Origin of the sequence: Clostridium sp. cel8, assembly GCF_014050525.1 — a bacterium.
Taxonomy (GTDB): Bacteria; Bacillota; Clostridia; order Clostridiales; family Clostridiaceae; genus Clostridium_B.
In genome coordinates this window covers 57,672-115,342 of the sequence record NZ_JACGAG010000003.1, presented here as the reverse complement: position 1 = coordinate 115,342, position 57,671 = coordinate 57,672, and the positions used below count along the sequence as shown (strand labels likewise).

Sequence of the window (57,671 nt, the reverse complement as noted above, 5' to 3'; positions counted from 1 at the left end):
GGATCCTGATCTTAGGATAAAGATGCTTAATAACAGATTTGCAGGAAAGTTGTACGAAATACTGAAAAAGCTAGCATCAAACGGTATAGAAATGAATTGTCAGATAGTATTGTGCCCAGGAATAAATGACAATGAACATGTTACAAATACTATAGAAGATCTATTTAAGTTGTATCCTCAGGTTAGAAGTGTAGCAGTTGTACCTTTAGGAATTACTAAATTTAGAAAGGGACTTTTTAATCTGAAATTGTATAATGAAAAAACGGCAAGAGAGCAATTAGATAGGGTAGATATTCTTCAAAAAAAGTATATGTCACATGTAGGAGATCCATTTGTCAGAATGTCCGATGAATTTTACATTATAGCAAATAGAGATGTGCCAGATTCAAAGTTCTATGGAAAGTTTAACCAGATAGAAGATGGAATTGGAATGATAAGATTATTTAGGGACAATATTGATAAAAGTTTGGTAAAGTTTCAAAATGAAATTTCCAAATTAAAAGGAGAATTTACGTTTATTACTGGCACAGCTGCCTTAAATGAAATAAAAGTTGCAGCAGATAGAATAATGAGATTAAATGGCAATATAGATATAGAGGTTAAGGGCATAGTAAATAATTTCTTTGGAGATACAATAACGGTTGCAGGGCTCGTTACTGCACAGGATATAATTGAGCAACTTAAAGATTGTAAAGTGAAACAAAATGTAGTTATACCAGAGTGTATGCTTAGAAAGGGATATGAAATTGGCTTTGACAACAGAAGAGTTTTTTTAGATGATATGACAGTAGAGATGCTTGAGAAAAAATTAAATAGAAATATATCTATATGTAAGTATACTGGTGAAGATCTATTAGATATCATAATAAAAAAATCGAATTTATGATATGAGGAGGAGAGTTTTATGGGAAAACCTATAGTAGCTATAGTAGGAAGACCTAATGTTGGAAAATCTACTTTATTTAATAAATTAGCGGGAAAGAGAATATCAATTGTAGGCGATACGCCAGGGGTTACAAGAGATAGAGTATATGCAGAGGCAGAGTGGCTTAAATATAATTTTACTATAATAGATACAGGAGGAATTGAGCCTGAAAATAGTGATATAATAATTTCACAGATGAGAAGACAGGCACAAGTTGCCATAGATACAGCTAATGTAATAATATTTATAGTTGATGGTAAAGAAGGACTTACTGCAGCAGATAATGAAGTGGCTCAAATGTTAAGAAAAAGTGGTAAACCTGTAGTACTTGTAGTAAATAAGATAGATAACTCTAAATATGAAGCTAATACCTATGAATTTTATAACTTGGGAATAGGAAATCCAGTTCCAATATCAGCATCACAGGGACTTGGACTTGGGGATATGCTTGATGAGGTAGTTAAACACTTTAATGAAGATGGAGATTATTCTAAAGATGATGAATACATAAAGATAGCATTTGTTGGAAAACCTAATGTTGGAAAATCATCTCTTGTAAATAAATTGCTTGGAGAAGATAGGGTAATTGTAAGTGATGTTCCAGGTACCACTAGAGATGCTGTAGACAGCTATTTTGAAAGAGATGATGATAAATTTATATTGATAGATACTGCTGGAATACGAAGAAAAAACAAGGTGAAGGAAGAAATTGAAAGATACAGTGTAATTAGGACCTATGCTGCAATAGAGAAAGCAGATGTATGTATTTTACTTTTAGATGCTACTTATGAAATAAGTGATCAGGATGAAAAGATAATAGGTTATGCACACGAATTAAATAAAGCTATATTGGTAATAGTAAATAAATGGGATCTTATAGAAAAGGACACAAAGACTATGGAAAAGTTTAAAGGTGAGATAAGCAGAAGTTTATCATTTATGCCTTATGCACCATATTTATTTATATCTGCTAAAACTGGTCAGAGAGTTGGAAAGGTTCTTGACAAAGTAAAAGAGTGCTATGAAAATTACAATAAGAGAATTAAAACGGGAATATTAAATGATATAATAAGTAAGGCTATAATGATGCAGGAACCTCCTGTAGTTGGAAATAAGAGATTGAAGATTTACTATGTTACTCAAACTGGTGTAAAGCCACCAACTTTTGTATTTTTTGTAAATGATTCTTCCTGTGTTCATTTTTCATATAGAAGATATCTTGAAAATCAGCTAAGAGAAAATTTTGATTTTATGGGAACAGGTATAAAGCTTCAATTTAGAGAAAGGAAGGAATAATATTGAAAGCTGATGTGTGTTTTTTAGGAGCTGGAAGTTTTGGAACAGCTCTTTCTATAATATTGGCTAAAAAGGGTAAAAAAGTTAAGCTATGGGACAGAAACAATGAGGTAGTTAAAAGTATAAATGTAGATAGAGAAAATAAGAAATATCTTAAAGAAATTACTATTCCAGAAGGAGTAGAGGCTTCAAGTGATTTGGATTATGTAGTCAAAGATACAAGTTATGTTGTAATTTCAGTTCCTTCACATGTAGTTGGAACTATATGTGAAAATATTAGAGAAATGATTGAACCATCTCAGGTAATAGTGAATATAGCAAAGGGAATACAACAAGATACGGGAAAAAGACTTTCTCAAGTTATAGAAGAAATACTTCCTAAAAATGATGTTGCGGTACTTTCAGGACCAAGTCATGCAGAAGAAGTTTCAAGATTTATTCCAACAACAGTTGTTGTATCTTCAAAGAATATGGATACTGCAAGAAAAGTTCAGGACTTCTTTATGACAGATGAATTTAGAGTTTACACAAACTCAGATATTGTAGGAGTGGAAATAGGGGGAGCTGTAAAGAACATAATTGCTTTAGCTGCAGGAATATGCGACGGAATAGGATATGGAGATAATTCAAAAGCTGCACTTATGACAAGGGGAATAAGTGAAATAACTAAAATAGGTGTAAAACTTGGAGGAAAAAAGGAAACGTTTTTTGGACTTACGGGAATTGGGGATTTAATAGTTACATGCACTAGTGTACATAGTAGAAATAGAAGAGCTGGAATACTTATAGGACAGGGAAAGTCTGCAAAAGAGGCAGAAAAACAAGTTAAAATGGTAGTTGAGGGAATAAGAGCTTGCAGGGCATTTTATAATTTAAAAAATGAACTTAGAGTTCAAATGCCTATAACTGATTCACTATATAAAGTACTTTTTGAAAATAAGGATCCAAAGCAGGCTGTACATGAACTTATGACAAGGGATAAAAAAGATGAGAACATTTAGATCCACTTTTAGGAATTGCATAAAAATAAAATAAATTTATAAATAATAAGAATAATACCTACATATGTTAAATATATATATATTGTTATTATTAGAATTTTAGGGGGTATATTTTGGATAATTTTGATATATATAATGACATATCTGAAAGGACTCAAGGAGATATATATGTAGGTGTTGTAGGTCCGGTTAGAACTGGTAAGTCTACCTTTATAAAAAAGTTCATGGAAATTATGGTGTTGCCAAATATGAGTAATTCCTATAAGAAGCAGAGAGCTAAAGATGAACTTCCTCAAAGTTCATCTGGAAAATCAATTCATACTACAGAACCTAAATTTGTACCAAATGAGGCAGTGGAAATAAGCTTAAATGAAAATACCAAATTTAAAGTGAGAATGGTAGATTGTGTTGGATACATTGTAAAGACAGCTGTTGGATATATGGAGGGAGAAGAGGCCAAAATGGTTACTACCCCATGGTATGATTATGAAATACCTTTTGAAGAAGCTGCAGAAATAGGAACGAAAAAGGTAATAAATGAGCATTCAACTATAGGACTTGTTGTAACTACAGATGGATCTATTGCAGATATACCAAGGGAGGATTATATAGAGGCAGAGTCAAGAGTTGTACAGGAACTAAAATCTATAAATAAGCCATTTATAATAGTATTAAATTCAAGACACCCTTATGATCCGGATACTATAGAAATTAAAAAAAATATGGAAGAAAAATATGATGTCCCAGTCCAAATAGTAGATGTCATCAATATGAAGGAAGAGGATATAACAGATCTATTTAATAAAATACTCAAAGAATTTCCTATAAAAGAAATAAATATAGATATACCTGAGTGGATAGAAAAATTGGATTTATCACACTGGCTTAAAGTTGATTTTATAAATTTAGCAAGAGATATGTGCAAAAATATTTTTAAAGTGCGTGATATAGAAAAATCAATTGATGGATTTAGTGACGTTGATTTTATTGGAAATTCAATTATAAAAGAGATAAATATGGGTGAAGGAACATCGAGAATTGAGATAGAACCTAAAAAGGATTTGTTTTATAAAATACTTAGTGAAGTATGCGATAGAGAACTTAATGGAGAAAGTGATCTGTTAAGTGCAATAACGGAGATGCATGCTGCAAAAGTTGAGTATGATAAAGTAGCAGGTGCTCTTAAAGATGTAAAGGAAACAGGATATGGACTTGTGGCTCCTCAACTTTCTGAAATGAGGCTTGAAGAACCTAAGATAGTAAAACAAGGGAATAGGTTTGGAGTAAAGCTAAAAGCAAGTGCACCATCTTTGCACTTTATAAGGGCGGATATAGAAGCTGAAATATCTCCTATAATGGGAACTGAAAAGGAAAGTGAGGAGATGGTAAACTCGCTTTTGGAACAGTTTGAAAGCGATCCTTCAAAAATATGGCAGAGCAATATGTTTGGAAAATCTCTTGAAATACTTGTGAAGGAAGGACTACAAAATAAACTGTACAAAATGCCGGAAGATGTGCAGATCAAGATACAAAAAACACTTCAAAAGATAATAAATGAAGGTAATGGTGGTTTGATATGTATAATACTTTGATTTGGTAAAAGTAGATAATACATTTTCATTGCATTTGTAAGTGGGATTTAATATCTAGTATTTATTTTAGATATTAAGTCCTATTTATTAAAGTGTGAAAAATATTTTATAAAAACTGTTTTAAGACAATCCAAGTATATGAATTTTATGGTATAATCGTTTTGAACTAGGATTTAACTTTTAATTTGATATTTAATATTATAATTATTAGAATATTAAATGTCTTGAAATTATAATTTATGTTAAAGTATAATTATTACTGGCTTTTTAATAAAGCATATGTGGAAGGATGAAATTTTAATGATTAAAAGTATGACTGGATTTGGAAGGGGAAGTAGTGATAGCTCAGATATAAGTTTTGATGTGGAAATAAAAACAGTAAATCATAGATATTGTGATTTGAATATAAGAATGCCAAAGAGCTTTATGCCAATCGAAGGTAAAATTAGAAGTCTTATACTAAAACAAATAAGTAGAGGTAAGGTAGATGTTTTTATTACTCAAAATGATTATGGAAACAAAAAAGGAAAAGCTATATTAGATGAAGATCTTATGGAAAGTTATGTAGATTGTTTGAATAAGATAAAAGATAAATATGGCATAAAAGAACAACCGTCTATAGATCTTATTTCTAAATTTCCAGATGTAATTACATTGAAGCGAGAAGATGAGGATTTAGATGAAATTTGGAGTGTGTTAAAAGTTGCATTAGAAGATGCACTTAATATGCTTTTGAATATGAGGGAAAAAGAAGGAGCCAAACTTAAAGGTGATATAATTTTAAAATGTAATTTAATTCAGAAATATTTAGATAAGATAAATAAAATATCTGTAAATTTGGTAGAAGAATTTAGGAATAAGCTTAGAGATAGGATTAAAGAACTTAGAGATGGTTATGATTTAGATGAAGAGAGAATTGCAATGGAAGTTGCAATATTTGCTGATAAGTCCTGTATTGATGAGGAAATTGTAAGGCTTAAAAGTCATGTAGGACAATTTCAAGATACCCTCACATTAGATGAGCCTGTTGGCAGGAAACTTGATTTTATACTGCAGGAAATGAATAGAGAAGCCAATACCATAGCATCTAAGTCTACAAATTTAGATGTAACTAATTTGGTTATAAATATAAAAAATGAAATAGAAAAAATTAGAGAACAAATTCAAAATATAGAATAGATATATAGGAGGAAGCGTATGGGCATAAAATTAATAAATATAGGTTTTGGAAATATTGTTTCGGCAAATAGATTGGTGGCTATAGTAAGTCCGGAATCTGCTCCAATAAAGAGAATAATACAGGAAGCAAGGGACAGAGGCATGCTTATAGATGCAACTTATGGGAGAAGAACTAGAGCTGTTATAATAACAGATAGTGATCATGTAATACTGTCTGCTGTACAACCTGAAACTGTAGCACATAGATTGTCATCTAACAAAGAAGTAGATGAAGATATAACAGAGGTTGAGGAATAATGAAAAAAAAGGGACTTTTAGTTATAATATCAGGGCCATCAGGAGCAGGAAAGGGCACTGTGTGTAAAGAGCTTATTAAGAAAAATGATCTTTGGATATCTGTTTCTGCAACTACTAGAAAACCAAGAGCAGGAGAGGTAGATGGTTCAAATTATTATTTTTTGACAAAAGAGGAATTTGAAAGTAAAATAAAAAACAATGATTTTTTAGAGTATGCTGAGGTTTATGGTAATTATTATGGAACTCCAAAAGACAAGGTTCTTGAGGCAATAAATCTAGGAAAAGATGTAATACTTGAAATAGACATACAAGGTGCACTTAAAGTAAAGAAAAATTATCCTCAAGGTGTTTTCATATTTATACTTCCACCTTCTATGGAAGAACTTAAAAAGAGAATAATAAATAGAGGAAGTGAAACACAGGAATCACTTATGACTAGATTTAATTCAGCATATAAAGAAATAAATTACATATCAAAATATAATTATGCAGTTGTCAACGATACTGTTGAAAATGCAGTAAAAAACATTGAAAGTATAATTACAGCTGAAAAGTGTAGGGTAGACAGAGTAAAGGATGAAATATTTAAATCTAAGGAGGATATAAGTAATGAATAATTCTATGATAAATCCATCTATTGTGGACTTGTTAAAAAAAGTAGATAATAGATATGCATTAATAACTATAGTTTCTAAAAGAGCAAGACAATTGGTAGAAGGATCGGAGTCAATGGTTGATATTGATTCTACTAAACCAGTTACTATAGCCATAAATGAAGTTGATAGGGGTCTTATAGATTTTAAAACTTTAAAAGAAGGTATAAAGTAATGGATAAAGACCAAAAAACGGTAGTTATTGGAGTAACTGGAGGTATAGCAGCATATAAAGCTCTTGATATAGTTAGTAAACTTAAAAAGAAAAAAATCGATGTCCATGTAATAATGACTAAATCAGCTTGTAAATTTGTGACTCCATTGACTTTTCAAACTATAAGCCAGAATACGGTAAGCGTAGATATGTTTTCTGAACCTAAAGCATGGGAAATAAGACATATCTCTTTGGCAAAGCGAGCGGATTTATTGCTTGTTGCACCTGCTACAGCAAATGTAATAGGAAAAGTTGCAAATGGGATAGCAGATGACCTTTTGACCACTACTATAATGGCTACTAATGCTCCAGTGGTTTTTTCTCCTGCTATGAATACTAATATGTATATGAATCCAATTGTTCAATCAAATATAGATAAATTGTCAAAATTGGGTTATAAATTTATAGAACCGGATAGTGGTAGGCTTGCCTGTGGTGATACAGGAGAAGGAAAACTTCCTAATCCAAGTTTTATAGCAGATGTTGTGTGTAGCATGTTATATGACAAGAAGGACTTGAAAGGCAAAAAAGTACTTGTTACAGCAGGACCTACTTTAGCTCACATAGATCCTGTAAGGTATATAACAAATAGATCATCAGGTAAAATGGGCTATTCTATAGCGGAAGAGGCAAGGGATAGAGGGGCAGAGGTTACACTTATTTCTGGACCTACTAATTTACCTGTGCCATTTGGAGTAAAGTACATAGGCGTAAATACAAACAAAGAAATGCTTTTAAGCGTGTTGGATAATTTCGATTCTCAGGATATAGTTGTAAAATCTGCTGCAGTAGCGGATTATAAACCTAAAAACTATTCTAATGAGAAAATTAAAAAGGTACAGAGCGAATTTTTACTTGAACTTGTAAAAGATACTGACATATTGAAAAAAATTGGTGAGATTAAGAAAGATCAAATTCTTGTGGGTTTTGCAGCAGAGAGTAGCAATTTAATAGAAAATGCATCAAAAAAGCTTAAGAAGAAAAATCTGGATTATATAGTTGCAAATAATATAGCATCAAGTGAAGTTGGATTTTCATCAGATGACAATAAAGCAACTATAATATCAAGAGATGGCAAGAAATTTGACTTATCAAAGATGAGTAAAAGAAACCTAGCTAGAAAGTTATTTGATATAATAAATGAAGTAGATTAGATTAAGAGGGGTTCTACATACCTCTCTTATTTGATGTGTGGAATTAAAAGGGTGATAAGGTGAATTATGCAGGCGTAATTGTAAATAATAATTTTGTTGAACTGGATAAAATTTTTACTTATAAAATACCAGATAATATGAAAGATAAAGTTACAATAGGTACTCATGTAAAAGTACCTTTTGGATTTAAAAATAAGAGTATAGATGGATTTATAGTAAAACTCTATGAAAATACGGAAATTACTGAAACAAAAATTAAAATTAAATCGCTATTGAAAGTATGTGATGAGTTTCCTCTTTTTACAGAAAAAGATTTTGAGCTGATTGAAAAAATGAGAAATAGATACTTGTGTACTTATTTAGAATGCATAAAGGTATTTATACCAACTGGAATATTTAAAGGTATGAAACACAAAAAAGAAGTTCTTTTATATAAAGGTAAAAATTTAAGTGGAAGATTTATTAAAGATCCCTATGCTAAGATTTATGATATCATATGTAAAAATGAGGGAAAGTATACAAGAAACTTTTTAAATAAAAAGTACAATATATCAATTTCATCTATAAATACTATGATTAAACATGGCTTTATTCTAACTAAAAAAAAGACTGTAGCAAGATATGATAGTACAACTTATAAACTTTATTCAAAAAAGATTCTAAATTCTGAGCAAACTAGCACAGTAAAATCTATAATGAATTCTCAAAATAAGATTTTTCTTATACATGGAGTTACTGGAAGTGGTAAGACAGAAATATATATGCATATAGTTGATAAAGTTATATCTTCTGGGAGAGAATGTATAATATTAGTACCTGAAATAGCACTTACACCACAGATGGTTGAAAGATTTAAAGGTAGGTTTGGAAATAACATAAGTGTATTTCACAGTAGACTTTCTGATGGGGAAAGATATGATGAATGGATGAGAGTTAAAAGGAAACAAGTAAAAGTTGCTATAGGGGCAAGGTCTGCTATTTTTCTTCCATTTTCCAACCTTGGACTTATTATAATAGATGAGGAACATGAAGAAAGCTATAAATCAGAAAGCAATCCAAAATACAATGCAAGGGAAATTGGAGAAATGAAATGCAATCAATATAATTGTAAGATGATACTTGGTTCAGCCACTCCTTCAATAGAAACATATAGTAGATGTGAAAAAGGTGAGATAGAGCTTATTGAAATAAAAAATAGAGCTGATGGAGCAAATATGCCTAAAATAGATGTTGTTGATATGAGAGATGAATTGGCATCTGGAAATACTTCTATGTTTAGTAAGAAACTCTATAATATGATTTCTGATAGATTGGCTAAAAATGAACAGATAATATTATTTTTAAATAGAAGAGGATTTTCTACATTTGTATCTTGTAGGAAATGTGGATATATATTTAAGTGTAAAAATTGTGATATCTCACTTACATATCATAGAGATATGAAAAAACTTGTTTGTCATTATTGCGGTAGCAGGGAAAATATACCAAAAATCTGTCCTAAGTGTGGAAGTAAGTATGTTAAATATTTTGGGGTTGGTACAGAAAAAATAGAGGAATTAGTAAAAAATGAATTTCCAAAAGCTAGAGTTTTGAGAATGGATTTTGATACTACAAGATCAAAGCACTCTTATGAAAATATTTATAATACTTTTAAAAATCAAGGTGCAGATATATTAATAGGAACTCAGATGATTGCAAAAGGTCTTGACTTTAAGAATGTCACACTTGTTGGAGTAATAGCTGCAGATGTTTCCTTGAATTTACCGGATTTTAGATCTGCAGAAAGGACATATCAAATTATAACTCAGGTTTCTGGAAGAGCAGGAAGAGGTGAAAAAGCAGGAAATGTTGTAGTTCAAACCTATAGCCCAGACAATTATAGTATTAAATATTCAGCTTTAAATGATTATAAGAGCTTTTATAGAGAAGAAATGAATATAAGAAAAGAAATGGATTATCCGCCATTTTGTAACATGCTTCTTATAAATATGAATAGCAAAAATGAAGCTATATTAATAAAAAATATACAAAATGTTGCTATATTTTTAAGAAATATATTGCAAAAAAATGATAAAATTAAGATATTAGGACCATGTCCATGTGTTATATCAAAGATAAAAGAATTATTTAGATGGCAGATAATTATAAAGGGTAAAATTGATTTAAAAATAGCACAAAAAATAAAGAAAACAGTGTATAATTTAACTAAAGATGTTCATAGTGACATAAAAATTAGCATAGATATAAATCCAAATAATACACTATAATATATATTTTATTTTTAGAAAGGGAGAGATTTTAATGGCACTTAGAAATATAGTAAAATATGGAGATGATTTGCTTAGAAAAAAGAGTAGAAAAGTTGATGTTATAAATGATAGAATAATTACACTACTTGATGATATGGAAGAAACTTTACACGATGCAAATGGAGTAGGACTTGCAGCTCCACAAGTTGGAGTATTGAAGAGAGTTATAGTAATAGATATTGGAAAGGGAGTAATAAAACTTATAAATCCAGAGATTATAGAAACAGAGGGAAGTTATGTAGATGTAGAAGGATGCCTAAGTATTCCTGGAAGACAAGAGGAAGTTGAAAGGCCAAAAAGAGTTAAGGTAAAAGCACTAAATGAAAAAGGGGAAGAAGTAGTAATTGAGGGAGAAGACCTTTTGGCAAGAGCTTTCTGTCATGAGATAGATCATTTAGATGGTATTTTATATATAGATAAAATCAAGAAGTAAAGGAGATAATTTTAATTTATGGATATAGTTTTTATGGGCACTCCAGATTTTGCAGTGCCATCTTTAAAAAAGTTGATAGAGAGATATAATGTAAAAGCAGTTTTTACTCAGCCTGACAGGCCAAAGGGAAGAGGAAAAAAACTTTCTAAATCTCCAGTCAAAGAAGTAGCGGTAGTTTCTGGAATAGATGTATATCAGCCAGAAAAGCTTAAAAGTGATAGGAAATGTTTAGATGCATTAAAGAGTATGAAGCCTGACTTTATAGTTGTAGTTGCCTATGGTCAGATATTGACAAGGGAAGTACTTGATATACCGAAGTATGGATGTATAAACCTCCATGCTTCACTTCTTCCAAAATACAGAGGGGCAGCTCCAATAAACTGGTGCATAATAAATGGAGAAAGAGAAACTGGAAATACAACTATGTTTATGGATGAAGGACTTGATACTGGAGATATATTGCTAGCTAGTAAAGTTCAAATTGGACCAGATATGACAGCAGGACAGCTTCATGATATTTTAATGGAAGATGGAGCAGATCTTCTTATAAAAACTATAGATGGAATTATAAATGGAACTGTACAGAGAAAAAAACAAGGTGAGTCTACTACAGATTATGCAAAAATGTTAAATAAGTCTATTGCAAATATAAATTGGGAATCAAATGCCAAAGATATAAAAAATTTTGTAAGAGGTCTTAATCCTTGGCCAGTTGCTTATACTAAATACAAAGGTAAAACTATGAAGGTGTATAGGGTTTCAGTGCTTGATGAAATAGCAAAAGATAAACCTGGAACTTTGATTAATGTATCTGAAAAAGGTATAAAAGTATGTACTATGGATAAAGTAATTTTGATTGATAAAATACAATTTCCAGGCAAAAGAGCAATGGAAGTTAGTGAATTTATAAGAGGAAATTCTATAGAAAGTGGATTGATTTTAGGAACATAGTGAAAAATTAGTATATTCAGAAAGGAGAATAATTATTATGCCTTTTTATTTTGATGGAAGTTTTGTTATATTGATACCAGCACTTGTAATTGCAGCATATGCTCAATATAAAGTAACTTCTACATTCAATAAATATTCCAGATATAGAAGTAGAAATGGATATACGGGAGCTCAGGTTGCAAGAAAACTTTTGGATTCAAGTGGACTTTATGATGTACCAGTTGAATTAATTCCTGGAAAACTTACAGATCATTATGATCCATCACAGAGAGTAATGCGTCTTTCTCAAGATGTATATTATGGAAATTCAGTGGCATCAATAGGAGTTGCAGCCCATGAAACAGGGCATGCAATACAACATCAAATAGGGTATAGTCCACTTATTATAAGAAATAGTATAGTTCCAATAGCAAATTTTGCTTCAAGTGCTTCATGGATACTATTTTTATTGGGCTTTATGTTTGGACTTAGAGGATTTTTGAATTTAGGAATATTACTTTTTACAGCAGTTGTACTGTTTCAATTAGTAACACTTCCTGTGGAATTAAATGCATCTAGCAGAGCAATTAAAATACTGGATAGTAAGATGATATTATACGGTGATGAGATAAGTGGAGCAAGAAAAGTGCTAAGTGCTGCGGCTATGACTTATGTGGCAGCTGCTCTTACAGCAATAGCAAATTTGCTTAGATTAATTGTTATAAGTAGAGATAGAAATTGATAAAATATACAGGAGAGAAGAAGATGGATAATGCTAGACTTGCAGCAGTTGATGTAATTGAAGATGTTTTGTATAAGGGAGCATATTCAAATATAGCATTAAGTAATAGATTGAATAAGAGTAATCTCAATGTAAAGGATAGATCACTAGCTACTGAAATAGTATATGGAACTCTAAAGTACAAATATACTATTGACTGTATACTTGAGAACTTTTTAAAAAATGATTTAGAGAAAAAAAATTCTTATATTAAAAATATACTTAGAATATCGATTTATCAAATAAAATATCTAGATAAAATACCGGAATTTGCAGTGGTGAATGAAGCTGTAAAATTATCTAAAAAAAGGTCTGTGAAACTTTCAAAACTTGTAAATGGAGTTCTTAGAAACTTCTTAAGAAATAAGGATAAATTGTATTTAAAAGACCAAGATTATATTAAAAAATTGTGTTTCAAGTATTCTTTTGATATGTGGATGGTAAAATTATTTGTACACCAGTATGGAAAAGATATAGCAGAAGATATTCTAAATGGATTAAATAGTACTCCTAAAGTTACTGTGAGAGTTAATAATTTAAAGACAAATTTTCTTGAAAGTTGGAATGAACTTAAAAATAATGGTTATAATCTAGAAAAAGCAAAGCTATGTAAAGATGCAATTGTAATAAATAGAGGAAGTAGTATAGAGAAAAATGTTTTATTTAATGAGGGAATGATTTCTGTTCAAGATGAAAGTGCTATGCTTCCTATAATATCAATGGATATAGAAAAAAACATGATTTTGATGGATCTTTGTAGTGCGCCTGGAGGAAAAGCATGTTATATGGCAGAGATTATGGAGAATACAGGAAAAGTAGTTGCCTGTGATATATATGAGAATAAAATAAAATTAATAAGAAAGAATGCAGATAGGCTTGGATTAAAAAATATAGATGCATATGTACAGGATGCACAAAACTACAATCCTAAAATGAGAGAAAAGGCAGATAGAGTTCTTATAGATGTTCCATGTTCTGGACTTGGAATAATAAGAAAAAAACCAGAAATAAAGTGGAACAAAAATATAAATCAGATATCTGATATAATTTCAACTCAGAAGAAGATTATGATAAATGCTGCAAAGTATGTAAAACCAGGAGGAAAATTAATATATTCTACATGCACTTTAAATAAAAATGAAAATGAAAAAAATGTAGATTGGTTTATTGAAAATAATCCTGAATTTACTTTGGAAAAACTTAATTTTGGAGATATAGACAATATTATTTATCACAAGAGAGGATATGTTACAATACTTCCAAATAAAAATATGGATGGATTTTTTATTGCAAAAATGATAAAAAATAGATAGGTGTATTTATATGTATAATATTTTAGATTTTAATTTAGATGAATTAAAAAAATGGATGAAGGAAAATGGCCAAAGTTCATTTAGGGCAAGTCAAGTTATGGATTGGATATATAAAAATGATTTGTGGGATTTTGATAAAATGCAAAATCTACCTAAAAAGTTACGAGAGCTTTTAAAGAAAAACTTTTATATAAGTATTCCAAAGCTTGTTAAAGAGTATAGATCCAAGAAAAAGGATACTTTTAAGTACTTGTATAAGTATGATGATGGAAATGTAATAGAAACAGTAGTTATGAAATACGATAGGGGAAATTCAATATGTGTTTCAACACAGGTAGGATGTAAAATGGGATGTAAGTTTTGTGCATCTACTATAGGAGGAATGGTTAGAAATCTTACTTCTGGGGAAATAATAGCTCAGATTTTACTCTCGCAAGCTCAATTGGGAGATAGAATATCAAACATTGTCCTAATGGGTAGTGGAGAGCCACTTGATAACTACGATAATGTTATGAAGTTTATAGATATAATAAATTCTGACTATAGTTTAAATATAGGACAAAGGCACATAACTCTTTCAACCTGTGGATTAGTACCTAAAATAATTGAATTTGCAGATAGAAAGTTACAAGTAACTCTTGCAATATCACTTCATGCCCCTTATGATGAACTTAGAAAACAGATGATGCCTATTGCAAATAAATATTCAATAAGTGAAATTATTGATGCCTGTAAATATTATATAAATACTACAGGAAGAAGGGTTTCATTTGAATATGCTATGGTTCGAGGTGTAAATGATAGTAATATATGTGCAAAAAAACTCTCTATGCTTTTAAAGGGTATGTTAAGTCATGTAAATTTAATACCTGTAAATGAAGTCAAAGAGAAAGATTTTAGAAAATCATCTAAAAGTAATATTGAAAATTTTTTGAATATATTATCTCAAAATGGAATAGAAACTACTATAAGAAAAGAAATGGGATCAGATATAGAGGCGGCTTGTGGACAATTAAGGAGAAGTTATATTGAATCCAAAAAAGGAGTAGAAAGGGTGTAGAAAATGGTGGGGATCTTATCAGATGTTGGAAAGGTTAGAAAGCTGAATGAAGATTATGTTAGTTTCTACAAAGGAATGAATTTTACTATATATGTAATAGCTGATGGAATGGGTGGCCATAATGCAGGAGAAGTGGCAAGTAAAATTGCAGTTGAAACCACGATTTCTCATATAAAATCTATGGATAGATTGGATAGTATGGAAGATGCACTTCTTAAAGCTATAAGTGCTGCAAATAAAAAAATATTTGAATTGTCTAATGAGAATAAGAAATTAAATGGAATGGGGACAACTATAACTGTCTGTATGGTAAGAGGTAAAAATATGATTATAGGAAATGTTGGAGATAGTGGGTGCTATATTTTAAAAAAAGATGGCATAACTAAGGTTACAAAAGACCATTCATTAGTTCAAGAATTAATAGATGAGGGAAGTATAACTGAGGAAGAAGCAGCTGTTCATCCAAACAAAAATATAATAACCAGGGCACTTGGAACTAATGTTTCTGTAGATGTAGATATATTTAAGGTAGATTTAGGAAATGTAAATAAAGTGTTAATGTGCACAGATGGATTATCTAATGAAGTGAGTTTAAATGAAATGTATGATATTATAATGAGGAATAATAATGAAGAGGCTTGTAGACAACTAGTTGAATTGAGTAAGCTTAAGGGTGGAAGAGATAACATATCGGTTATTGTATTTGAAGGAGAGTGTGAAGATGATAGGGACTATGCTGGGAAATAGATATGAGTTGTTGGAAAAAATAGGCGAAGGTGGAATGGCTGAAGTATATAGATCTAAAGATCACCTTTTAAATCGTAATGTAGCAGTCAAAATCCTAAAAGATCAGTTTTCTAGTGATACTGAGTTTGTAGAAAAATTTAAAAGGGAAGCTACAGCTGCAGCCAGTCTTTCAAACAACAATATAGTAAATATATATGATGTTGGAAGTCAAAATAATATAAATTATATAGTAATGGAATATGTTAAGGGAAAGACTTTGAAACAGGTTATAAGGGAAAAAGGTAGAATTGCTCCAAGTCAAGCTGTGGAGATGTCAATTCAAATAGCTAAAGCACTGGAATGTGCTCATAAAAATAATATAATACATAGAGATATAAAACCGCATAATATTCTTGTAACGGAAGATGGCATAGTCAAAGTTACTGATTTTGGAATAGCAAAAGCATCAAATTCAGTTACAATAACTAATTCAAATAAAGTAATGGGTTCAGCACATTATTTTTCACCTGAGCAGGCAAAGGGGAGTTTTGTAGATTTTAGAACTGATATTTATTCTCTTGGTATCGTAATTTATGAAATGGTTACAGGAAAGGTGCCATATGATGCTGAAAGTCCAGTTTTAGTAGCTTTGAAGCATATACAAGAACCGGTAGTTCCGCCTAAAGATATAAATGAAAATATTCCTGATGGGTTAAATAGACTTATATTAAAGGCAGTGGAAAAAGAACCTATAAAAAGATATCAAACTATGACAGATATGCTTGTTGATCTTAAAAAAGTTCAAAATAATGAAGTTCCCAATATTCAAGATAATGATTTAGAAGAAGATATGACAAGAATAATGAATCCTGTTGATGTTAATAATTTAGATGATAAATATAAAGATGAATATTATGAGCCTGAAAATATAAAAATTAAGAGAGGACTTGACCCTAGGAAGAAGAGAAATATTCTTGTTGCAGCTATAGTTATAATGACAATTGTTATAGGTTCAATACTTGGATATTCTTATTACAATAAAGAATATGGAAATTTAGCTGAAACTACAGTACCATATATAATTGGAATGGAGAAAGATAAAGCAAAAGAAGCTGTAGAAGCCAAAAAACTTAAATTTGTAGTTGTTTCAACAAAAAAAAGTGATAAAGAGGAGGGGACAGTACTTGAAAGCTCCCCTGAGCCAGGAACAAGTGTGAAAGTTAATTCAGAAGTGAGAGTTGTTATAAGTGGTGGACCTAATAAACTTACCGTTCCTAATGTGGTAGATGTTGATTATGATACTGCAAGGGATATAATATTACAAAGTGGATTAAAAGTAGGAGATGTAAGTTATAGATATAGTGATGATGTAGAGAGAAATCATGTAATAAGTCAAGACCCTGAATTTGGTTCAAGTGTAGAAGAAGGATCTTCTGTGAATATTGTTGTAAGTAGTGGACCTGAAACTAAATATATTAGTGTGCCTGATGTAACTGGAAGAAATATAAGTGATGCAGAATCAATTCTTTCAAATGCTGGAGTTAGTTATGCGGAAAAATCAGTTATTACTGAAGATGAATCTCAAGATGGAATAGTTTTAAGCCAGAGTGAATCTGGATCAAAGGTAAAAGAGGGAACTACAATTATAATTAAGTATTATAAGTATGAAAAACCTAATTATAATGATGATGAAAATAGCAGTGAAGAAATTGATGAAAACAATACAGATAGTACTGATCAGGATACTGACAGTAATGGATCAAGCGATCAAGATAACGGAAATAACCAAAATAATGAAACGGATTCTGGAAACAATTCAAATTCTACAAATAAGGGTACTGGAAATTCAGATAAAACTAAATAATTAATTTTATAGGAGAAATTATGCAAGGAACTATAGTTAAAGGAATAGCTGGATTTTATTATGTAAAATGTGGCCATAGGACAATTGAATGTAAATCAAGGGGAAAGTTCAGATATAGTGGACTTTCTCCGACAGTTGGAGATAAAGTTGATATTTCTGTAAATGGAGATACAGGTATTATTGAAAAAGTCTATCCAAGAACTTCTATAATATCAAGGCCAAGTGTTGCAAATGTAACTCAGGCTATTATAGTATTTGCAATTAAAAATCCTGAAGTAAATGAGGAATTGCTAAATAAGATGATTTTGAATTGTGAAGTCAATAATTTAAAAATTATAGTTTGTTTTAATAAATTGGATTTAGATTCTGAGGGATATAAAAGTCATGCTTTTAATATGGTAAAAAGTGCAGGATATGAAGTTATATTTTCAAAGGCAAAAGAAGGATTTGGAATAGATAAGATAAAGGATCTATTGAAAGGCCATATAACGGTTTTGTGTGGGCCATCTGGTGTTGGAAAATCGACAATTTTAAACAATATTGCAGGAAAACAGCTAATGGAAACGGGAATTATAAGCAGTAAGCTTAAAAAAGGAAGGCATACTACAAGACATAGTGAGCTAATAGAAGTATGTGGAGGATTACTCGTAGATACTCCAGGATTTTCATCATTAAATGTGAATTTTATAAAAAAAGAACAGCTTATGAATTTTTTTCCAGAGTTTCAAAGTGGACTTGGAAAATGTAAATTTAAAAGTTGTCTTCATTATAAAGAACCTGGATGTGCTATAAAAAATATGGTTGAGGAAGGTAAAATTAATGAGGATAGATATAACTTTTATATAAAAATTTTAGAAGAAATAACTAGTAAGGAAAAAAATATGTGGTAAAAGATTAATTTATCACTAAAATTAGGGGGAAAGATTTATGATAAAGATAGCACCTTCAATATTATCTGCAGATTTTGCAAATTTAGGAGATAATATTAAAAAATTAGATGAAAGTGGTGCAGACATGATTCATATTGATGTAATGGATGGTATGTTTGTACCAAATATATCTTTTGGAGTACCGATTATTAAGGCAATAAGACCAATGACGAAGCTTCCATTTGATGTGCATCTTATGATAGAGGAACCATCAAGATATGTAGAGGACTTTGTTAAAGCTGGTGCTGATATTATAACAGTTCATTTTGAAGCAGATAGACATATAGATAGGACAATAAATTACATAAAGAGTTTTGGAGTAAAGGCAGCTGTTGCGTTAAATCCTGCAACTAAAGTTGAAAATTTAGAATATATAATACCAAATTTAGATATGGCTCTTATAATGTCTGTGAATCCTGGTTTTGGAGGACAAAAATACATAGAATATTGTTATAATAAAATAAAAAATGTAAAAAAATTAAGTGAAAAATATAATAAGAATATGATGATTGAAGTAGATGGTGGAATAGGAAAACAAAACATTGCAAAAGTAGTAAAAAGTGGTGCAAATGTAATTGTAGCAGGATCAGCTGTGTTTAAAGATGGAAAAATACATGAGAACATAACTAATTTAAGAGGTGAAATTTAAAGTGAAGGTAACTATAGTATCTGGGGGAACTCCGCCTTCTTTAAATTTATTGAAAAGTGAACTCAAATCGAGTTCACTTTTAATATGTGCCGATGGAGGAGCAAATTGTCTTTATAATTATAAAATAAATCCTGATTACCTTATGGGAGATTTTGATTCTATAGATAGTAATGTACTTGAGTTTTTTAAAAATTCAGGAACTATAATAGAAAAATATCCAGAAGAAAAGGATTTTACCGATACAGAGGCTGTATTTTACAAGGCAGTTGAAAAAAATGCAGATGAAATAGTATTTTTAGGATGTACTGGAACAAGACTTGATCATGTCATGGGCAGTATTGGCATGCTTAAAAAGAGCTTAGATTATGGAATAAAATCATATATAAAGGATGAAAATAATTCAATAGAACTTATTGATAAAGAATCTGTAATAAAGGGAAAAAGGGGAGAAATATTTTCACTTTATGCTTATTGTGATGTAGTTGAAGATTTGAGCATAATAGGAGCTAAATATGAATTAAATAATTATAAATTAAAACTTGGAGATTCAAGAACTGTATCCAATGAATTTATGGATGAAGACGTAAAAATTGTGTTTAAAAGTGGACAGATTTTATTGTTTAGAAGTAAAGATTGAAAAATTTATTTTTTTAGTAACAATATTTAGTGAACATACATATAATAATATAAAGTAATCTATGGGGGATAATAGCCATGGGAAAGAAATTTTGCAGGAGGAGGACAAAAAAGAAAATAGGGCTGGTTGTTCTATCACTTGGTGCAGGTTTTTTGCTTACAGTTATTATCCCTATATGGGGATGGATAATAGCTGGAGGTGCAGTACTTATTTATTGTGGATGGTGTTTAATAGGAGATTATAAATAGGAGGGAATTGTTTTATGAAAATTATTACATTTAAACTTCCAGGAGTTTTATCTGCAATTTTAAAGCTTTTTAGAAAAAAGAAAGACAAATAAACATAAATATATGCAAAATAAAAATGCAATTGCTATTTGACAACTGCATTTTTTATTTCCTATATAGCACGCTGAACCTTTCCTGAACGAAGGCATCTTGTACAAACATGAATTCTTTTTGGAACACCATTTACAACTGCTTTTACTCTTCTTACGTTTGGAGCCCAATTTCTCTTAGATTGACGGTGTGAGTGACTGTATTGTACACCAAATACAACGCCTTTTCCACATATTTCACATTTCCTTGACATTTAAAGCACCTCCTAAAATCAAACACTAGTTATTCTATCACAATATAAGCAATCTTTGCAAGTATATATAGATAAAAAATTTTACATTGTAATTTTTATTATAAATTTTACTTAAGTCATTGAAAGTTATATTATTATAATTTAAACTTAAATTGTATACATTTAATTTATTTTATTTTATTTATAATATTTTCAATAGAAATTATAAATTCACATTATAATGGATATATTATGTATATGAGGATATAATCAGAAATTAATATTTTCTTGAATAAATATTTCATTTAATATAAAATATGTTATGTGACAATATACTAAAGGCAAAGTCAAAGTTTTATATATAAATTAGTTATTCAAGTGATTCAAAGTAAAATGTATATTTTGCTGTACAATATCCTATTTTATAAAAGGGAGGTCCGAATATGATAGGAAATATCGAAAATGAAATGGGTCAGATTAATTATTCAGAAGAAAGTGTTGCTAATATAGTTGGCATATCTACTATGGAATGTTACGGAGTAGTTGGAATGGCATCGAAAAATGCAAAAGATGGCCTTTGGGAATTGATAAAAAAAGGAAACTTAAGTAAGGGAGTAAAAGTCAGTTTTAAGGATGGTAAACTTCTTATAGAACTGTATATAATAGTTGAATATGGAACAAAGATATCTGTAATTGCAAATAATATAATACAGAAGGTAAAATATAATGTGGAAAATTATATAGGCCTTAAAGTTTCAACAATTACAGTGAATGTTCAAGGTGTTAGAATCTAGGGAGGAATTTATAAAAATGGATTACTTAAAGATAGATGGACATCGTTTTTATAATATGATGGTAAGTGCAAGTAATAAATTAGATGAACAAAAGGATATTGTAAATTCATTAAATGTTTTTCCAGTTCCAGATGGTGATACTGGAAGCAATATGTCCATGACGTTGAAAACAGCTGTATCAGAAATAGAACACATGAAAGATCAATCTCTAGGGCAAATAGCAAAACAAATTGCTAAAGGAGCTCTTATGGGTGCAAGAGGAAATTCCGGTGTAATACTTTCACAAATATTAAGAGGTATAGCAAATGGTCTTGAAGGAAAAATTGAAGTCGATTCGAGAAGTTTTGCATCTAGTATAGAAGAGGGAGCTAAATTTGCATACAAGGCAGTTATGAGGCCTACAGAAGGTACAATACTTACAATAATAAGATCAGCAGGTGAATGTGCCACAAAATCTGAAGAGAAAAATATAACTTTGTTACTTAAAGAGATATGTGATCATTGTGAAGTCGTGCTTAATAAGACACCAGATATGCTTCCTGTTTTAAAAAAGGCAAAGGTTGTAGATTCTGGAGGAAAGGGACTTCTTATAATATTAAATGGTATGTATGAAGCTCTTAGAGATGGAATTGAAGATGCTAAGATAAAGGAATTTGATACTGCTAAGGAAAAATCTGCTGCTAAGAATTTAGGACAGCAGGATATAAAATATGGATATTGTACTGAATTTTTAGTACATGCAAAAGATGCAGATGTGACTAAATTTAAAGATGAACTTTCAGCTGTTGGGGATTCAATGGTAGTTGTAAATGATGAAGATATAGTAAAAGTTCATATACACACAAATGATCCAGGATGGGTACTGTCCCATGCGTTAAAACTTGGAGAGCTATCTAAAATAAAAATAGATAACATGAGAGAAGAGCACAGGCATGTGCTTGGAATAGATGAAGATGCTGGAGAAGAATCTGAAGAAGATATTGATTTAGAAACAAAGAAATATGCATTTATTTCCGTAACTATTGGTGAAGGTATAAAGGAGATATTTAAAGACCTTGGGACTGATTATATTGTAGAAGGCGGCCAGACTATGAATCCAAGTACACAGGATATTTTGGATGCTATTGAAAAGGTCAATGGTGAAAATATATTTATACTTCCAAATAACAAGAATATATTTATGGCAGCAAATCAGGCGTCTAAAATAAGTGATAAGAATGTCAAAGTAATAGCTACAAAGACAATACCTCAAGGAATAACTGCTATTACAACTTTTAATTCGGATCTTGATTTAGAAGATAATATAAAAGCTATGGAAGAATCTATAAATCAAGTAGAAACAGGACTTATAACCTATGCAGTAAGAGATACTGATATAGATGGAAAAGCTGTTAAAAAAGGAGATATAATAGGGCTTATTGATGGTAAAATAGTCGAAGTAGGAAATGATGAGTTTGAAGTATGTGATGAAATCATATCGGATATGGTTTGTGACGACAGCGATCTTATAAGTATTTACTATGGTGAGGATTGTAATGTTGAAAGATTTGAACCATTTGTAAGTGATATAGAAGAAAAATATTCTGATATGGATGTACAAAGTTATAGCGGAGGTCAGCCTCTCTATTATTTTATAGTTTCAGTTGAATAAAAAAAAGCCATATGGCTTTTTTTATTTATATTTAATGCTAAAGTAGGTGGTATCGTGAATATATATGATAGCGTTGGTGTACTTAAAGGTGTTGGCCCTAAAACTCTTGAAAAATTAAATAAATGTTGTATATTTACTATACTAGATTTACTTCTGTATTTTCCTAGAGATTATAAAAGTGTTTCTATTTATAAAAATAGTCAATGTAAAAGTGATAAAGTTATATTAAATTGCAAAGTTAAATCAATAGAAAGAGATATTAGAACTAAAACTGGCAAAATAATAACAACTGTAATATTTGAGAATGAAGATGGAAGATTTATTGGAAAGTGGTTCAATCAGCCATACATGAAGAGAAAATTTATAATTGGCTGCAATTATAGGATTATTGGAAAGATACAAGAATTTAATGGAAATATATCTATACTAAATCCAGTTCAGATAAAAGATAAAGACAGTAAAAACTCAAATGGGAAAATACTACCTGTATATCCATTGAAGAATGGAATAACAAATAACTTATTAGTAAAGTTAATTTCATATGTTTTAAGTCATATACGAATAAAAGAAAATCTTCCACAGTGGATAATAGACAAGTACAAATTGTGTAGTTTAGACAGTGCTTTGAGGAGAATTCACAATCCTGAGAATTTAAACAATCTAAATCAATCAAGAAGAAGATTAAAATTTCAGGAGTTATTTACATATTCACTTAAAATTCTTATGATAAAAGAATATTACAATAGAACTAAAACGGGGATAGCTTTTAAAATATCAAAAGAACTAGTAAAACTGAAAAAAGAACTTCCCTATGAACTTACAAATGCACAAAGCAAAGTTATAAGAGAAATACTTATAGATGAAAAAAGGCAGATTCCAATGAACAGACTTGTTCAAGGAGATGTTGGAAGTGGAAAGACTATAGTAGCATTTATTGCAATTTTTAATGTTATAAAAAATGGATATCAAGCAGTTTTAATGGCACCTACAGAAATACTTGCAAAGCAACATTATACAGAAAGTGAAAAACTTTTGAAGAAATTTAATATAAAAATAGGAATATTAAGTGGAAGTACTTCAAAAAAACATAAGGAAATTATAAAAAATGATATTAAAACAGGTAAGATAGATTTTATAATAGGTACTCATGCTTTAATTGAGGATGATGTTGAGTTTAAAAATCTTGGAATTATAGTTACAGATGAACAGCACAGATTTGGGGTAATGCAGAGAAATAAATTAATAAGTAAGGGTAAAAATGCAGATATACTTGTAATGACAGCTACTCCTATTCCGAGAACATTGACACTATATCTCTATGGGGATCTTGATGTATCAACTATAAATGAGCTTCCTCCTGGTAGAAAGAAGATAGAAACCTTTTATATAAATAAGAATTCCAAAAATAAAGCTTATGAGTTTGCTCTAAAGGAGATAAAAAATGGAAGACAAGTTTATGTGGTTTGTCCTTTGGTTGATAAAAATGAAGATGGAAGTTTGAGCTCAGTAGAAGATGTATATATGAAACTTAAAGATACATATTTTAGGAATATACCTATGGATATACTGCATGGAAAAATGCCAACACAGACTAAACAGGAGGTAATGGATAGATTTAAAAAGGGATATACAAAAGTTATAGTGTCTACTACAGTTATAGAGGTTGGAATAAATGTACCAAATGCATCTCTTATTATAGTTGAAAATGCCGAAAGATTTGGTCTTGCACAGCTTCATCAGTTGAGAGGAAGAGTAGGAAGAGGAAAGTATAGATCTAAATGTATTTTAGTTGCAGATATAAAAAACGATGTAATAAAAAAGAGAATGGAAATTATGAAAAAAAGTAACGATGGTTTTTTTATAGCAGAACAAGATTTAAAAATAAGAGGAGGAGGAGAGATATTTGGTTTTAAGCAGCATGGAGAAAGCGAACTTGTAATTTCTGATTTTATATCTGATATAAATATATTTAAGATAGCTAATGCAGAGGCAAGAAAGCTAATTAAAAGCAATATTGAAGAAGATATGAGAATTAAAAGAGAAATTATAAATGGTATAGAAAAAACTTCGAAATTTATATGTTTTAACTAATTTTACATATAGTTGAGTTTTTATGTATAAGACTTTGTGAATAGGCTAAACTTGTGATAAAATGTTATCGATAATATAGATATTACGTTTTTACTATAGGGAGGAATTACTTATGAGAATAATTGCAGGACTTGCGAAAGGAAGAAAATTATTGCCACCAAATGGATATAGTACAACAAGACCAACCTTAGATAGAGTAAAAGAAGCAATGTTTAATATAATTCAGACTAAAATACAAGATTCCATAGTTTTAGATGTATTTTCAGGAACAGGGAGTCTTGGACTAGAGGCTGTAAGCAGAGGATCAAAGCACTGTTATTTAGTAGATGGAAGTAAAGAAACATTTTCTATTTTAAAAGAAAATGTTAAGAATTTAAGATTTGAGGATAAGTGCACCTGTTTAAATATGGATTCATATAAAGCTCTCTATGAATTTTCAAAAGATAGTATGAAATTTGATATAATATTTATAGATCCTCCCTATAGGAAAAATATGATTCCAAAAGCTGTTCAGATAATTGAAAGCGGTAATTTATTAAATGATGAAGGAATAATAATGACTAAAATTGATACAAGTGAAGATATATATCAAGGAACAAAGTTAATTTCCTTAAGTGATCATAGAAAATATGGTAAGACAACTGTATGTATTTATGAAAGAATAGGGGATGACTTTAAAAATGAATAAAGCGATATATCCTGGAAGTTTTGATCCAATTACAAATGGACATCTAGACATAATAAAAAGATCTGCTAAAATATTTGATGAATTAACAGTTGTAGTTTCAGTTAACCCTAATAAAAAAGGATTATTTAACTATAATGAAAGAGTTTGTATGATAGAAAAGGTAATTAAAGACATAAAAAATGTGAAAGTAGACACTTTTAATGGACTTTTGACAGATTATATGAAAGATAAAAACTGCAAGGTAATAGTAAAGGGATTGAGAGCGGTATCTGATTTTGAATATGAATTTCAAATGTCACTCATAAATAAGAAACTGTTTCCTGATATGGAAACACTATTTATGATGGCAAGTAGTGAAAATTTATATATAAGTTCATCATCTGTAAAACAGGTTGCGTTATTTGGAGGATCTATTGAAGGGCTTGTGCCAGATGAAATTGCATCTTATGTGCTAGAGAAAATTAATAAGTATTGTAGAAAAAGTTAATTGTCCTTGGAGGGGAAGATTATGGATACTATCAGTTTGTTAGAATACCTTGAAGAAATTATAGAAACATCTGCTAAAGTACCTATGACTGGAAAAGTAATGGTAAGTAAAAAAGAAATATTAGATGTTATTAATAAAATAGTTAATTGTCTTCCAAGTGAATTAAAGAAGGCTCAATGGATAGTAGAAGAAAAAGAAAGAATATTGAGTGATGCTGTAAAAGAAGCGGACAATATGAAAAAACAAAATTTAGCTATACTAAGACGTCAGATAGAGAATCATGATATAACCCGAGAGGCTAATAAAAAAGCTGCAGAGATAATATCGTCTGCTAAAAAAAATGCAAAGGCAATACGCAATGGTTCTATAGATTATGCAAATGATGTATTAAATCAGCTTGATGCAGAAATAGATATGAAAAGTAAGGAAATGATTTCAAATCTAAAAATTCAGCTGCAACAGTTTCTAGACAACCTTGATGGTAGTGTGCAGCTAAATATTGATTCTATAAGAGAAAACATAGAAGAATTAAGAAATATGAAATGATCTTTTAAATTTAAATAGTATAATAGGAAGTATCAAAAATAATATTATGGATATAAAAAAGCTGCCTTTATATGTACTAGGATTTAAATTGTATGAAAACATCTCCATTGATGTGTATCTTTCATATATTTTAAATAGGACTATACTTATAAGGGAGCATATTATCCCATGAATTGCTTTTCTAAAAATGTATTTTTTCATGGAAACTTTAAATTTATATGTAAAAGAATATACTTGAGATATAATTGAAAATCCACTGAATGTAAAAAGAAAGCTAACTAATATTATTTTCATATATATATCAGCTTGGGAATTAGATATTAAATTACAACCATTTGTCATTTCTATAATCCCTAGTATGGTTCCTGTTATAATATCATTTGAAAGACCTAATATACTGGAAAGTTTTTTAGTTATTAAATTAAATATCAAGTTATTTTCAAATATATTATTGACAACAGAAAATACAGTTACAAATCCTCCTATTGAAAGGCAGGTTTTAATTGAACTTTCAATACTGTTTTTAAATATACTTCCTATGTTGTCACTGGACTTTGTTTCCATTACCATTTTACTACTATGTTTATAATTTTGTTTTGCAGGGAGAATGAATCCCATAATCATACAAGATATTAAATTTGAAAGCAAAAGTAAGTATCCTATTTGTGAACTTTTAAACATAGAGATTCCTACAGAACCAAGAATAAAAAGAGGACTTGAGTTTGAAGCTATATTCAATAATCTTTGAAGTTCATCAATGCTTATTGATCCATTTTCATATAAGTCACAGGCATATTTTGCACCTAGTGGGTAGCCACACAATATACTTATAACAATTGCAAAGCTACAGCTTTTAGGAAGTCTTAAAGGAAAGCACAATATGTTTCCAAATAATTTAGAGTATATTGATATTCCATTACATCTTATTATTACATTTGAAACTATTAAAAATGAAAATAGTGAGGGAAATACTTTGTAAAAAAATAGTATAGCACCACTTATTGCTCCATCCATACATACTTTTGGAGAGAGTATTATTTGTATTATTAAAATAGAACATACTATAGTCACAAAAGTATTTCTATCTTTTAAAACAAAAGCTAGTATAAATATTAATGCTAATAAAAATGTGTAAAATAATATATTCAAGAATAAATCACCTGCTTTTTATAAATTGAAATTAATATTTGAATATATTAGATTATATTAGCAGGCATTGGCACTTATTCCTTTAAAGGTTATTTAGTTTTTATTTAATTTTTCAGTACAATTGGACTTCGCTTATAGTCTAAATTGAAATCAGTAAAATTGTTTAATAGGCTATAAGCTCTAGTTGATAGAATATCTAAAGCAAAAGTATCTTCTGAGGGTACATTTTTGGGAAATCTTGTGTATACAGGTATAGAAGACTTTTTAGCTATTTCTTTTAGTATTTTTCTACCTGTACTATTAAATCCTAAAACTCTTGCATAGGGGCAAGGATTTTTTCTAAGTTTTTCGGTATTGAAGTTTTCAAATCCAAGAAAAAATTGACATAGTATTCTGCTTATTCTACTATATGCATATCTCTTTGTCTTAGAAGATTTTATTATTCCATCATAGGAATCATTATTTTCTATAGATTTAAAGATCCTATTTTCTATGCCTTCAGATACATCTGGTAAGTTTAATATGGAATTTTTATTAGAGATGTATTTGTATTTCAGGTAAGGTACCATTAAATTCTCTAGAGAAAAATTGTAATTGGATTCATATAGTTTTTTTAAGAGATTATATGTATTTTTAGGCATAGTAGTTTTAATCTTGTATATAGAATCTCCTGTTTTTAAAAAATTTCTTATGGCAGATGCACTTGAAAATTTACTTTTAATAGAAAGACTATTATAATTTTCACCTTGTCTTTTAATAGAAAATATATTTATGTTGCTTTTCAATTTTTTTAAGCTTTTTATGTATTCAATTGCCAAAATATTATTTGAAGATGATATTACATATTCTAATTTATCCTTTTGATTAATATTATAATTTTCAGATAAGAATTTAATTAAGGAGATGTTCCTTGCTTTTGCATATGCTGTTCCAGAGTTAATTTCACATTTAAGCTGATTCTTAAATTCAGCTGGTTCGTATAAAAGTATGTTTGATATCAATTCTAGAAGTTTTATATCAGTAGATTCATTTCCAAAACAAATCCCATTTACGACACCAAGAGAATTGAGTAGGCTTACAGCACCATAAGAAAAAAATTCAGCAGAAGATACACTGTATAGTACGGGAAGCTCTATTACAAGATCAATTCCATTTAAAAGACATATTTTAGTTCTATTCCATTTATCTATTATAGAAGGTAGGCCTCTTTGAACAAAGTTTCCACTCATAACAGCTATAATTCCATCACAATTTGTAAGCTTTTTTGTATTTTGAATGTGATATAGATGTCCGTTGTGAAATGGGTTGTATTCGGCTACGATTCCAATTATATTCATGTTTATATATTTTTCCTCCGATTTTTTTTTGTGTTAATTTAATCTTTAATGTATAATTATTATAACAGATTAAATTTATTATTGTAACATACTTAAATTTAATAGCATGTTAATACTTTAACAATACTATAACAGTTAAAAAAATTAAATAAATCATCTAATTTTTTAACTATTAGTTATTGAAATGTATATCCAAAAAGTATTATATTATAATTGTGCTGTATTTTTATTAATAATATTTTAATATTTGAAGGGAGAAACGAAAATGAGATTAATGAAGCAAATATGGGCTAAAGCAAAAACAGATAAAAAGAAAATTGTTTTAGCAGAAGGAGAAGAAGAAAGGAATATTAAGGCTAGTGAAAAAATAATTAAAAATGGTATAGCTGACGTAATAATGATTGGAAATGTTGATAGAATAAAAGAAAAAGCTGGAGAATTAGGTGTGGATTTAACAGGTGTTGAGTTAGAAGATCCTGAAAATTCAACAAAACTTAAAGAATATGCAGATAAATTCTATGAACTTAGAAAGAAAAAAGGAATGACACCTGAAAAAGCAGATAAAATAGTAAGAGATCCATTGTATTTTGCAACAATGATGGTTAAAATGGGGGATGCAGATGGACTAGTTTCAGGTTCAATACATACTACAGGTGATCTTTTAAGACCAGGACTTCAAATCATAAAAACTGCTCCAGGAATTTCTGTGGTTTCAAGTATATTCATGATGGATGTACCAAATTGTAGCTATGGTGATGATGGAATGTTATTGTTTGCCGATTGTGCTGTAAATCCTAATCCTAATACTGAGCAATTAGCAGCTATAGCTGTAACTACAGCAAAAACTGCCAAAGAATTGTGCGGAATGGATCCAAAAATTGCAATGCTTTCTTTTTCAAGTAAGGGAAGTGCAGAACATGAAGTTGTTGATAAAGTAAGAAATGCAACAAAACTTGCAAAAGAAATGGATCCTGATCTTAAAATAGATGGAGAACTTCAACTTGATGCATCTCTTGTAGAAGAAGTAGCAAATTTAAAAGCACCAGGAAGTGAAGTTGCTGGAAAAGCTAACGTACTTGTATTCCCAGAACTTCAGTCAGGAAATATAGGATATAAATTAGTTCAGAGATTTGCAAAGGCAGAGGCAATAGGACCTATATGTCAAGGATTTGCAAAACCTATAAATGACCTTTCAAGAGGATGTAGTTCAGATGATATTGTAAATGTTGTAGCAGTAACTGCTGTACAAGCACAAGCAATAGATAAATAATTTGGACTATTTATTTAAGAAGAATAGGGAGGTTTAACATATGAAAATTTTAGTAATAAATTGTGGAAGTTCATCATTAAAATATCAGCTTATAAATATGGATGATGAAAGTGTACTTGCAAAAGGACTTGTAGAGAGAATTGGAATTGAGGGTTCTGTTTTAACACATAAGGTAAATGGAGAAAAACATGTTATAAAACAACCTATGGAAGATCATAAAGTAGCTATAAAACTTGTGTTAGATGCATTGATAGACAAAGATCATGGTGTAATTAAAGATATGTCTGAAATTTCTGCTGTAGGACATAGAGTTGTACATGGCGGAGAAAAGTATGCAGAATCTGTACTTATAGATGATGAAGTTATAAATGCTATAAAGGATTGTATTAAACTTGCACCACTTCATAATGGACCAAATCTAATAGGAATAAATGCATGTAGAGAGTTAATGCCAAATACTCCAATGGTAGCTGTATTTGATACTGCATTTCATCAGACTCTTCCAGATTATGCTTATACTTATGCTTTACCATATGAATTGTATGAGAAGTACGGAATTAGGAAATATGGATTCCATGGAACATCACACAGATTTGTTTCAAGAGAAGCAGCTAAAATGTTAAATAAAGATATAAAATCTCTTAAAATTATTACATGTCATTTAGGTAATGGTGGAAGTATCTGTGCTATAGATGGTGGAAAATCTGTTGATACAACTATGGGATTTACACCACTTGCAGGTATATGCATGGGTACAAGATGTGGAGATATAGATCCAGCTATAGTTCCATTTCTCCAAAAATCAGTAGATATGTCTGTTGATGAAGTAGATAACTTAATGAATAAAAAATCTGGAATACTTGGAATATCAGGAGTAAGTAGCGACTTTAGAGATGTAGCAAAAGAGGCTAAAAATGGAAATAAGAGAGCACAGCTAGCTCTTAATATATTCCATTATAGAGTAAGAACTGTTATAGGATCCTATGCAGCTGTTCTTGGTGGAGTTGATTGCATAGTGTTTACAGCAGGACTTGGAGAAAACTCAGCTACAGATAGAATTGAAATATGTAAAGGACTTGAGTATTTAGGAATAAAATTAGACGAGAAGAAAAATGATGTAGCTGGAAAAGCTGCAGAAATTAGTGCAGATGATTCAAAAGTAAAGGTACTTTGCATCCCAACAAATGAAGAACTTATGATAGCAAGAGATACACAAGAAATAATTAAGTAATTTTAATTAATAAAATAAATCTTGACTTTTAATGTTCATCTCTATATAATAAATTGTGGCTAATGTATAGAGGTGAGCATTATGAAGTTGGATATATCTGATCTGCTTAATAAGAATGATTTTAGAAAAAATTTACATATTAATTTAGATGAAAAGAGTTTTTATGATGGCAGTGAGTATATAAATGTTTTAGATTCTATGAAATTTTCTGGAATTTTAAAAAAAATAAAGGACATATTTATTTTAGATGGTGTAGTTAATACTGTCCTTGAGCTTACTTGTTCAAGATGCTTAGATAAATTTTCCTATCCTATAAATATAAAGATTAGTGAAAAATTTGCAGATAGGAAAAATATTGATGGAGATAATAGTGAAGACATTATCTCAATTGAAAATGGCTACATAGATATTACTGAAGTTATAGAAAACAATATTATATTAGCTTTGCCTATAAAAAGACTTTGTAAAGAGGATTGCAAAGGATTATGCCCTAAATGTGGTACTAATTTAAATAAATCAACTTGTAATTGTAAGACAGATGAATTTGATCCAAGATGGGCTAAGTTAAAAGATATGTTTTCTGATGATTAAGGAGGTGTTTTACTATGACGAGTCCAGCAAGGAAGTCATCAAAAGCGAGAAGAGATGCTAGAAGAGCACAGACTTTTAAAGTGTCCCTACCAGGAATTGTAGAGTGTCCTCAATGCCACGAAATGAAACTTGCACATAGAGTTTGTAAAAATTGTGGTTATTATGATGGTAAAGAAGTTATTTCAGTTACGAAATAGTTAAAGAAAGTCAATAGACTTTCTTTTTTTAACGTTAAGTTACGTTTATAGGATTTTGATGTGGTATAATTAAATCTGATTTGGAAGCATAATCAATAAGGATGTGAGTAGATGAAGATTGTTTTAGATGGCATGGGAGGAGATTTTGCTCCAGCATCTCCAGTATCCGGTGCAGTTAAAGCTGTAAATGAGAAAAATATAGATGTTATAATAACTGGCAAAAAGGAAGAAATATATAGTGAACTTAGTAAGTATAACTATGATGAAAAAAGAATAAAAGTCGTAGATGCAAGGGAAGTAATAAGTACAAATGAACCTCCTGTTATGGCTGTTAGAAGGAAAAAGGATTCAAGTCTTGTAAAAGCTCTTAATATTGTAAAAAATGGTGAAGCAGAAGCTGTTGTATCTGCTGGAAGTACTGGGGCATTTATGACTGGTGCTTCTCTTGTAGTTGGAAGAATTAAAGGAGTAGACAGGGTAGCACTTGCACCTATAATGCCTGGGAAAAATGGTAGGTTTATGGTTGTTGATTCTGGTGCAAATGTTGATTGTAAACCAAAATATCTTCTGCAATTTGCCATGATGGGAAAAGTATATTTTGAAAATGTATTAAAAGTTAAGAATCCATCTATAGGGCTTATAAATATTGGAGCAGAAGAGGAAAAGGGAAATGAACTCACAAAAACAGTATATAAACTTTTAAAAGATTCTAGCTTGAATTTTGTTGGAAATGTGGAACCTCGTAATGTATCTGACGGAGATGTGGATATACTTGTATGTGATGGGTTTGTTGGAAATACAGTTCTAAAAATGTATGAAGGTACAGCTTTAAATGTATTTAAAATGTTAAAAGAAGAGATAATGAAATCCCAGAGTGCTAAAGTAGGGGCTTTTCTTATGAAAAATGTTTTTAAAAATTTAAAGAAGAAATTTGATTACTCTGAATATGGAGGTTCTGCATTTTTGGGATCAAAAGGAGTATGTGTTAAGGCTCATGGAAGTTCTGAGGATAAAGCTTTTAAAAATGCTATTTTTGAAGCAGAAAAATGCGTTGAAAACTCAGTAATAGAAAAAATAAAATTGGAAATAGAAAATATCTCTAGCAATATTTAGAATAATATAAAAAAATTATAATATGAATGTATTAATGTAAAATAAATTGATATAATAAATTTAATGTTAATTTATATTGACGGTATAGTTTATTTGTGTAATATTATTTATGTATAAATTTTTAGGAGGTGAAATTATGATATTTGAAAAGATAAAAAAAATAATAGCTGAACAATTGGGAATAGATGAAAATGAAATAAAGTTGGACTCATCATTTGTTGACGATCTTGGTGCTGATTCACTTGATATAGTTGAGTTAATTATGGCCCTAGAAACAGAATTTGATTTGGAAATACCAGATGAAGAGGCAGAAAAAATATCTACTGTAGAAGATGTAGTTGAGTACATAAAAGCTCATACAGAGGATTAAAGGATTGAGTCCCGTTTTTTCAAAATTACGGGACTTAAATTTTAAAATTAAAGTGTAGTTTATTCTTGAATTTGTCCTAATATAGAACAGACTGAGGAATAAACTTCAGAAGGAGAAAAAAGATGGAATATAGTCCGAATCTTAATGAATTGGAAGAACAATTGAATATACATTTTAAAGATAAAAAAATATTAGAAACTGCAATTACCCATAGTTCTTATGCAAATGGAAAGAAATTTATAAAATTTAATGAGAGATTGGAATTTTTAGGAGATGCAGTGCTTCAACTTGCTATATCTGAATATTTATTTTTAAATTATCCAGATGAACCAGAAGGAATTTTGACAAAGAAAAGATCTATTATAGTTTGTGAAACTTCACTTTATGAAGTGGCTAAAATGTGGAATATAGGAAAATATATAAAGATGAGCAGAGGAGAAGAAATGACAGGTGGAAGAGAAAGGGTTTCAATTCTAGCAGATTGTGTTGAGGCAATAATAGCAGCTTTTTATATAGATAATGGTTATAAAAAAGTTGATGAATTTATAATCAATAATTTTAAAGGTATCATAGAAAAAGCGGTAAAAGATGAAATAGTTCTTGATTATAAGACTAAACTCCAGGAAGTTGTCCAGCAAAATGGAGAAGTGGATATAGAGTATGAACTCATAAAATTTGAAGGACCTCCTCATAGAAGAAAGTTTTACACACAGGTGTCTGTTGATAGAAATGTGCTGGCAAAAGGACAAGGATATAGCAAAAAGCAGTCGGAACAGGATGCAGCATATAAGGCACTTGAAAATATAAGTTCTAATAAAAAAATTTATAAGTAAAAAATTTATAAGTTTAAATATATATAATAAGATTGATTTGACTGTGAATTTGGAGGTGCTTTTGTGAGTAAAGGACATTATATAATCCCTATATTTGTTCCAAATGAAGGGTGTCCACATAATTGTGTATTTTGTGATCAGACAAAAATTACTGGAAGTGAGAACAAAGTCGATGCAGCTTTTACCAAATATACTATTGAAGAATATCTAAAAACTATAGAAAGAGATAAGGCTTGTGTTGAAGTATCTTTTTTTGGAGGAACTTTTACAGCTATTGATATAAAAAAGCAAAGTGAACTTTTAGAAGTAGCCAAAGATTATAAAGATAAAGGACTTATAGATCTTATACATCTTTCTACAAGACCGGATTATATAGATACTGATATTTTAGATAATCTTAGATATTATGGTGTAAATGTAATAGAACTTGGAGTTCAATCTTTAGATGAAGAAGTCCTTAAAAAATCAGGTAGGGGTCACTCAAAAGAAGATGTTGCCAAAGCATCTTCATTAATTAAAAGTTATGGATTTACTTTAGGGCATCAAGTTATGATTGGATTGCCTGGAGATAATTTGAGTAAGGATATAAACACAGTGAAAGAATCTATTTCAATGAATCCTGATATATATAGAATCTATCCAGCACTTATAATAAAAAATACTCCAATGGAGGATATGTATAAAAAAGGTATGTATAATCCATACAGCTTATATGAAGCAGTTAAAATAAGCAAAATACTTTATTCAATGCTTGTGTCAAATGGAATAAATGTGATACGAGTTGGACTTCAGCCTACAGAAGAGATAAACTTAAATGCTGAAGTAGTATGTGGTCCGTTTCACCCAGCTTTTAGAGAATTGGTTATTGGAAGTATCTACAATGAGATGTTGGAAAAAGGTATAGAAAAAAGTATAGGTGATAATTCTAATAAAGATTTTTCTGTAAGAGTTAATCCTAGAGATGTATCAAAATTGTATGCAGATGGTAAAAGATTCTTTAATAAAATGAAATCCCATTTTAAGTCTTTAAGGTGTTCTATATCTGTGGCTCAGGATAATAATGTAAAAGAAGGCAATTTAATTTTAGTGTCAGGCAAAAGAAAAACAGTATTATCCTCAGAAGAATATATGAAACAAATTTCTGATATTTATTGGAGGGGTGTGTAAAATATGAAAAAAAGCACTAGAGAGAAAATGACTAAAGTATTTGCAGTATGTGTAGTGATTATATTTATAATCACATTGATTCCAATGCTGTTTGGAATATAGGTAGAGTATGTTTTTAAAAAGTATTGAAATTCGAGGCTTTAAATCTTTTGCTGACAAGACGGAGTTAAAATTTACAAAGGGTATTACAGCTATAGTAGGACCAAATGGAAGTGGCAAAAGCAATATTTCCGATGCAGTTAGATGGGTTCTTGGTGAACAGAACATAAGAAATCTAAGAGGCGGAAAAATGGAAGATGTAATCTTTTCTGGGACACAGTTTAGAAAACCACTTGGACTTTGTCAGGTTTCATTAACCCTTGACAATGAAGATAAATCACTTCCACTTGAGTATTCTGATGTTACAATTTTAAGAAGGTTGTATAGATCAGGAGAAAGTGAATATTATATAAATAATACAAAATGTAGATTGAAAGATATACGAGAATTATTCATGGATACTGGAATAGGTAAAGAAGGGTATTCTATAATAGGACAGGGTAAAATAGATGCTATATTAAGTGGCAGGCCTGAGGATAGAAGAAGTATTATAGAAGAAGCAGCTGGAATTGTAAAATTCAAGTGGAGAAAAGAGGAAGCTGAAAAGAGATTAAAAAAAACACAGGAAAACCTTACAAGAATAGAGGATATATTGACAACCTATAAAGAGAGGTTAGAGCCACTTAAGCTTGAAGAAGAAAAGGCAAATAAGTTTTTAAAACTTTCTAAAGGTCTTAAAGAAAAGGAAATTAACTTCATTGTAAATTCCATAGACAGTATACAATTAAAGATAGACAATCTTAATGCTAAAATAAATGATCATAAAATTCATGTGAAAAATTTAAATTCAAAATATAGATCTTTTAAATCTCTTATAGATTCTTATAATAAGGAGATAAACGATATAAGAGAAGGTAAGAAAAGATATGAAGAAGAATACTACAATAATAAATCAAAAATTCAATCTTTAAAGTCAGACATAGGTATTTTAAAAGAAAAGATATTTAATTCTGAAAAAAACATTAAAAAAATTATTGAGGAATATGAAATAACTGAGAAGAAAATTTACAGTATAAAGACTCAGAAAAATATACTGGAAGATGAAATTTTTAAATTGGAAGAATCTAAAAATAAAATTGCTTCTGAAATGAATGAAAAAGACAGACGTTTAAGTGAATTTATAAAAAATGTATATGAAAAAGATACTTTACTCAAAAAATTAAAGAACAACCAAATAGAGTATTTAAGTTTAATATCAAATACAAAAAATAGTATAAACTCAATAGAAGAAAACATAAAAAAGATTGAAAGTAAATGTGAATATATAAAAAATCTTTGTGTAGGCTATAAAAATTCTATTAAGATAAATTCGAAAACTAGGAATGAATTTAAGATAAAGATAAATTCAATAGAAGAAGAAATAAAAAAGTATAATTCTATAATAGACAAAAACAAAAATATTATAGTGAAATTCAGGCGTCGTTTAAAAGAATGTTCAGTTAAAATTAAGGAATTGAATAGAGAATATATGAAGCTTACTACAAATAGAAATATGCTAATAAAGCTTGATAAGCAAAATGAAGGATACAATAGGACTTCAAAAATACTTATGGATAATATAAAATCTGGGAAAATTAATGTGGAGTCAAATAGTTGTTTTTTGATGGGTGAAATAATAAAGACAGATAAAAAATTTGAAACAGCAGTGGAAGTAGCGTTAGGTGGAGCTATTTCGAATATTATAACTAAAAATGATAATATTGCTAAAAAACTTATAGAGCATTTGAAATCAAACAATCTTGGAAGGGCAACTTTTTTACCACTTAATATAATAAGAGGAAGAAAATTATCAATAAAAAAGGAACTAATTAATATAGATGGATATATTGGAGTTGCAAGTGATATTGTAGATTATGACGTATTATTCAAAAGTGCAGTAGAAAATGTACTTGGAAGAACTATAGTTTCAACTGACATGGATAGTGCAATTAAAATAGCTAAATCTTTTAATTATACAGTTAGGGTAGTTACTCTAAGTGGAGAAATTGTAAATCCAGGTGGAGCTCTTACAGGTGGAAGTTTAAAGTTTAAATCTTCAAATATAATAGGTAGAAAACGTGAAATAAAAGAGCTTGAAATAAAAATAAAGACTTTGAAAAACAGTTTAGATGAAGCAAATAGAGATCTAAGTGATTATGAAAATAATATACATAAGCTTGACGAATCAAATTTAAATTTGAAAGATAAGATATACTCTAAAAATATAGATATAACTAAACTTAAGGAAAAGCTTAGTAATATAGATAGTGAAAATATAAAGCTAAATAAAAGCATAGATGTATCAAAAGATGAAATGAAAAATATATACTCAGAAATCAAAAATCTTAAATTAAGTCTTGAAGATAAGAAAAAAGAGCTTGAAAAGCTTAATTTTAAGCAAAAGGTCAATAATAATAAGATAGTAAAGTTTGAAGAGGAATTGAGTAAAAAAAATTATAATATAGATGATTTGAGAAATAAACTTACTGATATAAAGGTAAAAAAGGCACAGATTGAAGAGAACTTACTAAGCAGGCATGATTTAATAGAAAAACTAAAAGTAGATATGAAAGAAATGTGTTTTAAGATAGAAAAATTGAAGCATGAAAAGGAAGAATTGATTCATGATAAGGATTCTTTTAATAAAAAAATTGAATTTAATAAATCTCAGATAAATAAAATTAGTATCAAAATTAAAGAGTGTCAAGATAAAATAAACAAGTTAAATTCTAAATATATAAAAGTTAGAGAAAAAGTGGAATCTATAAGTGATAATTTAGAATCATTAACTGCTAGTATAAATGAAAAAGAAGAAAAAATACACAACTTGGAAATTACTTTGACAAGGTTTAGCGCTGAAAAAGAAAATTTGAATTCAAAGTTGTATTCAGATTTTGAGATTACATATGAAGATGCACTAAAGTATAAATCAAATATAGAAGATACAGAAAAGTTTAAAAAGGAAATATATTCTCTAAAGAGGAGAATATCAGAAATAGGTTCCGTAAACTTGGGAGCAATAGAGGAGTATAGGAATACAAAGGAAAAGGTGGATTTTATGAATTCACAAAGAGAAGATCTTATAAAAGGAGGTAAAGAGCTGGAAAATGTAATATTTCAAATGACAAAGAAGATAAAAGTGTTGTTTAAGGAAAATTTCAATAAGTTGCGTAAAAATTTTAATGAAACTTTTAGAGAATTATTTAAAGGCGGAAGTGCAGATATTGTACTTACAAATGGAGATGAGCTTACAGGTAATATAGAAATAACAGTGGAGCCTCCAGGTAAAAAACTTCAAAATATAAATCTTATGTCTGGAGGAGAAAAAGGATTATCTGCTATAGCACTTTTGTTTTCAGTTCTAAAGATGAAACCTACTCCATTTTGCATATTAGATGAAATAGAAGCGGCTCTTGATGATGTGAATGTTTTAAAATATGCACAATTTCTAAAGAAATTTTCTGTAAATACTCAATTTATTGTTATAACTCATAGGAAGGGAACTATGGAATCAAGTGATGTTATGTATGGAATTACAATGGAGGAGAAGGGTATATCTAAAATTGTATCTGTAAATTTAGATGAAAAGATATCCTAGAAAATACTTAAAATAGAAAGAAGGAGATTATATATGTTTCAAGGTTTTTTTGATAAACTAAAAAATGGTCTTACAAAGACTAAAGATAATCTTACTGGTAGGATAATGGAAGTTTTAAGTGGATCAATTTCAATAGATGAAGATCTTTATGAAGAATTAGAAGAAATACTTATAACAGCGGATATAGGGGTAGATACTACTCTTTACATAATAGATAAGTTAAAGGAAAAGATAAAGGAGAAAAAGATAAAAGATCCTTCGCTTGTAAAAGATTGTCTGAAAGAAGTTATAATGGATATACTCGGAGAGGAAAATGGAAAAATAGATCCAGTAAATGTTCCTGAGGTAATGCTTGTAATAGGAGTAAATGGAGTAGGAAAAACAACATCTATAGGAAAGATAAGTTCAAAATTGAAAAATAATAACTACAAGGTGCTTATGGCAGCTGCAGATACATTTAGAGCTGCAGCAATAGATCAACTTGAAGTATGGAGTAATAGAGCAGGTGTTGATATTATAAAGCATCAGGAAGGTTCAGACCCTGCAGCTGTTATATTTGATGCAGTTCAGGCATCTAAAGCAAGAGGAGTGGATGTTTTAATATGTGATACAGCAGGAAGACTTCACAATAAAAAAAATCTTATGAATGAACTTGGAAAGATAAATAAGGTAATTGACAGGGAATACAGTGAAGCATATAGGGAAACACTTCTTGTACTGGATGCGACTACTGGACAAAATGCAGTGCAGCAAGCAAAACAGTTTATGGAGGTTTGTAAGATAGATGGAATAATACTTACAAAGTTAGATGGAACTGCAAAAGGAGGAATTGTAATATCAATAAAGCATACTCTTGGTATACCTGTTAAGTTAATTGGCGTAGGTGAAGGTATAGAAGATCTTCAGGAATTTAATCCAAAAGATTTTGTGGATGCATTATTTTAATATATTTTTTATAGGCTGTTAAGTAAAATTGCTTGACAGCCTATTTTAATTCTGATATTATATCTTTAGTGAGAATTATTGTGCTTTTGATTTCAAGTAAAAAGAAGTTTTGAGGAAGTGACAGGATTTATTGTCCGATTAAAATGGAAAAAAGAGTACGACTTTCAATGCTATTGGAAATATATGGAAGTCTATTGACGGATAAGCAGAGAAATATAATGGATCTATACTATAATTTTGATTTATCTCTTTCTGAAATAGCTGAACATACAAATACTAGCAGACAGGCAGTATATGATATAATAAAGAGATGTAATAAACTGCTTACGGATTATGAGAAAAAACTTCATTTAATGGATAAAAAATTAAAATTAAAGGAGTCAACAGACATTATTTTAGATATGCTTGATTCTATTTCAAATCCAAATAATAAAATTTTAATAGATATTTTAATAGATAATATAAAAAAATATATAACAGATAATATTAAGTAGGGAGGATTAACATGGCTTTTGAAGGATTGGCATCTAAGCTTCAAGGAACTTTAAAAAAGCTTAGAGGAAAAGGTAAACTTTCGGAAAAAGATATAAAGACAGCTATGAGGGAAGTAAAATTGGCACTTTTAGAAGCAGATGTTAACTACAAGGTTGTACGTAATTTTATAAAATCTGTTAGTGAAAAATGCCTTGGTGAAGAAGTACTTAAGAGTTTAACTCCTGCTCAGCAGGTTATAAAGATAGTAAATGAAGAACTTACTGATTTAATGGGCAAAAGTGAAAGCTCTATTGAATATTCTAAAGATGGTATCACTGTAATGATGCTTGTTGGACTTCAGGGAGCAGGTAAAACCACTATGTGCGGAAAGCTTGCACTAGATCTTAGAAAGAAAAAGAAAAAACCACTTCTTGTGGCTTGCGATATATATAGGCCGGCAGCTATAAAGCAACTTCAGGTAGTTGGAAAGCAGATAGATATACCTGTGTTTTCAATGGGAGATAAAGTAAGTGCAGTTGATATATCAAAAGGAGCTATTGAATATGCCAAGAATAATGATCTTAATGTAGTTATCATAGATACAGCAGGAAGACTTCAAATAGATGAAGATTTGATGGGAGAACTTAAAGATATAAAGAAAGCCGTTAATCCTAATGAAATTATGCTTGTAGTTGATTCAATGACTGGTCAAGATGCAGTAAATGTAGCTGAAAGCTTCAATAATCAAATAGATATAACTGGGGTAATACTTACAAAGCTTGATGGTGATACAAGAGGTGGTGCGGCACTTTCAATACGTGCAATGACTGGAAAACCTATAAAATTTGTAGGTATAGGTGAAAAAATGAATGATTTTCAAGTATTCTATCCAGATAGAATGGCATCTAGAATACTTGGAATGGGAGATGTACTTTCACTTATAGAGAAAGCTCAGCAAGCAATAGATAAAGATGAAGCTAAGCAACTTGGAGAAAGAATGCTTAACAAAGAATTTAATCTTCAGGATTTTCTAGATATTATGCAGCAGACTAAAAAGCTTGGACCAATAAGTAAATTAATTGAGATGATGCCGGGAATTCCTGGAATTGATACTAAAGCTTTAAGTGGAGTTGATATATCTAAAGGCGAAAAAGAGCTTAAAGTAAAGGAGTCAATAATAAGGTCAATGACTTTAAAGGAAAGGCGTAATCCATCCATTATAAGTGGATCTTCTTCTAGAAAAAAGAGGATTGCAGCTGGATCTGGAACTAGCATACAGCAAGTTAATAGATTGCTTAAAGATTTTGATAAGATAAAAAAATTAATGAAACAGTTTAATGGAATGGGAAATAAAAAGATGTTTAAAAAAGGAATGTTTGGTAAATTGCCTTTTTGAAAATAGATGTTTAAATTTTAACATATTACACTTAAGGAGGTGATATAAATGGCAGTAAAGATAAGATTGAGAAGAATGGGTGCAAAAAAAGCTCCATTTTATAGAATAGTTGTTGCAGATTCTAGATCTCCAAGAGATGGAAGATTTATAGAAGAAATAGGATATTATAATCCTACAACAAATCCAACTACTATAAAATTTGATGAAGAGAAAGCTGTACAGTGGATAAAAAATGGTGCACAGCCAACTGAAGTTGTAAAGAAAATTTTCACAAAAGCTGGATTAAGCGAAAAAGTTGGTAAATAGTCACTGGGGGTGGATTAGATGAAAGAATTAGTTGAAATCATAGCTAAATCATTAGTAGATAACCCAGATATGGTTAAAGTAAATGAAATTGTAGGTGAACAATCTATAATTTTGGAACTTAAAGTTGCCCAAGAAGATATGGGAAAAGTAATAGGAAAACAGGGAAGAATAGCGAAAGCTATACGAACTGTAGTAAAAGCAGCAGCCATAAAAGAAAATAAAAGAGTAGTTGTTGAAATAATATAAGAGTTAGGTTGCCTAACTCTTATATTAATATTGTCAGTTGAAAGGAGAGAAAGTCTCTTGGAAGAATTTATTACAATAGGGAAAATAGTAAATACTCATGGCATAAAAGGTGAATTGAAGATATATCCACTTACTGATGATTTAAACAGATTTAAAATCTTAAAAGATGTATATATTGATGGTAAATTTAGAAAAGTTCTAAATTGCAAATTGCAGTCAAAAAGAGCTGTACTTAAAATAGAAGGAATAAATTCCATAGAAGATGCAAGCTTGTACAAAGGGAAATACATCAAAGTTAAAAGAGAAGATGCAATAGAACTTGATAAAGGAAGCTATTATATTACAGATATAATAGGATGTAGAGTTATCGATACAGATGGGGTAGATTGTGGAATAGTTTCAGATGTACTTCATACTCCAAATAATGATGTATATTGGATAAAAGAGGGAAAAGAGCTTTTGATTCCAGCACTTGAAGGAATAGTTTTAAATGTAGATATAGAAAAATCAGAAATACTTATAAAGCCGGTGAGTACATGGATGTCAGAATAGATATTTTGACACTTTTCCCAGCTATGTTTGATGTATTTAATTATAGCATAATAGGAAGAGCTAGAAAAAAGGGAATTTTAAATATAAATACAGTGGATATAAGAGATTATACGAAAGATAAGCACAGAAAAGTTGATGATTATCCCTATGGAGGTGGAGCTGGTATGGTAATGGCAGTTCAACCTATAGCTGACTGTATAAGAGCTGTTAGAAAGTTAAATGGTGGAAAAGTCATATTTTTAGGACCAAGAGGTAAAACATTCAATCAACAAATGGCAAAAGATCTTTCTAAGGAGAAAGAACTTATATTTTTATGTGGACATTATGAAGGCATAGATGAGAGAGCCTATGATTATATAGATATGGAAGTATCTCTAGGTGATTTTGTGCTAACAGGAGGGGAATCTGCATGTATTCCAATTATAGATAGTATATGTAGAATGATACCAGGAGTATTAAAAAGTAGCGAAAGTTATATGGAAGAATCATTTTACAATGGGCTCTTAGAATATCCACAATATACTAGACCAGAGTGTTTTGAGAATAAATCAGTTCCTAAAGTTTTGATGTCGGGACATCATGAGAATATAAGAAAGTGGAGAAGAGTGAAGTCTATTTTGACAACAAAGGAAAAGAGACCAGATTTATTTAAAAGAATAAAACTTTCAAGTGATGATATAAAGCTGATTAAAAAGTATATGAAAGATGGAAATATTTAAGTGATTATTATATAGATAATGTATAAAGTGAAAAAATTTGGATAATATATATTAATAAAAAAAGTAAATAACTATATGAATATTAAAGATTTATATATTGAAAGTGGCATTTATGTGTGATAAAATATATACGTTGTGCTGCACGGACGATCCTCTGTCTGTATATTTTTATTTATACTGGATACGAACGTTTAGTAATTATAAGGAGGTAATGCACAGTGTTAGATGTAATAAAAGATATAGAATCTGAACAAATAAGAACTGATTTGCCAAAATTCAACGTTGGTGATACAGTAAAAGTTCATGTAAAAATTAGTGAGGGAAACAGAGAGAGAATACAGGTATTTGAAGGCGTTGTTTTAAAGAGACAAAATGGAGGACTTAGGGAAACTTTTACAGTAAGAAGAGTTGCTTATGGTGTTGGTGTTGAAAGAACTTTCCCTGTTAATGCACCTATAATAGATAAGATAGAAGTTATTAGAAAAGGTAAAGTAAGAAGAGCTAGATTATACTATTTAAGAGACAGAGTTGGTAAAGCAGCTAAAGTAAAAGAAATATTAAAATAAAATGGGGCTTATAGAGTCCCTTTTTTGTATATTAAGGTGGTGTGTGACTTGTTAAAAGAATTAATTGATATTGGAAAATCAGTGTTAATTGCATTAGTAGCTGCCTTTTTACTTATAACTTTTGTTTTTGAAACTGTAACCGTAGATGGACATTCAATGGATCCAACATTAAACGATAAAGATAGGCTTATAGTTGAGAAGGTAAGTTATTATTTTAGGGCTCCAGAGCCAGGAGATATAGTTGTAATAAAATATCCAGCAGATCCAAGTGTGAAATTTATAAAGAGGGTTGTTGCAGTAGGCGGAGATACAGTTAAAATTGAAGATGGAAAACTTTATGTAAATGGTAAAGCTAAGAATGAATCATATATATTGGAACCTATGATTGGAGATTTTAATGAGGTCACAGTACCTAAAAATACAATTTTTGTATTAGGGGACAATAGAAATAACAGTCGTGATAGTAGATTTCAAGATGTAGGTTTTGTAAGTGATAAATTAATAGTTGGGAGAGCAGCCTTTAGGTTGTATCCATTTAACAGAATAGGGGTTTTAAAATCCTATAGATAGAAGTTAATCTATGCAGAAAATCAAATAGGAGGGTTTATTTTTATGAATATAAATTGGTTTCCTGGACATATGGTAAAGACTAAAAGAGAAATAAAAGAAAATCTAAAGTTAGTAGATGCAGTAATAGAAATAAGAGATGCCAGAATAGTTATATCAAGTAAAAATCCAGTGATTGATGATTTGTGTGGAAATAAACCAAGGGTAATTCTATTAAATAAGTGTGATCTAGCAGAAGATAGAGTGACAAAACAATGGATTAAGGTTTTATCTTCTGAGAATATAAGTGTACTTGCAGTTAATTCAAATACAGGTGCAGGATTGAACTTAATTAAACCTGCTTTGAATAATATATTAAAAAATAAACACGATAAGATGAAATCAAAGGGTGTTAGTAATATAGTAGATAGGGTAATGGTTGTAGGTATTCCAAATGTGGGAAAGTCCACTTTTATAAATAAAATAGCAAGGAGTAAAATTGCTAAAACTGGAAATAAACCAGGAGTTACAAAGTCAAAGCAATGGATAAAAACAAAGTATGGAATTGAGCTTATGGATACGCCAGGAATATTGTGGCCTAAACTTGAAAGTAAAAAAACTCAGCTTAACTTATCATTTACAGGTGCTATAAAAGACGAAATAATAGATATAGAAGAGTTAGCTTTAAATCTTATTGATGTATTATCTAAAAACCATGCGGATAGACTTATTAAAAGATATAAAATTGATTCATTAAGTTCTGAAGCAATAGAAAATATGGATAATATAGCCAGAAAAAGAGGAGCTATAATTAAAGGAGGACAAATAGATTATAATAGAATATCAAATATAATTTTAGAGGAATACAGATCTGGAAAACTTGGACCTATTTCTCTTGAATATCCAGATTAATTTTATAATCTATAGATTTTTAGGAAGGTATTTATATGATTGAAGATTCTCATGTATACACTATAGAAGAACTTTTTACAAAACAAATATCAGATATGAAATTTTCTGAAATAAATAAGATAGTTAAAAAATTAAAGTCACTGTATTTTGATGTGACTTTAAAAACATATGAAAAATTAATATATGATTTAGCAAAAGATAAAAGGAAAAATGTTAGAAACTTATCTCAAAGTTTGTCTAGATTTATTGAAAACACTAAAAATGAAATTTCTCGGGTAAAAAATATGTATGAGTTCGACAAAAGTTGTGGTAATTGCATATATGTTGCAGGAGCTGATGAAGTTGGGAGAGGTCCACTTGCAGGACCAATAGCTGGAGCCGCAGTTGTACTTAATTTGAATTTTAAAGAAGATAGAGAATTGATATTAGGAATAAAGGACTCAAAACAGCTCTCAAAGAAAAAGAGAGAGGAAATTTCTAAAATTATAAAAGAGAAGGCAATTAGTTACAATATAGCCGTTATAAACAATAATGAAATAGATGATAGAGGAATAGCTTGGTGCAATAACGAGGTACTTAAAAGGGCAGTAGTTGGTCTTAAAGTTCCAGTAAATTTAGTCTTATCAGATGGGTATGCTGTAAATAATCTTAATATAGATAACAAATTTATAATAAAAGGCGATTGTAAGAGTGCAAGTATAGCAGCTGCATCTATTATAGCAAAAGTCTATAGAGATAATATTATGGCAGAATATAGTAAAATATATCCACAGTATAATTTTTCAAGTAATTCCGGTTATGGAACTAAAGAACATATTGATGCTATAAAGAAGTATGGTATTTGTAAACTGCATAGGCGGAGCTTTTTAAAAAATATAATTTGATTTTTATATGTAGAATGCATTTTTAATCAGTTTTATATTGTGTTTATTAGAATACATATTTAGAATAATTTCCACTACATCAAATCTATAATTTAAGTTATAGATTTTATTTTTTAAAATATATAATTTGGCAACTTTATAAATCTTTAATTGTTTTCTGTAATTTACTGATTCATAGGGAAATCCATATTTTATTGATTTCCTTGTTTTTACTTCTATAAAACAAATATAATCTGCATCCTTTCCGATTATGTCAATTTCACCTATTCTACATCTGAAGTTTCTATCCATTATTTTGTATCCTATAGAAGATAGGTACATTTCAGCTATGGATTCACCTAGATCTCCCGTTTTTTTATTAAAATTTTTCATAAGCTTACTCCTCTAAATAGTCATAATTGCTTCCATAAGGCTATATATGTGGAAGATAGATGTTAATAGATATTAATAGTATGAAAAGCACTATAACTCCTCCAGATGTAATCATATGATGGTTTTTCTTTTTCAATCCAAATGCAAATAGTAAGAGGCCAAATATAAAAAATAATACAATTATGAAAAAATTCATATTAACTTAATCTCCTATCTACTTAATTTTGCCTGAAGTTATTTAAAATATTATATGGTAAAAAAATACTTTATTACATTATATTACAATTAAAAACTAAAATAAATAAGAATTTATATGAAACTCATATTATCTTATTATTCATAAATCGTCTGTAATTTAAAGCTTCTATTATGTGTTCTTCTCTTATTTTAGGGCTTAAGTCAATGTCAGCAATGGTTCTTGAAATCTTTAATATTTTATTATAGGCTCGTGCACTTATGTTATACTTCAAAAATATTTTTTCTAGTAATTTTATATTTTTATCATCTAAAGTACAAAATTTTTTTATGAGCCTTGCATCCATTTCAGAATTGTAGTTTATGATTTCTTTTTTGAATCTTTCCTTCTGTATTTTTCTAGCGGCTATTACTCTTTTTTTCATATTTAGAGAAGTATCATTTTTTTTATTTCCATTTAAATCATTAAAAGAGGGAGTATTTACAAAAATAAATATATCAAGTCTATCTATAAGAGCATTTGATAGTTTTGACATATATCTTTTTCTTTCATATTCGCTGCATGTGCAAGGCCTGTTTGATGCAAAGTTTCCACATTTACATGGATTTGTTGCCATTACAGTCATAAAATTACATGGATATCTTACTTTTCCACTAGATCTACTTATAGTTATAAAGTTCTCTTCGATTGGCTGTCTTAGAACTTCTAATACACTTCGTTTGAACTCAAGTATTTCATCTAAAAACAATATTCCATTGTGGGCTAGGGAAATCTCACCAGGCATCAAATTAGAGCCACCTCCTATTAGTGCAATTGGAGTTGTTGTGTGATGTGGATTTCGAAAAGGAGGTTCTACTATTAAAGATTTGTGTTTGCCAAGCATACCTGCTGCACTATATATTTTAGTTACTTCAAGTGCATCTTTATAACTTAACTTTGGAAGTATTGAAGGTATTCTTTTTGCGATCATTGTCTTTCCACAGCCTGGGGGCCCTATCATAAGCATATTATGTTTTCCTGCAGCAGCTATTTCGGCGGCTCTTTTACAACTTTCTTGGCCATGTATATCTGAGAAATCCAATTTAGATTTTTGATTTTCTCGTTTTATACTATATGAACAAGCACTTATATTTCTATTTTTTATAAAGTTAACTACCTGATTTAAGTTTTTAAAAGCATAACAATAGATTCCTTTAACAACGGAGCATTCCTCTAAATTTCCATAAGGGACTATAAATTTTTTTATGTTGTTTTTTAAACCATCTATAGTTATTGGAAGAACACCTTTTATGCTGTTGAGATTTCCAAAAAGTGATAGCTCACCTACAACGATAAAATCATTTGAATCTATAAAATTTATTTGACCTGTAGCATATAGTATTCCAAGTGCTATAGGAAGATCGAAGAGAGATCCAAATTTTTTTATATCAGAAGGAGCTAGATTAACTGTTATTTTTTTTATTGGAAATTTGAAACCAGAATTTATTATGGATGCCCTTACTCTATCTCTAGATTCTCTTACTGAGGTTCCAGCAAGGCCAACTATATTGAAACAAGGAAATCCATTTTCTATATTTACCTCTACAGATATTATGTGTGCTTCAATTCCAAAGAGAAATGCAGTATTTATTTTTACAGCCATAATATCACCTCCACTTAATTATTGACCAAAATTATCCGCATTAAACTAAATATTTTAATATAAATTAAAAAATATCAGAATAAAATTGTATTCACTGCTAATAATTAAAATATTAAATTATATGTATATGGAGGAGTATAAATGGAGATATATGATCTGTGGTTTGCTCATTGTAGAATATCTGATAGGCTAAAAATAGATATACTAAAAAATTTTCAAAATACAAAAGATATCTGGATGAATTTTATTTACTACAATAAGCCAATAGATATATGGGAAAATCATAATGTATGTAAAAAGGTTTCTCAAAAGTTAAAAGCTGCATGGAAAAAAGATAATTTAGAGTCTATGATTGAAATTTGTGATGAAAAAGGAATAAGAAGTGTAAATTTCAACGATGAATTATACCCATATATGTTAAAAAATTATGATGATTCCCCAGCAATTTTATTTTATATAGGTAATTTAAATAAGTTAAGTAAAAATTTAAATGTTGGAATTGTAGGTTCAAGAAAGTGCAGTATATATGGAAAAAATGCAGCGGAGATAATAAGTAAGGAAATATCAAAAAATGGAATAAATGTAATAAGTGGTATGGCAAGGGGAATAGATTCTTTTGCTCACAGAGGATGTATTGATTCAGGTGGGTATACCTGTGCAGTACTTGGTTCAGGTGTAGATGTAGTATATCCTAGTGAAAATAAGAAGCTTTACAATGATATTTTACTAAATGGATGTGTGTTATCTGAGGTGTTACCTGGGAGTAAACCACTTGCATATAATTTTCCAAAGAGAAATAGAATAATAAGTGGTTTAAGTGATGTAATTGTTGTAGTAGAGGCTGCTGAAAGAAGTGGAGCCTTGATAACGGCTGGAACCGCTGCTAAACAGGGTAAGACTGTTATGGCAGTTCCAGGATCGATTTTTTCATATGAAAGTAAGGGAACAAATAAACTTATAAAAGATGGTGCATTTCCCTTTACAAATTTAGATGATTTATTTGAACTTTTAAATCTTGAGTATACTTTGAAGCCTGTTAAAAGTAAGGAAAATATAGATATATTAACATTAGATCAAAAAAGAGTATATGACGTAATAGGGGATACTCCAATGCATATAGATGACATTTCTAGAATAACTAATATTGACATAAAACAATTATATGAGTTATTATTTGAATTGCAATTAAAAAATCGAATAATATGTCTTTCAGGTAATTATTATGTTAAGATACATGATAAAGATAGTATTATAAATTAATAAATTTAAAATCAGAATTAATTATTTATGGTTTTGAAAAAGTGGTTTTATTTTAAAAGAACGAGGGGGTGTGATGCTCTGATAGTACTTTTTAATCAGAGTTTGATATGGGACAAAAGTTAGTTATAGTAGAGTCACCAGCAAAAGCTAAAACAATAGGAAAATATTTAGGTAAGAATTATATAGTAGAAGCATCTATGGGTCATGTTAGAGATCTCCCAAAGAGCCAACTGGGAGTTGATATAGATAATAATTATAATCCTAAATATATAACTATAAGGGGTAAGGGAAAACTTTTAAATAAGCTTAGAAAAGAAGCTAATAAAAGCGACAAAATCTATCTTGCAACAGACCCTGATAGAGAAGGAGAGGCAATTTCATGGCATCTATCCCATGTTTTAAAGTTGGATGAAAATGAAAAGTGCAGAATAGAATTTAATGAAATAACAAAGAGTGCAGTTAAAGGATCAATAAAAAATGCAAGACAGATAAATTTAAATTTAGTTAATGCACAGCAAGCGAGAAGAGTTCTTGATAGATTAGTTGGATATAAAATAAGCCCAATACTTTGGAAAAAGGTAAAGTGGGGTTTAAGTGCAGGGAGAGTTCAGTCTGTAGCACTTAAAATGATATGTGAGAGAGAAAAGCAAATAAAGAATTTTGTTCCAGAGGAGTATTGGACAGTTGAATGCGTTTTGAACAAAGAGAAAGGATCTTCTAGAAAAGCTTTTAATGTGAAACTTACAACATTTAAAAAAAAGAAAATTAATATTAAAAGCAAGGAAGAAGTAGATAATATAATAGAATGTCTAAAATCTGGAGAATTTTTAGTAAAAAATGTAAAAAATGCAACTAAGAGCAAAAACCCACTTCCACCTTTTACAACAAGTACACTTCAGCAAGATGCATACAGAAAATTAAATTTTTCTACAAAGAGGACTATGTCTGTAGCTCAGCAACTTTATGAAGGTATTGATATAAAAAAACATGGTACTGTTGGTCTTATAACATATATGAGAACCGATTCTGTTAGAATATCAGAAGAGGCACAAGAAGACTGTAGAAATTTTGTATTAGATAGTTTTGGAAATAAATATATTCCAAAGAGTCCTAGAAAATTTAAAAGCAAGAAGAATATACAAGATGCTCATGAAGCAATAAGGCCTACAAATGTTAACATAACACCTGATTCTATAAAACAGGATTTAAAACCTGAACAGTATAAATTATATAATCTTATATGGAAGAGATTTGTAGCAAGTCAAATGGCATCTAGTATAATCGATATAAAATCTGTGGATATAGTAAATGGAGATTATGGTCTTAAAGCAAGCGGATCAAAAGTAAATTTTGATGGATTTATGAAAGTGTATGATTATTCTACAGATGGAAAGAAAAAAAATGATAGTTTACCTGAACTTGCAGCAGGAGAAAAGCTTGTTGAAAAATCCATTGAAGGTAAGCAACATTTTACACAACCTCCAGCTAGATATTCAGAGGCTTCTCTTGTAAAAACTCTAGAGGAAAATGGAATAGGAAGACCAAGCACTTATGCACCTATTATATCTACATTACTTGATAGGAAGTATATTGAAAGAGATAAAAAGACACTTCTTCCTACAGAACTTGGAGATATAGTAAATAACATAGTTAGTGAATATTTTAGGCAAGTTGTGGATGTTGAATTTACTGCTGAAATGGAAGACAAACTTGACAGAATTGAAGAGGGAAAGGAAGATTGGAGAAAAGTTGTAGAAGAATTCTTTGAGCCTATGAAAAAAGCTATTGATATAGCTGAAAAAGAAGTTGCAAAAATAACTATAGAAGATAAAGTAACTGATATAAAGTGCGATAAATGTGGAAGATTTATGGTAATAAAACATGGTAGATTTGGAGATTTCTTAGCTTGTCCAGGATATCCTGAATGCAAAAATACTAAACCTATTGTAAAAGAATTAGATGTTAAATGTCCTAAATGTGGTGGTAAAGTAGTTGAAAAGAGGAGTAGAAAGGGAAGAAAATTCTTTGGGTGTAGTAACTATCCTGAATGTGATTTTGTAAGTTGGTTTGAACCTACAGATGAAAAATGTCCTTCTTGTGGAAGCTATATGGTAAAAAAATATAGTAAGTCTAAAGGAAATTACCTTGAATGTTCCAATAGCGAATGTAAGCACAGAGAATATAAATCTAAAGATATAGATACAATTGAAAAAGAAAACAGCAAATAAGATTTATTTATATGTAATGCTAGTATTACAATGGGAGACATGTTGTCTCCCATATAATTATGTTAAGGAAATTAAATTAAAAATTTATGTTGAATTATAGCAATTAGTGTGCTATCATAATTAAGGATACGAGATAATTCTAAATATTTTAAAAACTCTAAAATGTATTATGTATAAAATAATTCATATAAACTTTAATATCAAAGATGATTGTTTATAAAGGTTAGTTGTATTTGTTTTTGATGTTTTAACATATCCAGTAATTTTAAATTGAAGATAAATCATCCTAAGGAGGAGTATTAAATGACGTCTTTGTTAAGTAAGACAAGAATGTTAAATAAGATATTACAAAAATCTGGAACAGATCTAGTGGTTTTTAATGATATATGCAATATGTTAGGAGAACTTCTCAATTGTAGTGTATATATTGTAGGTAAGGATAATAAGATATTAGGCTATAACTTTTCTGAAAGTTTCGAAAATAATCCTTTAAGCAGTAAATTTATAGAGGACATGAGATTTTCAGAAAGATATAATAATAAATTGTTAAGTATAAGTGAAACTATTTCCAATGTAACTAATAAAGAATTATTTGATTTTGAAGATTATGATAAATTAGATGAAATAAGTGAAAAGTTTCTAACTATAGTGCCTATAGTTGGAGCTAGAGAAAGACTTGCAAGTTTATTTTTATCAAGAGAAAAGGATAAATTTACAGATGAGGATTTAATTCTTGGAGAATATAGCGCCACTATAATAGGTCTTGAAGTTTTAAGAGCTAAAAATGAGCAAATTGAACAGGAAGCAAGAAAAAAGGCAGTAGTTCAATTAGCAATAGGAACTCTTTCTTATTCTGAACTTGAAGCTGTTGAACATATATTTAATGAATTAGATGGAAATGAAGGATTACTTGTTGCTTCTAAAATAGCAGATAAAGTTGGAATAACAAGATCAGTTATTGTAAATGCACTTAGAAAATTTGAAAGTGCAGGAGTTATTGAGTCAAGGTCTCTTGGAATGAAAGGTACTCATATAAAAATATTAAATGATAAACTTTTGGACGAACTAAAAAAAATAAAATAGAATTTATTGAATAGATAAGTTTGTTATGATATACTACATAGAGTAATAATTACACACATTATCTAATTTATAGGCAGGTGCCATAAAGGTAAGCTATAAATATGAAGATAATGGAGGAAAAAACCTAGGAGGGAAATTAATGTCAATTATTTCAATGAAACAATTATTAGAAGCAGGTGTTCACTTTGGACATCAAACAAGAAGATGGAACCCTAAAATGGCTCCTTATATATTTACTGAAAGAAATGGAATCTATATAATAGATTTGCAAAAGACAGTAAAGAAGATTGAGAAATCATATGAATTTGTAAAGGAAGTTGCACTTAGTGGAAAAGGTGTATTATTTGTTGGAACTAAGAAACAGGCACAAGAAGCAATTCAGCAAGAAGCTACTAGATGTGATATGTTTTATGTAAATAACAGATGGCTAGGTGGAATGCTTACGAATTTTAGAACTATAAAAACTAGAATAAAGAAATTAGAAGATCTTGAAAAGATGGAAGAAGACGGAACATTTGAAGTTCTTCCAAAAAAAGAAGTTATTAAATTGAAAAATGAGAAGGAAAAGCTTGAGAGAAATCTAGGCGGAATTAAGACCATGGATGCAAATAATATAGGAGCAATATTTATAGTAGATCCTAGAAAGGAAAGAAATGCTATATCAGAAGCTAGAATACTTGGAATTCCAGTTGTAGCTATTGTAGATACAAATTGCGATCCAGATGAGGTAGATTATGTTATACCTGGAAACGATGATGCAATAAGAGCTGTAAAATTAATTACTTCTAAAATGGCAGATGCAGTAATAGAAGGAAGACAGGGAGAACAGCTTGCAGAGTAATGGTATATGTTAATTAAATCAGATATTGAAAGGAGTTGAAGACCGCAACTTAGCATTTAATTACTATGCTGAAGTCGGTAGATACTTATGATAACTGCAAAAATGGTAAAAGATTTAAGAGAAAGAACTGGAGCAGGCATGATGGACTGCAAAAAAGCTTTGTTAAAAGCAAATGGTGATGTAGAAAAAGCAATTGAAGTACTTAGAGAAAGAGGATTGGCAGCTGCAGCTAAAAAAGCAGGGAGAATAGCTGCGGAAGGTATTGTTAGTACTTATGTTTCTGAGGATAAAAAAAGTGCTTCAATGGTAGAGATAAATTGTGAAACTGATTTTGTAGCTGTAAATGAAAATTTCGTAAAATTTGCAAATGCAGTTGCAAAGCAAGCTTCAAAAACAACTGCAAATTCAGTAGAGGAGTTTGTAGAAGAAAAATATGCTTTAGATGAGACAAAGACAATATCACAGGCACTTACAGAACTTATTTCAAAACTTGGAGAAAATATGGCTGTAAGAAGATTTAAAAAGATGACTGTTGATAATGGAATTATTTCAAGCTACATACATGGCGGCGGAAGAATAGGTGTTTTAGTTAAAGTTGAATGTGATAAAGAAAGTGATACTTTAAATGAAGTTGCTAAGGATTTAGCTATGCAAGTAGCTGCAGCAAATCCTCAATTTTTAGATGAAGCTTCAGTTGATGAAAAAGTACTGGAGAAAGAAAAAGAAATATATAGAGTTCAAGCATTAAATGAGGGAAAACCAGAAAAAATTGTTGAGAAGATGGTATTTGGAAAAATAAAGAAATTCTATAAGGAAAATTGTCTTGTTGATCAATTATGGATTAAAGATTCAGATTTGACTATAGCCAAGTATCTTCAAAATAAGTCAAAGGAAGTTGGTTCACCTATAAAAGTTACTGAATTTGCAAGATTTGAAAAAGGTGAAGGCATAGAGAAAAAAGAATGCGATTTTGTAGAGGAAGTAAAAAAACAGATGGAAGGTAAATAGAAACTGAAAAGAGGACACTGTGTGTTCTCTTTTTTTAGAGTAGGAAAGAAAAATTGCTCTATGCATGTGGATTCATAAATCTAATTTTATTATAATTGATAATTGGAGGTATTAATATATGAAAGATTGTAAATATAAAAGAGTAATGCTTAAACTTTCAGGAGAGGCTCTTTCAGGAAAAAATGGTTATGGAATAGATTTTAATGTTACTAAAAATATAGCAAAACAGATAAAGGATCTTATAGCTATGAAAGTTAAAGTTGCAATTGTTGTAGGCGGTGGAAACATATGGCGAGGAAGAGATGGTAAAGACATGGATAGAACTACTGCAGACTATATGGGAATGCTCGCTACCTGTATAAATGCTCTTGCACTCCAGGATTCACTTGAAAGTTTAGGAGTAAATACAAGAGTACAAACAGCTATTGAAATGAGAGAAGTAGCAGAACCATTTATAAGAAGAAGAGCTATGAGACATATTGAAAAAGATAGAGTAGTAATATTTGCAGCGGGAACTGGTAACCCATATTTTTCAACGGATACAACAGCTTCTTTGCGTGCTGCTGAAATAGAGGCAGATGTATTACTTCTTGCTAAAAAGGTAGATGGAGTATACGATAAGGATCCACATAAATTTAACGATGCTAAAAAATTTAAAAAACTTACATATATTGAGGTACTTGAAAAGGGCCTTCAAGTTATGGACTCAACTGCTACTTCACTTTGTATGGATAATAATATTCCTATTTTAGTATTTGGTCTTGATAATCCAGAAAATATAATAAAAGCTGTTCTTGGAGAAGAAATTGGTACACTTGTGTATAAATAATAAATTTTAGGAGGTATTTTTCTATGATTAAAGATGTCTTAAAAAATGCAGATGAAAAGATGAAAAAAACTACAGAAATTTTAAAAAAAGAACTAGCTTCTATGAAAGCAGGAAGAGCAAATGTAGCTATGCTTGATAAGATAGAAGCTGAATATTATGGTACAAATACTCCAATAAATCAACTTTGTAACATATCTATACCTGAACCTAGAGTGCTTTCTATTCAACCTTGGGATAAAAGTGCTATGAAGGCTATAGAAAAGGCTATATTGAAATCTGACTTGGGCATAAATCCTTCAAATGACGGAGAAGTAATAAGATTGGTTGTGCCTGAACTTACAGAGGAAACTAGAAAGAAGATAGTTAAAAATGTTAAAAAAACCGGAGAAAATTCTAAAATTGCTATTAGAGGTATAAGAAGAGAGTGTAATGATAAACTAAAAAATATGAAGAAAAATAATGAGATAACAGAAGATGAACTTAAAAAGGCAGAAAATGATATTCAGAAAAAAACAGACAATTTTATAAAAGATATAGAAAATATAGTTGCAGCTAAAGAAAATGAAGTTATGTCAATATAATAACAATATTTAGAACCTGCGAATTCGCAGGTTTTATTAAAATAACATAATTTATTGATTTAAATAATGGAGGAGCTGAAAATGCTAGGAAGTGCTAATAAAAAAGTTAATAATGCAAACACTATAATAGAAGTTGATATGGATAATATACCTAAACATATAGGAATTATAATGGATGGAAATGGAAGATGGGCAAAGAAGCGTAATCTTCCAAGAACTTTTGGACATAGAGCTGGAGTTGAAAATATACGAGAAATTGTAAAAGAGTGCAATAATTTAAAAGTTAAGTATCTAACTTTATATGCTTTTTCTACGGAAAATTGGAAAAGGCCTAAAGATGAAATATCTGCACTTATGAAACTTTTAGTTCAATATCTTAGAA

At 29.7% G+C, this 57,671-nt stretch carries 62 protein-coding genes (2 of these 62 cut by a window edge); 56 read left to right on the top strand and 6 right to left on the bottom strand.

What is annotated here, in order from left to right:
* The 21 genes from H2684_RS04270 to H2684_RS04170 all read left to right on the top strand — a co-directional run.
* Nucleotides 1-886, top strand: partial view of a DUF512 domain-containing protein gene (locus H2684_RS04270; protein ID WP_182088162.1) — the 3' portion only. 455 nt of this gene lie to the left of the window's left edge; 886 of the gene's 1,341 nt are visible here — the last part of the coding sequence; the start codon falls outside the window, past its left edge; it ends in the stop codon at nucleotides 884-886.
* Nucleotides 887-904: 18 nt separating this feature from the next.
* Complete coding sequence (gene der / locus H2684_RS04265; protein WP_182088161.1) at nucleotides 905-2,221, top strand: ribosome biogenesis GTPase Der; 1,317 nt, start codon at nucleotides 905-907, stop codon at nucleotides 2,219-2,221.
* 2 nt (nucleotides 2,222-2,223) lie between these two features.
* Nucleotides 2,224-3,222 (top strand): NAD(P)H-dependent glycerol-3-phosphate dehydrogenase, encoded by a 999-nt coding sequence (locus H2684_RS04260; protein ID WP_182088160.1) that lies wholly within the window; start codon nucleotides 2,224-2,226, stop codon nucleotides 3,220-3,222.
* Nucleotides 3,223-3,335: 113 nt separating this feature from the next.
* Nucleotides 3,336-4,814, top strand: a complete 1,479-nt coding sequence (gene spoIVA / locus H2684_RS04255) for a stage IV sporulation protein A (protein WP_182088159.1) — start codon at nucleotides 3,336-3,338, stop codon at nucleotides 4,812-4,814.
* A 300-nt stretch (nucleotides 4,815-5,114) separates the two neighbouring features.
* Nucleotides 5,115-5,993, top strand: a complete 879-nt coding sequence (locus H2684_RS04250) for a YicC/YloC family endoribonuclease (RefSeq protein WP_182088158.1) — start codon at nucleotides 5,115-5,117, stop codon at nucleotides 5,991-5,993.
* 18 nt (nucleotides 5,994-6,011) lie between these two features.
* The gene (locus H2684_RS04245) at nucleotides 6,012-6,290 is read left to right on the top strand and encodes a DUF370 domain-containing protein (protein WP_182088157.1); all 279 of its coding nucleotides are present in this window, start codon (nucleotides 6,012-6,014) and stop codon (nucleotides 6,288-6,290) included.
* Nucleotides 6,290-6,907: a guanylate kinase gene (gene gmk, locus H2684_RS04240; protein ID WP_182088156.1), complete on the top strand. Its 618-nt coding sequence runs from the start codon at nucleotides 6,290-6,292 to the stop codon at nucleotides 6,905-6,907. Before H2684_RS04245 ends, gmk begins: the two co-directional genes overlap by 1 nt.
* Nucleotides 6,900-7,118 carry a DNA-directed RNA polymerase subunit omega gene (gene rpoZ, locus H2684_RS04235; RefSeq protein ID WP_182088155.1) on the top strand — a complete coding sequence of 73 codons (219 nt, stop codon included), beginning with the start codon at nucleotides 6,900-6,902 and terminating at the stop codon, nucleotides 7,116-7,118. Before gmk ends, rpoZ begins: the two co-directional genes overlap by 8 nt.
* Nucleotides 7,118-8,311: a bifunctional phosphopantothenoylcysteine decarboxylase/phosphopantothenate--cysteine ligase CoaBC gene (coaBC, locus tag H2684_RS04230; RefSeq protein ID WP_182088154.1), complete on the top strand. Its 1,194-nt coding sequence runs from the start codon at nucleotides 7,118-7,120 to the stop codon at nucleotides 8,309-8,311. Before rpoZ ends, coaBC begins: the two co-directional genes overlap by 1 nt.
* A gap of 59 nt (nucleotides 8,312-8,370) precedes the next feature.
* Entirely contained in the window at nucleotides 8,371-10,578 is a 2,208-nt protein-coding gene (gene priA / locus H2684_RS04225; RefSeq protein ID WP_182088153.1) for a primosomal protein N', read from the top strand.
* Between the two features lie 34 nt (nucleotides 10,579-10,612).
* The gene (gene def, locus H2684_RS04220) at nucleotides 10,613-11,053 is read left to right on the top strand and encodes a peptide deformylase (RefSeq protein ID WP_182088152.1); all 441 of its coding nucleotides are present in this window, start codon (nucleotides 10,613-10,615) and stop codon (nucleotides 11,051-11,053) included.
* Nucleotides 11,054-11,071: 18 nt separating this feature from the next.
* A complete protein-coding gene (gene fmt, locus H2684_RS04215; protein WP_182088151.1) occupies nucleotides 11,072-12,004 on the top strand; it encodes a methionyl-tRNA formyltransferase in 933 nt (310 codons plus the stop codon).
* 37 nt (nucleotides 12,005-12,041) lie between these two features.
* A complete protein-coding gene (locus H2684_RS04210) occupies nucleotides 12,042-12,725 on the top strand; it encodes a zinc metallopeptidase (RefSeq protein ID WP_182088150.1) in 684 nt (227 codons plus the stop codon).
* Nucleotides 12,726-12,748: 23 nt separating this feature from the next.
* Complete coding sequence (gene rsmB, locus H2684_RS04205) at nucleotides 12,749-14,077, top strand: 16S rRNA (cytosine(967)-C(5))-methyltransferase RsmB (RefSeq protein ID WP_182088149.1); 1,329 nt, start codon at nucleotides 12,749-12,751, stop codon at nucleotides 14,075-14,077.
* A gap of 10 nt (nucleotides 14,078-14,087) precedes the next feature.
* Nucleotides 14,088-15,137: a 23S rRNA (adenine(2503)-C(2))-methyltransferase RlmN gene (gene rlmN, locus H2684_RS04200; protein ID WP_182088148.1), complete on the top strand. Its 1,050-nt coding sequence runs from the start codon at nucleotides 14,088-14,090 to the stop codon at nucleotides 15,135-15,137.
* A gap of 3 nt (nucleotides 15,138-15,140) precedes the next feature.
* Nucleotides 15,141-15,884, top strand: a complete 744-nt coding sequence (locus tag H2684_RS04195) for a Stp1/IreP family PP2C-type Ser/Thr phosphatase (RefSeq protein WP_182088147.1) — start codon at nucleotides 15,141-15,143, stop codon at nucleotides 15,882-15,884.
* Entirely contained in the window at nucleotides 15,859-17,727 is a 1,869-nt protein-coding gene (gene pknB / locus H2684_RS04190) for a Stk1 family PASTA domain-containing Ser/Thr kinase (protein ID WP_182088146.1), read from the top strand. Before H2684_RS04195 ends, pknB begins: the two co-directional genes overlap by 26 nt.
* Before the next feature lie 20 nt (nucleotides 17,728-17,747).
* Nucleotides 17,748-18,617, top strand: coding sequence for a ribosome small subunit-dependent GTPase A (gene rsgA, locus H2684_RS04185; protein WP_182088145.1), 870 nt, complete (start codon nucleotides 17,748-17,750; stop codon nucleotides 18,615-18,617).
* Nucleotides 18,618-18,654: 37 nt separating this feature from the next.
* On the top strand, nucleotides 18,655-19,305 hold the full coding sequence (rpe, locus tag H2684_RS04180; RefSeq protein WP_182088144.1) for a ribulose-phosphate 3-epimerase: 651 nt from the start codon (nucleotides 18,655-18,657) through the stop codon (nucleotides 19,303-19,305).
* A gap of 1 nt (nucleotide 19,306) precedes the next feature.
* Nucleotides 19,307-19,942, top strand: coding sequence for a thiamine diphosphokinase (locus H2684_RS04175; RefSeq protein WP_182088143.1), 636 nt, complete (start codon nucleotides 19,307-19,309; stop codon nucleotides 19,940-19,942).
* 77 nt (nucleotides 19,943-20,019) lie between these two features.
* Nucleotides 20,020-20,190, top strand: a complete 171-nt coding sequence (locus tag H2684_RS04170) for a hypothetical protein (protein ID WP_182088142.1) — start codon at nucleotides 20,020-20,022, stop codon at nucleotides 20,188-20,190.
* A 151-nt stretch (nucleotides 20,191-20,341) separates the two neighbouring features.
* Here the strand turns inward: H2684_RS04170 and rpmB are convergent, their stop codons facing one another.
* On the bottom strand, nucleotides 20,342-20,533 hold the full coding sequence (gene rpmB, locus H2684_RS04165) for a 50S ribosomal protein L28 (RefSeq protein ID WP_182088141.1): 192 nt from the start codon (nucleotides 20,531-20,533) through the stop codon (nucleotides 20,342-20,344).
* A gap of 422 nt (nucleotides 20,534-20,955) precedes the next feature.
* Between rpmB and H2684_RS04160 the strand changes: the two genes are divergently transcribed.
* The 6 genes from H2684_RS04160 to H2684_RS04135 all read left to right on the top strand — a co-directional run bounded on the left by H2684_RS04160 (nucleotide 20,956) and on the right by H2684_RS04135 (nucleotide 26,769).
* Nucleotides 20,956-21,306, top strand: coding sequence for an Asp23/Gls24 family envelope stress response protein (locus H2684_RS04160; protein ID WP_182088140.1), 351 nt, complete (start codon nucleotides 20,956-20,958; stop codon nucleotides 21,304-21,306).
* Between the two features lie 16 nt (nucleotides 21,307-21,322).
* Nucleotides 21,323-22,957 carry a DAK2 domain-containing protein gene (locus H2684_RS04155; RefSeq protein ID WP_182088139.1) on the top strand — a complete coding sequence of 545 codons (1,635 nt, stop codon included), beginning with the start codon at nucleotides 21,323-21,325 and terminating at the stop codon, nucleotides 22,955-22,957.
* 54 nt (nucleotides 22,958-23,011) lie between these two features.
* Nucleotides 23,012-25,048, top strand: coding sequence for an ATP-dependent DNA helicase RecG (recG, locus tag H2684_RS04150; protein ID WP_182088138.1), 2,037 nt, complete (start codon nucleotides 23,012-23,014; stop codon nucleotides 25,046-25,048).
* A gap of 112 nt (nucleotides 25,049-25,160) precedes the next feature.
* Nucleotides 25,161-25,736 (top strand): 16S rRNA (guanine(966)-N(2))-methyltransferase RsmD, encoded by a 576-nt coding sequence (rsmD, locus tag H2684_RS04145; RefSeq protein ID WP_182088137.1) that lies wholly within the window; start codon nucleotides 25,161-25,163, stop codon nucleotides 25,734-25,736.
* Entirely contained in the window at nucleotides 25,729-26,223 is a 495-nt protein-coding gene (gene coaD, locus H2684_RS04140; protein WP_182088136.1) for a pantetheine-phosphate adenylyltransferase, read from the top strand. Before rsmD ends, coaD begins: the two co-directional genes overlap by 8 nt.
* A 21-nt stretch (nucleotides 26,224-26,244) precedes the next feature.
* On the top strand, nucleotides 26,245-26,769 hold the full coding sequence (locus H2684_RS04135) for an ATPase (RefSeq protein ID WP_182088135.1): 525 nt from the start codon (nucleotides 26,245-26,247) through the stop codon (nucleotides 26,767-26,769).
* Here the strand turns inward: H2684_RS04135 and ylbJ are convergent.
* Nucleotides 26,752-27,918: a sporulation integral membrane protein YlbJ gene (gene ylbJ / locus H2684_RS04130; protein WP_182088134.1), complete on the bottom strand. Its 1,167-nt coding sequence runs from the start codon at nucleotides 27,916-27,918 to the stop codon at nucleotides 26,752-26,754. The two genes, H2684_RS04135 and ylbJ, sit on opposite strands and share 18 nt — an antisense overlap.
* 104 nt (nucleotides 27,919-28,022) lie before the next feature.
* Complete coding sequence (locus tag H2684_RS04125) at nucleotides 28,023-29,255, bottom strand: nucleotidyltransferase (RefSeq protein WP_182088133.1); 1,233 nt, start codon at nucleotides 29,253-29,255, stop codon at nucleotides 28,023-28,025.
* 265 nt (nucleotides 29,256-29,520) lie between these two features.
* On the opposite strand from H2684_RS04125, the gene pta reads away from it, so the two are divergent.
* The 21 genes from pta (at nucleotide 29,521) to H2684_RS04020 (ending at nucleotide 47,249) form a co-directional block, all read left to right on the top strand.
* Complete coding sequence (pta, locus tag H2684_RS04120) at nucleotides 29,521-30,525, top strand: phosphate acetyltransferase (RefSeq protein WP_182088132.1); 1,005 nt, start codon at nucleotides 29,521-29,523, stop codon at nucleotides 30,523-30,525.
* A gap of 40 nt (nucleotides 30,526-30,565) precedes the next feature.
* Nucleotides 30,566-31,756, top strand: a complete 1,191-nt coding sequence (locus H2684_RS04115; protein ID WP_182088131.1) for an acetate kinase — start codon at nucleotides 30,566-30,568, stop codon at nucleotides 31,754-31,756.
* 81 nt (nucleotides 31,757-31,837) lie between these two features.
* Nucleotides 31,838-32,347 (top strand): DUF177 domain-containing protein, encoded by a 510-nt coding sequence (locus tag H2684_RS04110; RefSeq protein WP_182088130.1) that lies wholly within the window; start codon nucleotides 31,838-31,840, stop codon nucleotides 32,345-32,347.
* A gap of 14 nt (nucleotides 32,348-32,361) precedes the next feature.
* On the top strand, nucleotides 32,362-32,544 hold the full coding sequence (gene rpmF, locus H2684_RS04105; protein ID WP_182088129.1) for a 50S ribosomal protein L32: 183 nt from the start codon (nucleotides 32,362-32,364) through the stop codon (nucleotides 32,542-32,544).
* A gap of 111 nt (nucleotides 32,545-32,655) precedes the next feature.
* On the top strand, nucleotides 32,656-33,657 hold the full coding sequence (plsX, locus tag H2684_RS04100; RefSeq protein ID WP_182088128.1) for a phosphate acyltransferase PlsX: 1,002 nt from the start codon (nucleotides 32,656-32,658) through the stop codon (nucleotides 33,655-33,657).
* A 136-nt stretch (nucleotides 33,658-33,793) separates the two neighbouring features.
* Nucleotides 33,794-34,027, top strand: coding sequence for an acyl carrier protein (gene acpP, locus H2684_RS04095; RefSeq protein ID WP_182088127.1), 234 nt, complete (start codon nucleotides 33,794-33,796; stop codon nucleotides 34,025-34,027).
* Nucleotides 34,028-34,149: 122 nt separating this feature from the next.
* The gene (gene rnc, locus H2684_RS04090; protein ID WP_182088126.1) at nucleotides 34,150-34,860 is read left to right on the top strand and encodes a ribonuclease III; all 711 of its coding nucleotides are present in this window, start codon (nucleotides 34,150-34,152) and stop codon (nucleotides 34,858-34,860) included.
* Between the two features lie 63 nt (nucleotides 34,861-34,923).
* Entirely contained in the window at nucleotides 34,924-36,027 is a 1,104-nt protein-coding gene (locus tag H2684_RS04085) for a radical SAM protein (RefSeq protein ID WP_182088125.1), read from the top strand.
* 3 nt (nucleotides 36,028-36,030) lie between these two features.
* The gene (locus tag H2684_RS04080; RefSeq protein WP_182088124.1) at nucleotides 36,031-36,129 is read left to right on the top strand and encodes a DUF4044 domain-containing protein; all 99 of its coding nucleotides are present in this window, start codon (nucleotides 36,031-36,033) and stop codon (nucleotides 36,127-36,129) included.
* A 7-nt stretch (nucleotides 36,130-36,136) separates the two neighbouring features.
* Nucleotides 36,137-39,703, top strand: a complete 3,567-nt coding sequence (gene smc / locus H2684_RS04075; protein WP_182088123.1) for a chromosome segregation protein SMC — start codon at nucleotides 36,137-36,139, stop codon at nucleotides 39,701-39,703.
* A 33-nt stretch (nucleotides 39,704-39,736) separates the two neighbouring features.
* The gene (gene ftsY / locus H2684_RS04070; RefSeq protein WP_182088122.1) at nucleotides 39,737-40,648 is read left to right on the top strand and encodes a signal recognition particle-docking protein FtsY; all 912 of its coding nucleotides are present in this window, start codon (nucleotides 39,737-39,739) and stop codon (nucleotides 40,646-40,648) included.
* A gap of 143 nt (nucleotides 40,649-40,791) precedes the next feature.
* A complete protein-coding gene (locus H2684_RS04065) occupies nucleotides 40,792-41,142 on the top strand; it encodes a putative DNA-binding protein (RefSeq protein WP_182088121.1) in 351 nt (116 codons plus the stop codon).
* An 11-nt stretch (nucleotides 41,143-41,153) separates the two neighbouring features.
* On the top strand, nucleotides 41,154-42,518 hold the full coding sequence (ffh, locus tag H2684_RS04060) for a signal recognition particle protein (RefSeq protein WP_182088120.1): 1,365 nt from the start codon (nucleotides 41,154-41,156) through the stop codon (nucleotides 42,516-42,518).
* 48 nt (nucleotides 42,519-42,566) lie between these two features.
* Complete coding sequence (gene rpsP / locus H2684_RS04055; protein WP_182088119.1) at nucleotides 42,567-42,824, top strand: 30S ribosomal protein S16; 258 nt, start codon at nucleotides 42,567-42,569, stop codon at nucleotides 42,822-42,824.
* An 18-nt stretch (nucleotides 42,825-42,842) separates the two neighbouring features.
* Nucleotides 42,843-43,070: a KH domain-containing protein gene (locus H2684_RS04050; protein ID WP_182088118.1), complete on the top strand. Its 228-nt coding sequence runs from the start codon at nucleotides 42,843-42,845 to the stop codon at nucleotides 43,068-43,070.
* Between the two features lie 57 nt (nucleotides 43,071-43,127).
* Nucleotides 43,128-43,622 (top strand): ribosome maturation factor RimM, encoded by a 495-nt coding sequence (gene rimM / locus H2684_RS04045; protein ID WP_182088117.1) that lies wholly within the window; start codon nucleotides 43,128-43,130, stop codon nucleotides 43,620-43,622.
* Nucleotides 43,607-44,341 (top strand): tRNA (guanosine(37)-N1)-methyltransferase TrmD, encoded by a 735-nt coding sequence (gene trmD / locus H2684_RS04040; protein WP_182088116.1) that lies wholly within the window; start codon nucleotides 43,607-43,609, stop codon nucleotides 44,339-44,341. The genes rimM and trmD overlap by 16 nt, the downstream gene beginning before the upstream one ends.
* 218 nt (nucleotides 44,342-44,559) lie before the next feature.
* Nucleotides 44,560-44,907: a 50S ribosomal protein L19 gene (gene rplS / locus H2684_RS04035; protein ID WP_182088115.1), complete on the top strand. Its 348-nt coding sequence runs from the start codon at nucleotides 44,560-44,562 to the stop codon at nucleotides 44,905-44,907.
* 48 nt (nucleotides 44,908-44,955) lie between these two features.
* Nucleotides 44,956-45,477: a signal peptidase I gene (gene lepB / locus H2684_RS04030; protein WP_182088114.1), complete on the top strand. Its 522-nt coding sequence runs from the start codon at nucleotides 44,956-44,958 to the stop codon at nucleotides 45,475-45,477.
* Nucleotides 45,478-45,519: 42 nt separating this feature from the next.
* Entirely contained in the window at nucleotides 45,520-46,365 is an 846-nt protein-coding gene (ylqF, locus tag H2684_RS04025) for a ribosome biogenesis GTPase YlqF (RefSeq protein ID WP_182088113.1), read from the top strand.
* A gap of 35 nt (nucleotides 46,366-46,400) precedes the next feature.
* Nucleotides 46,401-47,249 carry a ribonuclease HII gene (locus tag H2684_RS04020; RefSeq protein WP_182088112.1) on the top strand — a complete coding sequence of 283 codons (849 nt, stop codon included), beginning with the start codon at nucleotides 46,401-46,403 and terminating at the stop codon, nucleotides 47,247-47,249.
* A gap of 3 nt (nucleotides 47,250-47,252) precedes the next feature.
* Here the strand turns inward: H2684_RS04020 and H2684_RS04015 are convergent, their stop codons facing one another.
* The 3 genes from H2684_RS04015 to H2684_RS04005 all read right to left on the bottom strand — a co-directional run bounded on the left by H2684_RS04015 (nucleotide 47,253) and on the right by H2684_RS04005 (nucleotide 49,459).
* Nucleotides 47,253-47,621, bottom strand: coding sequence for a YraN family protein (locus H2684_RS04015; protein ID WP_182088111.1), 369 nt, complete (start codon nucleotides 47,619-47,621; stop codon nucleotides 47,253-47,255).
* Nucleotides 47,622-47,661: 40 nt separating this feature from the next.
* Nucleotides 47,662-47,817: a hypothetical protein gene (locus H2684_RS04010; protein ID WP_182088110.1), complete on the bottom strand. Its 156-nt coding sequence runs from the start codon at nucleotides 47,815-47,817 to the stop codon at nucleotides 47,662-47,664.
* 124 nt (nucleotides 47,818-47,941) lie between these two features.
* Entirely contained in the window at nucleotides 47,942-49,459 is a 1,518-nt protein-coding gene (locus H2684_RS04005) for a YifB family Mg chelatase-like AAA ATPase (protein WP_182088109.1), read from the bottom strand.
* A 141-nt stretch (nucleotides 49,460-49,600) separates the two neighbouring features.
* On the opposite strand from H2684_RS04005, the gene dprA reads away from it, so the two are divergent.
* The 8 genes from dprA to H2684_RS03965 all read left to right on the top strand — a co-directional run.
* Nucleotides 49,601-50,719 carry a DNA-processing protein DprA gene (dprA, locus tag H2684_RS04000; protein WP_182088108.1) on the top strand — a complete coding sequence of 373 codons (1,119 nt, stop codon included), beginning with the start codon at nucleotides 49,601-49,603 and terminating at the stop codon, nucleotides 50,717-50,719.
* A 107-nt stretch (nucleotides 50,720-50,826) separates the two neighbouring features.
* Nucleotides 50,827-52,947 (top strand): type I DNA topoisomerase, encoded by a 2,121-nt coding sequence (gene topA, locus H2684_RS03995; RefSeq protein ID WP_182088107.1) that lies wholly within the window; start codon nucleotides 50,827-50,829, stop codon nucleotides 52,945-52,947.
* Nucleotides 52,948-53,250: 303 nt separating this feature from the next.
* Entirely contained in the window at nucleotides 53,251-54,030 is a 780-nt protein-coding gene (gene codY, locus H2684_RS03990; protein WP_182088106.1) for a GTP-sensing pleiotropic transcriptional regulator CodY, read from the top strand.
* Between the two features lie 139 nt (nucleotides 54,031-54,169).
* Nucleotides 54,170-54,871, top strand: a complete 702-nt coding sequence (rpsB, locus tag H2684_RS03985; RefSeq protein WP_182088105.1) for a 30S ribosomal protein S2 — start codon at nucleotides 54,170-54,172, stop codon at nucleotides 54,869-54,871.
* An 87-nt stretch (nucleotides 54,872-54,958) separates the two neighbouring features.
* Nucleotides 54,959-55,879, top strand: a complete 921-nt coding sequence (gene tsf / locus H2684_RS03980; protein ID WP_182088104.1) for a translation elongation factor Ts — start codon at nucleotides 54,959-54,961, stop codon at nucleotides 55,877-55,879.
* A gap of 118 nt (nucleotides 55,880-55,997) precedes the next feature.
* Nucleotides 55,998-56,708 (top strand): UMP kinase, encoded by a 711-nt coding sequence (gene pyrH / locus H2684_RS03975; protein WP_182088103.1) that lies wholly within the window; start codon nucleotides 55,998-56,000, stop codon nucleotides 56,706-56,708.
* Nucleotides 56,709-56,731: 23 nt separating this feature from the next.
* Nucleotides 56,732-57,289, top strand: coding sequence for a ribosome recycling factor (gene frr, locus H2684_RS03970; protein ID WP_182088102.1), 558 nt, complete (start codon nucleotides 56,732-56,734; stop codon nucleotides 57,287-57,289).
* Between the two features lie 75 nt (nucleotides 57,290-57,364).
* Nucleotides 57,365-57,671, top strand: the 5' end (the start) of a protein-coding gene (locus H2684_RS03965) for an isoprenyl transferase (protein WP_182088315.1). 461 nt of this gene lie beyond the right edge of the window; the window shows 307 of its 768 coding nt (coding positions 1-307); it begins with the start codon at nucleotides 57,365-57,367; the stop codon falls past the right edge of the window.

Bases quoted from the DNA above. Each gene is read 5' to 3' on its own strand.
- H2684_RS04195 (WP_182088147.1), top strand. From the start codon at position 15,141: ATGGTGGGGATCTTATCAGATGTTGGAAAGGTTAGAAAGCTGAATGAA.
- rsgA (WP_182088145.1), top strand. From the start codon at position 17,748: ATGCAAGGAACTATAGTTAAAGGAATAGCTGGATTTTATTATGTAAAA.
- H2684_RS04125 (WP_182088133.1), bottom strand. From the start codon at position 29,255: ATGAATATAATTGGAATCGTAGCCGAATACAACCCATTTCACAACGGA.
- der (WP_182088161.1), top strand. From the start codon at position 905: ATGGGAAAACCTATAGTAGCTATAGTAGGAAGACCTAATGTTGGAAAA.
- def (WP_182088152.1), top strand. From the start codon at position 10,613: ATGGCACTTAGAAATATAGTAAAATATGGAGATGATTTGCTTAGAAAA.
- frr (WP_182088102.1), top strand. From the start codon at position 56,732: ATGATTAAAGATGTCTTAAAAAATGCAGATGAAAAGATGAAAAAAACT.
- smc (WP_182088123.1), top strand. From the start codon at position 36,137: ATGTTTTTAAAAAGTATTGAAATTCGAGGCTTTAAATCTTTTGCTGAC.
- H2684_RS04015 (WP_182088111.1), bottom strand. From the start codon at position 47,621: ATGAAAAATTTTAATAAAAAAACGGGAGATCTAGGTGAATCCATAGCT.
- ffh (WP_182088120.1), top strand. From the start codon at position 41,154: ATGGCTTTTGAAGGATTGGCATCTAAGCTTCAAGGAACTTTAAAAAAG.
- trmD (WP_182088116.1), top strand. From the start codon at position 43,607: ATGGATGTCAGAATAGATATTTTGACACTTTTCCCAGCTATGTTTGAT.
- H2684_RS04135 (WP_182088135.1), top strand. From the start codon at position 26,245: ATGGATACTATCAGTTTGTTAGAATACCTTGAAGAAATTATAGAAACA.
- pta (WP_182088132.1), top strand. From the start codon at position 29,521: ATGAGATTAATGAAGCAAATATGGGCTAAAGCAAAAACAGATAAAAAG.
- H2684_RS04160 (WP_182088140.1), top strand. From the start codon at position 20,956: ATGATAGGAAATATCGAAAATGAAATGGGTCAGATTAATTATTCAGAA.
- rpsP (WP_182088119.1), top strand. From the start codon at position 42,567: ATGGCAGTAAAGATAAGATTGAGAAGAATGGGTGCAAAAAAAGCTCCA.
- H2684_RS04005 (WP_182088109.1), bottom strand. From the start codon at position 49,459: ATGGCTGTAAAAATAAATACTGCATTTCTCTTTGGAATTGAAGCACAC.
- rpe (WP_182088144.1), top strand. From the start codon at position 18,655: ATGATAAAGATAGCACCTTCAATATTATCTGCAGATTTTGCAAATTTA.
- coaD (WP_182088136.1), top strand. From the start codon at position 25,729: ATGAATAAAGCGATATATCCTGGAAGTTTTGATCCAATTACAAATGGA.
- H2684_RS04250 (WP_182088158.1), top strand. From the start codon at position 5,115: ATGATTAAAAGTATGACTGGATTTGGAAGGGGAAGTAGTGATAGCTCA.
- H2684_RS04115 (WP_182088131.1), top strand. From the start codon at position 30,566: ATGAAAATTTTAGTAATAAATTGTGGAAGTTCATCATTAAAATATCAG.
- rpmF (WP_182088129.1), top strand. From the start codon at position 32,362: ATGACGAGTCCAGCAAGGAAGTCATCAAAAGCGAGAAGAGATGCTAGA.
- H2684_RS04155 (WP_182088139.1), top strand. From the start codon at position 21,323: ATGGATTACTTAAAGATAGATGGACATCGTTTTTATAATATGATGGTA.
- dprA (WP_182088108.1), top strand. From the start codon at position 49,601: ATGGAGATATATGATCTGTGGTTTGCTCATTGTAGAATATCTGATAGG.
- H2684_RS04080 (WP_182088124.1), top strand. From the start codon at position 36,031: ATGAAAAAAAGCACTAGAGAGAAAATGACTAAAGTATTTGCAGTATGT.
- rsmD (WP_182088137.1), top strand. From the start codon at position 25,161: ATGAGAATAATTGCAGGACTTGCGAAAGGAAGAAAATTATTGCCACCA.
- plsX (WP_182088128.1), top strand. From the start codon at position 32,656: ATGAAGATTGTTTTAGATGGCATGGGAGGAGATTTTGCTCCAGCATCT.
- coaBC (WP_182088154.1), top strand. From the start codon at position 7,118: ATGGATAAAGACCAAAAAACGGTAGTTATTGGAGTAACTGGAGGTATA.
- fmt (WP_182088151.1), top strand. From the start codon at position 11,072: ATGGATATAGTTTTTATGGGCACTCCAGATTTTGCAGTGCCATCTTTA.
- topA (WP_182088107.1), top strand. From the start codon at position 50,827: ATGGGACAAAAGTTAGTTATAGTAGAGTCACCAGCAAAAGCTAAAACA.
- H2684_RS04010 (WP_182088110.1), bottom strand. From the start codon at position 47,817: ATGAATTTTTTCATAATTGTATTATTTTTTATATTTGGCCTCTTACTA.
- codY (WP_182088106.1), top strand. From the start codon at position 53,251: ATGACGTCTTTGTTAAGTAAGACAAGAATGTTAAATAAGATATTACAA.
- H2684_RS04110 (WP_182088130.1), top strand. From the start codon at position 31,838: ATGAAGTTGGATATATCTGATCTGCTTAATAAGAATGATTTTAGAAAA.
- rlmN (WP_182088148.1), top strand. From the start codon at position 14,088: ATGTATAATATTTTAGATTTTAATTTAGATGAATTAAAAAAATGGATG.
- H2684_RS04020 (WP_182088112.1), top strand. From the start codon at position 46,401: ATGATTGAAGATTCTCATGTATACACTATAGAAGAACTTTTTACAAAA.
- ftsY (WP_182088122.1), top strand. From the start codon at position 39,737: ATGTTTCAAGGTTTTTTTGATAAACTAAAAAATGGTCTTACAAAGACT.
- H2684_RS04170 (WP_182088142.1), top strand. From the start codon at position 20,020: ATGGGAAAGAAATTTTGCAGGAGGAGGACAAAAAAGAAAATAGGGCTG.
- H2684_RS04245 (WP_182088157.1), top strand. From the start codon at position 6,012: ATGGGCATAAAATTAATAAATATAGGTTTTGGAAATATTGTTTCGGCA.
- ylqF (WP_182088113.1), top strand. From the start codon at position 45,520: ATGAATATAAATTGGTTTCCTGGACATATGGTAAAGACTAAAAGAGAA.
- pyrH (WP_182088103.1), top strand. From the start codon at position 55,998: ATGAAAGATTGTAAATATAAAAGAGTAATGCTTAAACTTTCAGGAGAG.
- rsmB (WP_182088149.1), top strand. From the start codon at position 12,749: ATGGATAATGCTAGACTTGCAGCAGTTGATGTAATTGAAGATGTTTTG.
- rpsB (WP_182088105.1), top strand. From the start codon at position 54,170: ATGTCAATTATTTCAATGAAACAATTATTAGAAGCAGGTGTTCACTTT.
- rpoZ (WP_182088155.1), top strand. From the start codon at position 6,900: ATGAATAATTCTATGATAAATCCATCTATTGTGGACTTGTTAAAAAAA.
- rnc (WP_182088126.1), top strand. From the start codon at position 34,150: ATGGAATATAGTCCGAATCTTAATGAATTGGAAGAACAATTGAATATA.
- gmk (WP_182088156.1), top strand. From the start codon at position 6,290: ATGAAAAAAAAGGGACTTTTAGTTATAATATCAGGGCCATCAGGAGCA.
- pknB (WP_182088146.1), top strand. From the start codon at position 15,859: ATGATAGGGACTATGCTGGGAAATAGATATGAGTTGTTGGAAAAAATA.
- H2684_RS04050 (WP_182088118.1), top strand. From the start codon at position 42,843: ATGAAAGAATTAGTTGAAATCATAGCTAAATCATTAGTAGATAACCCA.
- H2684_RS04210 (WP_182088150.1), top strand. From the start codon at position 12,042: ATGCCTTTTTATTTTGATGGAAGTTTTGTTATATTGATACCAGCACTT.
- tsf (WP_182088104.1), top strand. From the start codon at position 54,959: ATGATAACTGCAAAAATGGTAAAAGATTTAAGAGAAAGAACTGGAGCA.
- rpmB (WP_182088141.1), bottom strand. From the start codon at position 20,533: ATGTCAAGGAAATGTGAAATATGTGGAAAAGGCGTTGTATTTGGTGTA.
- acpP (WP_182088127.1), top strand. From the start codon at position 33,794: ATGATATTTGAAAAGATAAAAAAAATAATAGCTGAACAATTGGGAATA.
- H2684_RS04065 (WP_182088121.1), top strand. From the start codon at position 40,792: ATGGAAAAAAGAGTACGACTTTCAATGCTATTGGAAATATATGGAAGT.